The organism is Clostridium sp. MSJ-8 (assembly GCF_018918325.1).
Lineage (GTDB): Bacteria > Bacillota > Clostridia > Clostridiales > Clostridiaceae > Clostridium.
Window position 1 is genome coordinate 1 of record NZ_JAHLQH010000020.1, and the last position, 45,050, is coordinate 45,050.

Below are 45,050 nucleotides of genomic sequence, written 5' to 3' on the forward strand. Positions count from 1 at the left end.
TGCTTGCATAGAATCTTTCCATTCATTAATAAAGAAAGAAGAAATTTATAGAAATAAATACCGAACCTTTGAAGAAGCTAATGTTGCTATTTTTAAGTATATTGAAGGTTGGTATAACAGGAGAAGACTGCACTCTTCTATTAATTACATGACTCCAGAACAATGTGAATTATTAGCTAGAAGTACAGCATAAAAAAGTTTGACTTTTTGTGTCCAAAATATTGACATAAGACCAAATATATAATTTTCGAGTTTATATAAATAGAATATAAAGGTTGACATACAAAAAAGAAAGGATTAATATTGAATTGCAGGTAAAATTTATATATAGTTTTTATTTGCAATTTACTAAAGGGGAGATGAGAGTATGGAAATTAAAGAACATAATGCGAATCTTTACAATATGGAAGATTCAGAAACTTCTATGAATTATGCTAGTAGTGGATGTTCATGTTCATGTTCATGTTCATGTTCATGTTGTTGTACATGTGCAGCTATATCAGAAGAATAGTATTTTGTGTAAAGAGCTTGCCTGAAAGTCAGACAAGCTTTTTATATATGTTTTTTGGGGGGAAAATGAAGATAAATGATGAAATTATAAAGATTGAAAACTTAGAAGTTAAATTTAATGATACAAAGGTATTAGACATAAATGAGAATATTGTAATTAATGAAGGTGATATAGTAGGTATTATTGGAGCTAATGGTGCTGGAAAATCAACATTGATTAATTCAATAATTAATCAAGTTAAGTATAATGGAAAAATTGAGTGTAAGTTTTCTAAAGATGAATTAGGAATTCAATTTCAAGATAACTCATATAATAAAATAATGAAAGTTTACGAACTTATTCAAATTGTTACAAATAAGAAAAAATTTGATTGTGAAATTAAAAAATTATTTGATGAGTTTGATCTTAATAAAATTCTTAAAAAAAGAATTGGTAAATTATCGGGCGGCGAAAAACAAAGACTTACATTGTTTTTAGTTTTATATTTAAAACCTAAAATAATGATTTTTGATGAACTTACTACTGGGTTAGATTTTCAAAAAAGAAATAAATTATTAAAAATAGTGAAAAATTATTCAGAAGGAAGAACTGTATTAACTATTTCGCATTATTTTGAAGAATTAACTGGGTGGGCAAATAAAGTTTTAATATTGGATAAAGGGAAGATTGTGTTTTATGGAACTATTGAAGAACTCAAGAATAGATATAATCATAGAGCTATATATAAAATAAAAAAGGTATACAGAAATGAAATTAAAAATTTATATAAGGATAATAAGCATATTAAAATAATTGAAAATTTTAATGATGAAATTGATGCATTAGTTTTAATTGATTCTGTAGAACAACAAAATTTGGTTCAGGAACTAATGAATAGAAATATAAGTTATGAAATGGAATTGTGTAATCTGTATTCACTTTATACATTAGCAATTAGTCAAATGAAAGGAAGTGAATAGATATGAGAAAATATCTGTGGATTGATTTGAAGATAATGTTTAGAATTCCTTTGTCTGTTTTTTTTACAATTGGATATCCACTTATTATGATGGTTATTATTATGCTATCTTATGGAAATGCATCAATTGGAGGTGGTTATACTTTAATAGATAAATATTTTATGATAGCAATTGGAATAGGAATATTACCATTAACACTAATTTCATTTCCCATGTGGATAGGAAATAATTTGGAAAGTAAAAGTATGCAAAGATTATCTTTTTTTAGGGTTAAGGCATGGAAAATGGTAATTGGAGATATTTTAGCACATTTAATATTGTCTTTAATAAGTATGGCAATTGATATTGTTTTTGCTTATATAGTATTTAATTTACACTTTCCAGACATTAAATATTTCTTGGGATTTTTAATTCAATATATACTTGCAGTAGTTATATGTATGTTAATAGGAGGTACTTTTTCATTTCTATTTAAAAATACACAAATATTAATGCCATTTGGTCTTGTTGTAATGTTTGTATTATATATGTTTTGTGGAGTATTTATAACCTTTGATGAATTACCAATAACATTTAAGAATATAGCAAAATTTATACCAATGAAATATGCAATGAATGATTTTTTCTATATTTGGACAGAGGAATATGTATGGAATGAAACCTTTATTAAGTTATCATTAATATATTTAATAATTTTTTCAACTATTTTATTGTTGTTAATTTGGAAATATAGTAAAAAGAAAAATTTTAATAATGAGGGAGGAATTAAGTGATGAAAAACAATCAGTTTGCAAGAGTATGTGTTGAGATTGTTGTAGGAATAGTAATTTCTGTTTTATTATCAGCTATTTTAATAGCTTTTGGATATTACAAGATTAAAAGTTCAGATTTAAGTAGTTATAATGTTAGTTTTATAGGATTTGATTTATATAAAATTAGTAAAAGTGGTGGAGAATATGTAGGGCAAGCTTTAAATCAAAATATGTCAATAATAGGAATTATATGGTCTATGGTAGTTGTATTAGTAAATGAGACAAGACTTTATATAAAAAGTAAAAAAATAAAATTAAATAAATAAAATACAATAAAAGGTGATGTATATGGGAAATTTTAAGATAAAAGGAATGTTAAATCAACACTTAAAAATAGAAAGAGATAGTAATAATCTTACCAATAATAATAATGCAGCAATTTATAGTCAAATTTTAGCTGGAAATTTTGAGTCATATGCATATAATTACTTATTGAACTTGGGCTTTATGAGATTAAGTGATGTTAAGAGTATTGGTATGTACAATGAAATGAATTTGGCAGCAAATATAAGTGCAAATAAAATATATGAAGAAATTAAAGATGAGTATACCATTAAGTTACCAGAAAAATTGGTTAAAGTAAAAAAAAGTGTTACAAACACACTAGAGGAAAGACATAGTGCAAGGGACTATAGTGGAATCACTATGAAGTTAGATGAATTTTCTACTATAGTAAAATATAGTTTTGGATTGGCAAAAAGAACTATGAATTATAATGGTATAACTGCTACTACTAGATATTACGCTTCTGGTGGCGGCTTATATCCAATATATCCTTATTTTTTAATAAATAAAGTTAAAGGAATTAAAAAAGGACTATATAGATATCAACCTTATACGCATAGTTTATATCCAATTGATGGTGATATGAAGATAGAACAACTTCTTCAATATGGTAATTTTGATTTTGATGATTATTGTTTTTGTGTTTTATATGAATATGATTTTGATAGAAATTATTTAAAGTATGGTGAATTATCATTATTAACTACTTTAGTAGAAATAGGAATAATGTCTCATAATTTTGAAATAATGTGTACAGCTTTAGATTATTCCGCATGTCAAATTGCGGGATTTGATAAGCAATATGCTGAAAAGTGTATAGGATTAGATGGAATAAATAGTCATATACTATTTACAAACATTTGTGGTAAAGAATAAATATAAATAGGGGGATTAGTATGAGTAATATTATTGAATTTATAAAACCAAACGATTTAATAGTAATAGAAGGTGAAAATGAATTTGTTATAAGAAAGGGATTTTTACATATAAATGAAATTATTATTGATAAGAATGGAAGTTCTAATTCATTCATTAAGGCAATGAGAGAATTTATACAAAATAAGAAAATAGATTTAAGTCAAAATGATTCAGCTTATGAAGACTTTATGCAACTAACTAAGTTTGGATTGATTGATATAGCTATGAACAAAAACTTTTTATTAATAATCAATAAAAATTATAAAGATATGGTTAATAATTTATGTCCTGATTCAATACAAGTAAAAACAATTGAAGAAATGTTAAGCAATGAAGATATTAAAACTTTGACAGAAAATAAAAATGTATTAAAGTTAAATGAATTATATGATAAATTCTCAAGTAAACTTAAAAATTATGATCATATTTATTATTTAAATCAATTTTGCAATTTAGTTACCAATAGAGCATTTAACAGGATAATCAATAAACTTGATATAGAGTATACTATAGGCATTTTTGATAATGACAATATTTATTTAACAGGAATAAAACCTAACTATACTGGATGTTACGAATGTTTGGAAAAACACATAATAAGTAAATTCTCAGGAACAATAAAACAATATGAAGATCAATATAATAATTCGTTGGAAGCAATTAGTGATAATGCTGATATAAGTTTGGTAATAGGTATGGTTTTAAAAGATATGAGTAATATTAATAAATATGGAGCTAGTTCATTAACAGGAAATGTAATACATTTTTATACTCCAAATTTTGAATACTCATATAATGTTAATAGAAAAAATTCAAGCTGTTCAGTATGTGCAACAGTAAATAATGTTAAATTTGAAGAACAAAATATTCGTTCTGTAAATGTTATAAAGGAGGTCTTGTCTAAATGATAAATATTGAAAATACAATAGAATATAACGAATTTAGACAAAAAATTTTGGGAGGAAGAGTAACTTCAATATGGAAAAGTGATAGCTTTTTTAAAGGAGCAAAATCATATCCAATTGTTAATTTTAATTATTTAACATCTGAATTTTCAGATTTTGAAAAAAATATTTTTGAAAAAAACCAAAAAATGATTTATCATTTAAGTGGTTATGGGACTACATATAATGAAGCAGTAGCAAGTTTTTTAGGTGAAAGTGTTGAAAGATATTCATTTGCTTCATTTTATAGTATTATTAAAAATTATGTGATTAAAGATTCATATAAATCATTAGTTAATAAATATGGTGAAGATAAAGTATGTAATTTAAAGTATATTAATTCTTATTTTAGTGATAAAGATGAAAAATATTATGTGAATGAAAATGATGAATTACAATGGATTGCTTTAAATTCATTAATTGAACTTGGCGAAAAGGTATATATTCCTTTGCAGTTTATAGTATCTAATAATGGAACAATTTTTGAAAATGAAAAGCCATTTATGACATCAGCTGTATCGACAGGAACTGCATGTCACGAAGATATAATAAAAAGTTTTGAAAATGCAGCTATTGAGTATTTACAAATAGATTCATTTAATTTATGGTGGTATGGTGGTATAAAAGGAAAAGATATAAAAGTGAACTTAGAAGAATTTTTACATGAATACTTTAAAGATAAGAAAGAAGTAAAACAATTTTTGGAAAATTTCAGTGTTAATTTTACAGATATATCATATGATAAGAATATTGATATTATAGTATGTGAAGTATTTGGACAAAAGGAAGGATTGCCTAAATATACAGTTGGTGTTCAAGGTGGGAAAGGTATGAAAAAAGTGTTGTATAGAGGGTTTATGGAATGTATAGCAGTTTTAGAATATAATATGAACCTTCCTTGGATGGACATAAATAAATATGAATCAATAACTAAAAAAAGTACAAAAATTAACAATCTAGACGATAATGTTATAATGTATTCTAAATATGGAAAGCCTTCTATAGTTAAACATGATTATGATTTTTATAAAGGTATAAATGTATCTAAGAACTATAACTTAATTGAATGTATAAAAAAATATAGTAAATATGCAGGCTTTTTAAGAATAACATTGCCTGAATTTGAAGGCTTAAATTTAGAAGTGGTTAGGGTTTCTGTGCCGGAAATATTACCCTTATGCTTACCTTCATATCCTCCATATTTTCATGAAAGATATAAGAAAATAGGAGGTATACGCAATAATGTTCCACATCCTTTGGCTTAATATACAATTGATATTAACTCTTTTTCCAGGAATATTAATGTTTGCTTTCGGAAAAATTCCTTTATTTAAGAAAATAAAAGGAATGGACTTATATGTTATAAGTCTTGTTATGGTGGTATTTTTAAACATATATGATAAATTTAATAAGTTAATAATTATGTTTGTTATAGTCATTTTTTCGTTAATATCTTTCATTTTAGAATATGTATTTAATGAATGGAAAAATTTTAATTATAAAAAATTTACTTATATGCTTTCGCAAATAAAAAAAACAGTATATGTAATGATTTTATTTCCTTGTTGTGAAGAATTAATTTATAGATATTTTTTATATATGCATATGAAAAGATTAGTTGATAATATATATTTATATTTTATCCTTTCTGTTGTAACATTTGTGTTTATACATTTTTTTAATCAAAAAATAAAATGTTTTTATAAAATACCATTTGCAATTTTTGAATGTATAACATTTATTTTATTTAAAAATATCTTTGTTTGTATAATGATTCATATGAATTTTAATATTTTAGTTTATGCGTATAATACTATAAAGTATAGTCGAGGAAGAATAAGTTAATAAAAATAAGTTAGTAAAATAATCTGTGTAAACTTAAACCTGCTAAAAATAATCAAATATAATTTACAAATATTTTTAGCAGGTTTACACTTAAGTACTATATTTAAAACACTTATCTACAACTACAAATAAAATACAATTTTCTAAAAAGTAAAAAAGAGGGGTGATTTTCACCCCTCTTAAAATATATTGCAATATATTTTAGCAGATTCCTTGAGCTAGCATAGCGTTAGCAACTTTTTCAAATCCAGCTATATTAGCACCCATTACATAGTTTCCTTCATGTCCGTAACGTTTAGCAGCATCATCCATGTTGTGGAAGATGTTAACCATTATGTTCTTAAGTTTAGCATCAACTTCTTCAAAAGTCCAGCTTAATCTTTCACTATTTTGAGACATTTCAAGAGCTGAAGTTGCAACACCACCAGCGTTTGCAGCTTTACCAGGAGCAAATAATACACCGTTTTGTTGTAAGTATTCAGTAGCTTCTAGAGTTGTAGGCATGTTAGCACCTTCACATACTGCAATAACACCATTAGCAACTAATGCTTTTGCATCATCTAAGTTTAATTCGTTTTGAGTAGCACATGGAAGAGCTATATCAACTTTAACATTCCATACTCCTCTTCCTTCATGGTATTCAGAATTTGGTCTGTAGTTCTTGTATTCAGTTAATCTAGCACGTTTAACTTCTTTTATTTCTTTTAATGCAGCTACATCAATACCTTCAGCATCGTAAACCCAACCAGTTGAATCACTTACAGTAACAACTTTTGCACCAAGAGCTTGAGCTTTTTCAGTAGCATAGATAGCAACGTTTCCTGAACCAGAAACTGCTACAGTCTTACCAGCGATATCTATGTTGTTGCATTTTAACATTTCGTTTGTTAAATATAATAAACCGTATCCAGTAGCTTCAGTTCTAGCTAAAGATCCACCGTAAGTTAATCCCTTACCAGTTAAAACTCCTTCGTATACGTTCTTTATTCTCTTGTATTGACCAAACATATATCCGATTTCTCTAGCACCAGTACCGATATCTCCAGCTGGAACGTCAGTATCAGCTCCTATATGTTTACATAATTCTGTCATAAAACTTTGGCAGAAAGCCATAACTTCTCTGTCTGATTTTCCTTTTGGATCGAAATCAGAACCACCTTTACCACCGCCGATTGGTAGTCCAGTAAGAGAATTCTTAAAGATTTGTTCGAAACCTAGGAATTTTATAATACCTAAGTTAACAGATGGGTGTAGTCTTAGACCACCTTTGTAAGGTCCTATAGCACTGTTGAATTGTACACGGTAACCAGTGTTAACTTGTACTTGTCCTTTATCATCAACCCAAGGTACTCTGAATTTTACTTGTCTTTCAGGTTCTACTAATCTTTCAAGTAGAGCTTCTTTTCTGTATAACTCTTCGTTAGCTTCAATAACTGGTCTAAGTGAATTTAAAACTTCTTTTGCAGCTTGGTGAAACTCAGGTTCGTTTGGATTTTTTTTAATTACTAATTCAATAATTTCGTCGACATACGCCATTGTAATGCCCTCCTCTATGATATTTAATTATTAAATGGAATAAATATAAATAAGGTAATACTAAGAATGTTGTTATCTATAATGAGTTAAAGTACTTCATTGTGATTAACTGTTCATAGAAATATATGTATAAATATCCCACAACCATTATATTATAACATTTATAAAGAAAATAAAAGAAAAAATATTTAATTGAGGAAAAAATATTTTTTGGTACAATTATATTTGGAGGCGTAAAAGTTATATATTACAGTACATAGAAAGGTGTCTTGAAGAAAATGAAAAATAGAAGAAATTTAATAATGTTGTTAGTTATGGCAATATTAGTTGTTATATTGTGTGTTATTGGAACTAATATTGCGTTTAGTAATAAGAACAAAGAAAAAAATATAAAAAGTAATATTGCTTCAATAAAAACGAATACAATTGGAGAAGAAGTAATATTAGAAAAGGAAGAAGAGAAAGAAGAGCCAGTAGAAGAAAAACAAGAAGAAGTTAAAGAGAGTGATTCAAAAGATATACAAGAAGAGCCTAACACAGAAACAATTAATAACACAGGCAATAAAATAGTTGTAATAGATCCGGGACATGGAGGATCTGGAAATTCAGGAATGGAACTTCAGTCACCAGATTCCGATATATTAAAGATAAAAGATCCTGGTGGTTGCGTAGGTGTTAATACAGGAATCCCAGAGTATAAAGTTGCTTGGGAAGTTTCTATGAAGCTAAAAAGTTTGTTGGAACGCAATGGAATAACTGTAATTTTAACCAAACAAGATATAAATGAATCTCCTGGTAATATAGAGAGAGCAGAAGTTGGTAATAACAATAATGCAAGCTTAGAAATAAGAATACATTGTGATTCTGCAAGTTCAAGTAATGCATATGGAGCAACTACGTTAGTTCCTGGATATATTGGTTACAGCAAGGATGTAGCTGATGTAAGTAAAGGATATGGAGAAATTATACAAACTTCGTTAGTTAGTAAATGTAATATGTATAACAGAGGAGTAGTTACAAGAGATGATTTAACTGGATTTAATTGGTCTAAGGTTCCGGTGATTTTAGTGGAATTAGGCTTTTTATCTAATCCTAATGAAGAACAGCTTCTTATATCTGATGAATATCAGAATAAATTAGCTGAAGGAATGGCTGAAGGAATAATCAAATGTTTAGAGAGTTAGAATATATTTAAAATTATTTGGGCATAATACATATAAATAACTAAAAGAAAAGGTGATTTATATGTACAATAGTGATATGGAAGTTTTATTAAAACTTTCAGAGAAAAAACTTAAAAATGCAGACAATAATCCAGGCAAATATATAGGCAGAGCTATTGTGACTGGATTTTTTGTTATAGTTGCAATCATATTATCTTATACTGCTGGAGCAATTCTATATGATAAGTATCCTGAATTCTCAAAGATAATGGTGTCTGCTACTTTTTCATTTGCATTAGCACTTATAGTTTTTTTGAGTGGAGAGCTTTTTACTGGAAATAATCTTGTTATGTCTGTAGGTTTATACAATAAGAGAATATCTATTAAAGGATTATTAAAGGTATGGATATATAGCTATATAGGCAATTTTATAGGATCTGTAATTTTAGCATTTTTATTTGTGAAAAGTGGAGCTTCTATAGCGATTATAAGTCATTATATAGAGGGAATAGTTGATGCTAAACTTAATTTATCTATTTCAGAACTTATACTTAGAGGTCTACTATGTAACTTTATTGTATGTTTGGGATATCTTACAGGAATTAAGATGAAAACAGAATCAGGTAAGCTTATTATGATGTTTTTCTGTGTGTTTGCATTCATTATAGCGGGATTTGAACATAGCGTTGCTAATATGGGGGTATTTTCTATTGCCTATTTTTCATTAGGTGGCATACCTATTATGCTAGCATTAAGAAATTTATTATGGGTTACAATAGGTAATATAATAGGTGGAGGTGTGCTTTTAGGACTATCTACAGTATATATAAGCATAGAAGAAATTTAATTTATAAAAAATTAATACTAATTTACAGAATAGATATTCTACAAGGTGCTATAATAGAATTGTAATAAATTTATTATAAAAGGGAGTGGGACATATGGATGATAAAGTTCTTATAGCAATTGTAGCTTGTCTATTTGTCTGTTTATATACAGTTATTAGTAGTTTTGAAAAGAAATTGAATAAAATAGAAATGAAAATGGATAAGATTGCTGAAAAGTTAGGGATTAATGAAGAAACATTAAGTGATGAAGTGCAAAAGGAGATAGAAGAACTCGTCAAACAAGGCAATTTAGTTCGTGCAATAAAGATATATAGAATGGAAACCGGTGTGGGATTAAAAGAGGCAAAAGAATATATAGATGATTTATGCAATAATAGATAAAACATCTAAGTGGTAAACTGGAGACTATTACTAGAATTAGGGGATGAAGGATATGGAGAAGACAATGGATTTAAAAATTAAAAATGGAACTATGATGCAATATTTTGAATGGTATCTTCCAAGGCAATCTAAATTATGGAATATGGTTAGTGAAGAAGCTAAGCATTTATCAGAGATAGGAATTACTGCTATATGGTTGCCACCATCATATAAAGGCATGGATGGAAATAATGATGTTGGATATACTGTTTATGATTTATATGATTTAGGTGAGTTTGAGCAAAAAGGCTCTGTAGAGACAAAGTATGGAACTAAGGATGAATATATAAATGCTATAAAAAGTTTAAAAGAAAATAAGATTCAAACATATGCAGATATATCATTGGATCATAAAATTGGTGCAGACGATATGGAAGAAGTAGAAGCAATAGAGCATGATTCTGGCAATAGAAATATTGAAGTTGGTGGTAAAAAAAAGATATTTGCATGGACAAAGTTCGAATTTCCTGGTAGAAAAGATACTTATTCTAGTTTTAAATGGAATTGGACACATTTTGATGGAGTTGATTGGGATGCAAAAGCAAAAAAAAGTGGAGTATATAGATTTGCAGGCAAGAATTGGGATCAAGATGTAGATGATGAAAATGGAAATTATGATTTATTGATGGGAGCAGACTTGGAATTAAGCAATAGTGAAGTTGTTGAGGAACTTAAGAATTGGGGAAGATGGTATCTAGATACAACAGGAGTTGATGGATTTAGATTGGATGCAGTTAAACATACAAGTTATAATTTCTTGGTAGATTGGTTAACTACACTACGAAAAGAAAGTGGTAAAGAGTTATTTTCAGTAGGTGAATATTGGAATGCGGATATTAATAAGTTAACCGCATATTTAGAGAATACTAAAGAAGATATGTCATTATTTGATGTTCCTTTGCATTTTCATTTCTGTGATGCATCTTATAGTAATGGTAATTATGATATGAGAAATTTATTAAAAGGAACATTAGTAGAAAGAAATCCAATTAGAGCCGTAACATTTGTTGATAATCATGATACGCAAGTAGGACAAGCATTAGAATCATGGGTAGCACCATGGTTTAAACCTCTAGCTTATTCTGTTATCTTGTTAAGAGAACAAGGCTATCCATGTGTATTTTATGGGGATTATTATGGAATAAAAAGTCAAAACATAGATTCAATGAAAGAAGTTTTAGACAAACTACTTTACTTAAGAATGCATTATGCATATGGTAAACAAAATGATTATTTTGATCATTGTGATATTGTTGGTTGGACAAGAGAAGGAATCGAAGAAAACGAGAATTCAGGCTTGGCAACAATAATGTCTAATAGATATAGCGGCAGTAAAAGAATGTATGTTGGGACAAGATATGCAGGACAGTATTTTTATGATTATTTAGGAAACAGAAAAGAAAAAATAAAAATCGAAAATGATGGCATAGGTAATTTTACTGTGGAAGGTGGTTCGGTTTCTGTATGGATTGTAGAATAATTCCTATATATAGCAATTAAGTAAAAAATACTATACTAATTGTTGCAATAATTGAGAAAAATTTTAAAAGCTAAAAAAAATATATTTTTTCTAAAAAAAACAGCAAATTATTTCAAAATCCATTTACAGATTAGATAAATTGTAGTATATTAATAAGTACTTAAAGCAAAAAGCTTAAATTTTTAAAACTAAATATGATGTGTAGGAAGGAAAGTATGTGTATGGAAGATGTAAATAATATTACTACAAATACAAGCAATGGGGCTTATAAAGCGTACAATCCTGAAGGGGAAGTAAGTAACAATACTTATGGAATGTATGATCCTAGATTTGAACACGATAACTGTGGTATTGGAGCCGTAGTTAATATCAAGGGAGTTAAATCTCATGATACTGTTGCAAATGCATTAAAGATCGTAGAGAACCTAGAACACAGAGCAGGCAAAGACGCCGAGGGAAAGACTGGAGACGGAGTCGGAATTTTATTACAAATTTCACATAACTTCTTCTCTAAGGCTGTAGTTCCACTCGGCTTTTTTTTAGGCTCTGAAAGAGATTATGGTGTAGGTATGTTCTTCTTTCCACAGGATGAACTTAAGACTAAACAAGCAAAAAAAATGTTTGAAATTATTGCTGAAAAGGAAGGCGTAGAAGTAATTGGTTGGAGGGAAGTACCAACTAATCCAGATGTTTTAGGAAGTAAAGCAATTGACTGTATGCCTAATATAATGCAATGTTTTGTAAAGAGACCGGAATCTATTCCACAAGGAATTGAATTCGATAGAAAATTATATATAATACGTAGAGTATTTGAACAAAGTAATGATAACACTTATGTTGTTTCATTATCTAGTCGTACTATAGTTTATAAGGGAATGTTCTTAGTTGGACAATTACGTCTATTCTTTGAAGATTTACAAAGTCCAGATTATGAATCTGCTATTGCATTAGTACACTCTAGATTCAGTACTAACACTAATCCAAGTTGGGAGAGAGCACATCCTAACAGATTCATAGTTCATAATGGAGAAATAAATACTATTCGTGGTAATGCAGATAAAATGCTAGGTCGTGAAGAAAATATGGCTTCTAAGTACCTAGAAGGAAATATGCATAAAGTTGTTCCTGTTGTTAACCAAGAAGGTTCTGATTCAGCTATGCTTGATAATACGTTAGAATTCTTGGTAATGAGTGGAATGGATTTACCACAAGCAGTTATGATAACTATTCCTGAACCATGGAGTAAAGATGAAAATATAAGTAAATCTAAAAAAGATTTCTATCAATATTATGCAACAATGATGGAACCATGGGATGGCCCTGCATCAATACTATTTAGTGATGGAGATGTTATGGGAGCAATACTTGACCGTAATGGATTAAGACCATCTAGATATTACATAACTACTGATGATAATTTAATTCTTTCATCAGAAGTTGGTGTACTTGAAATAGAACCAGAGAAAATAGTAGTTAAAGATAGATTAAGACCAGGAAAAATGTTATTAGTTGATACTGTAAAAGGTGAATTAGTAGATGATAATGAATTAAAAGAACGTTATGCTAAGAGAAAGCCTTATGGTGAATGGTTAGATCAAAACTTAATAAGTTTAAATGACTTAAAGATACCTAATAAAAAAGTACCTGAATATACAAAGGAAGAAAGAGCTAGACTTCAAAAAGCCTTTGGATATACTTATGAAGATTATAAGTCAGCAATATTGCCAATGGCATTAAATGGTGGCGAAGCTACTGCAGCAATGGGTATTGATATTCCACTTGCAGTATTATCAAAGAAGCATCAACCATTATTTAGCTATTTCAAGCAATTATTTGCACAGGTTACTAATCCACCAATAGATGCTATTCGTGAGAAGATAGTAACTTCAACTGATGTATATATAGGCGAAGATGGTAACTTATTAGAAGAAGCAGCTGAAAACTGTAGAGTACTTAAAGTTAATAATCCTATATTAACAAGTACAGACTTGATGAAGATAAAAAATATGAATGTTCCAGGATTTAAAGTGAAGGAAATCCCTATAACTTTCTATAAGAATACATCATTAGAAAGAGCTATTGATCATTTATTTGTAGAGGTAGATAGAGCTTATCGTGATGGAGCAAATATTCTTATATTAACAGATAGAGGAGTAGATGAAAACCATGTTGCTATTCCTTCATTGTTAGCTGTTTCAGCTCTTCAACAACACTTGGTTAAAACTAAAAAGAGAACTTCAGTAGCTATGATACTTGAGAGTGGAGAACCTAGAGATGTACATCATTTTGCTACATTATTAGGATATGGTGCTTGTGCAATTAATCCATATTTAGCTCAAGAAAGTATTAAAGAATTAATAGAAGATAATTTATTAGATAAAGATTATTACGCTGCTGTACAAGACTATGATAATGCAATTCTTAGTGGAATTGTTAAGATAGCATCAAAGATGGGTATATCAACTATCCAATCATATCAAGGTTCACAGATATTTGAAGCTATAGGAATAAGTCAAGAAGTTATTGAAAAATACTTCACTAATACAGTAAGTAGAGTTGGTGGTATCACATTAAAGGATATTGCAAGAGAAATTAATGAATTACATTCTTCTGCATTTGACCCATTAGAATTATCATTAGACTTAACATTAGATAGTATGGGTAATCATAAGCTAAGAAGTGAGAAAGAAGAACATTTATATAATCCTTTAACAATATATTTACTACAAGATTCTACTCGTAATGGAGATTATGAGAAGTTTAAGAAATATACAGCACATATTAATCAAGAAAATGATTATATGAATTTAAGAGGATTATTAGATTTTAATTATCCAGAAGAAGGAATTCCACTAGAACAAGTAGAAAGTGTTGATTCAATAGTTAAGAGATTTAAGACTGGAGCTATGTCATATGGTTCTATATCAAAAGAAGCACATGAAACTTTAGCAATAGCTATGAATAAGATTCACGGAAAATCAAATAGTGGTGAAGGTGGAGAAGACTTAGATAGATTAACAGTAGGACCAGATGGATTAAATAGATGTTCAGCAATAAAACAAGTTGCTTCAGGTAGATTTGGCGTTACATCTAGATATTTAGTAAGTGCTAAGGAAATTCAAATAAAGATGGCACAAGGAGCAAAACCTGGTGAAGGTGGACATTTACCATCAGGAAAAGTATATCCATGGATAGCTAAAACTAGACATTCAACTCCTGGTGTTGGACTAATATCACCACCACCTCATCATGATATATATTCAATAGAAGACTTAGCTCAATTAATATATGATTGTAAAAATGCTAATACTGATGCAAGAATATCAGTTAAGCTTGTTTCAGAAGCTGGAGTAGGTACAGTTGCAGCAGGTGTTGCTAAAGCTGGAGCACAAGTTATATTAGTTTCAGGATATGATGGAGGTACAGGAGCAGCTCCTAGAAACTCTATTCATAATGCAGGTCTTCCATGGGAATTAGGTTTAGCTGAAACTCATCAAACATTAATAAAGAATGGATTAAGAGAAAAAGTTATTATAGAAACAGATGGTAAGCTTATGTCAGGTAGAGATGTAGCAATAGCAGCTCTATTAGGTGCTGAAGAATTTGGTTTTGCAACTGCACCACTTGTTACTATGGGATGTGTAATGATGAGAGTTTGTAATCTAGATACTTGTCCTGTAGGTATAGCAACTCAAAATCCTGAATTAAGAAAGAGATTTAAAGGTAAGCCGGAATATGTAATTAATTTTATGAAGTTTGTTGCTGAAGAATTAAGAGAAATAATGGCTAAACTTGGAGTTAAGACTGTAGATGAATTAGTAGGAAGAACTGATTTATTAAAACAAATAAATGTTGAAGAAGGTAAGGCTTCTACAGTTGATTTATCTAAAATACTTAATAATCCATATGCTGGAGAAGAATACAAAGTAGAATATAACAACAAAAATATATATGACTTTGAACTTGAAAAGACAATGGATGAAAAAGTATTACTTAAGAAGTTAAAACCAGCTTTAAATAGTAAACAAAAGAAAAAGATAGAAGTAGATGTTACAAATATTGATCGTACATTTGGTACAATATTCGGAGCAGAAATTACTAAGAAATATGGTGATGATAAGCTAGAAGATGATACATTTACAATTAAGTGTCATGGTAGCGGTGGACAAAGCTTTGGAGCATTTATTCCTAAGGGATTAACTCTTGAATTAGTTGGAGATAGTAATGATTACTTAGGTAAGGGACTATCTGGTGGTAAGATAATTGTATATCCACAAAAAGAAGTTAAGTTTAAAGCTGAAGATAATATAATAATTGGTAATGTTGCATTCTATGGTGCTACTAGTGGTAAAGCTTTCATAAACGGTGTAGCTGGTGAAAGATTCTGTGTTCGTAACTCAGGAGCAACAGCTGTTGTTGAAGGAGTAGGAGAACATGGTTGTGAATATATGACTGGTGGACGTGTAGTAATCTTAGGTAAGACAGGTAGAAACTTTGCAGCAGGTATGAGCGGTGGTATAGCTTACGTATTAGATGAAGATAGCGATTTATACATGAAGCTTAATAAAGAACTTGTTTCTTCTGAACCTGTTACATCAAAATATGATGTACTTGAATTGAAAGAATTAATAGAAGAACATGTAGCAAATACAGGCTCTGAAAAAGGTAAAAAGATTTTAGATAACTTTGGAGATTATTTACCAAAATTCAAAAAGATATTACCACATGATTACAAACGTATGCTTAACACTATAGTTCAAATGGAAGAAAAAGGACTAAGTAGTGAACAAGCACAAATAGAAGCATTCTATGCTAATACAAGAGGATAGGAGAGAGTTACCATGGGAAAACCAACAGGTTTTTTAGAATTTGATCGTGAAAATAGTGTTGCCGTTAAACCAGCAATTAGAATTAAAAACTTTAATGAATTCCATACTAGACTATCTAAAGAAAAACAACAAAAACAAGGAGCTCGTTGTATGGAATGTGGTGTACCATTTTGCCAATCTGGTATGCTAATAAATGGAGCAGTTTCAGGATGTCCATTACACAATTTAATTCCTGAATGGAATGATTTAGTATTTAGAGGAAATTGGAAAGAAGCTTATAGGAGATTGTCTAAGACAAACTCCTTCCCTGAATTCACATCAAGAGTATGTCCAGCACCATGTGAAGCAGCATGTACTTGTGGATTAAACGGAGATCCAATTTCAATAAAAGAAAATGAAATGGCTATTATTGAAAACGCATATGAAAGTGGATTAGTTACTCCTCAAATTCCTGCTGTAAGAACAGGAAAGAAGATAGCTGTAGTTGGATCAGGTCCTTCAGGATTATCAGCTGCAGATCAATTAAATAAACGTGGATATGATGTTACTGTATTTGAAAGAGAGGATCGTATCGGTGGTTTATTAATGTATGGTATACCTAACATGAAGTTAGAAAAACATATTATAGATCGTAAGATAGATTTAATGAGAAAAGAAGGAGTTAGATTTGTTACTAATACAGATATAGCTACTACTCATAAGGCTAATAAATTAATAAAAGAATATGATAGTGTTATACTTGCTTGTGGTGCATCAAATCCAAGAGATATAAATGTACCTGGAAGACAAGCAAAAGGAATTCACTTTGCAGTTGATTTCTTAAAATCAACAACTAAGAGTTTGTTAAACTCTAATCTTCAAGATGGAGAATTTATATCTGCAAAAGATAAAAAAGTATTGGTTATAGGTGGTGGAGACACAGGTAATGACTGTGTAGGAACTAGTGTAAGACATGGGGCAGCAAGTATCATTCAACTAGAAATGATGCCTAAGTTACCAGAAAAAAGACTAGCTTCAAATCCATGGCCACAGTGGCCAAGAGTCTTGAAGACAGATTATGGTCAAGAAGAAGCAATTGCAGTATTTGGTCATGACCCAAGAGTATATCAAACAACTGTAAAAGAGTTTATTGCTAATGAAGCAGGAGAAGTATGTAAAGCAATATTAGTTAAACTTGAAAGCAAGAAAGATGAAGAATCAGGAAGAATGATGATGGTAGAGATACCTGGTTCTGAATATGAAATAGAAGTAGACTTAGTACTTATAGCAGCTGGTTTCTTAGGAAGTCAAAACTATGTAACTAAAGCATTTAATGTGGAAGTTAATGGACGTACTAATGTTGCTACTGAAGATGGAAAATATGAAACTTCTGTAGAAAATGTATTTGTTGCAGGAGATATGCACAGAGGCCAATCCTTAGTAGTTTGGGCATTAAAAGAAGGTCGAGAAGTTGCAAAAGCTGTCGATTTGAAGTTAATGGGATACACAAACCTTCAATAACACAAAAAAGGTATCATAAGAATTTCTTATGATACCTTTTAAATTTCTAATTAGTTAACAAGCTACAAACTAAAATTTTTAGACATTGAGCCATATCTGTAGATATAGAATTGATTTCACATAAGTTATCATTTATGCATAAGATAGTTTCAGCATCTTCACATGGAACTATACAATTATTTTTATCTGCAATTAATTTTGCTAGATTAATTAGATTATTTTGAATGTCATTGGCGTTATTAACTATATTTACAATTTCTTGAGCTATAGAAGCAAGTAATTCTTCAGAAGGATTATCGCAAGTACAACAGTTTTTTAACATATCTTCATAATTCATGTTTATCACCTTTTAAAAATAATATTTTTAGTTTATTTTATGAAATAAAAAATAGATAGTGAATAAAAAGATTTTTAGATGGAGAAAATATAGCTAAAAGAATAAAGGATGTGATTATATTGTCTCTAATTAATAAAAAGATATCTGATTTTAAGGTTCAAGCATATCAAGATGGTGATTTTAAGGAAATAACATCAGATTCCTTGAAAGATAAGTGGTCAGTTTTTGTATTTTATCCAGCAGACTTTACCTTTGTATGTCCTACTGAGTTAGGAGATTTAAGTGATATATACGATGAATTTAAGAATATTAATTGTGAAGTATATTCTGTTTCTTGTGATACTCATTATGTACATAAGGCATGGGCAGAAACTTCAGATACTATTTCACAAATTAAATATCCTATGATAGCAGATCCTACAGGAAAACTTGCCAAGGAATTTGAAGTATACATAGAAGATGAAGGGTTAGCACTTAGAGGAACTTTTATAGTAAATCCAGAGGGAGTTATAAAAGCATATGAAGTTAATGAATTATCTATAGGAAGAAATGCTGAAGAATTATTAAGAAAAGTTCAAGCAGCACAATTTGTAGCGCAACATGGAGATAAGGTGTGCCCTGCTAGATGGAAACCTGGTGTAGAAGCGTTAACTCCAAGCAAGGATTTGGTGGGTAAGATATAACATTTTATAGTCTACTGAGTTTTTACGACTTAGTAGATTTTTTTGTTCTTTAGTAAATTATATCAAACTATATTTTGGTTACCATATACAGTTAATTTAAAAAAATTTAAAAAGCACAATGTAGAACTGACAACTATTGGTGGTATAATGTATAATATATACTATAAAATGTAATGGGTATATATCATCAAAGGAGGAAGAATTTATGAAAAATTGGGTAAATGAATCAATATTTTATCAGATATATCCTTTAGGATTTTGTGGGGCACCTCAATTTAATGATATGAGTAAGGAGCCAGAACCAAGGATTAAGAAGATAATAGAATGGATACCACATTTAAAAGATTTAGGAGTTAATGCATTATATTTAGGACCAATATTTGAATCTACAGAACATGGATATGATACAGCAGATTATAGATTAATAGATAGAAGGCTTGGAACTAATGAAGACTTTAAAGAAGTATCTGATAAATTACACCAGAATGGAATAAGAGTAATCTTAGATGGTGTATTTAATCATGTAGGAAGAGATTTTAACCATTTTAAAGATGTACAAGCTAACTTGGGAAATTCTAAATATTGTTCATGGTTTAGTGGATTAAACTTTAATTGTGGCAATCCTATGGGTGATCCTTTTACATATGATGCATGGGAAGGACACTATAATTTAGTTAAATTGAACTTAAAAAATAGGGAGGTAGTTGATTATCTATTAGAATCAGTAGCTATGTGGATGGATGAATTTAAGATAGATGGTTTAAGATTAGATGCAGCTGATTGTGTAGATATGGACTTCTTTAGAGAACTTAGAGGATTCTGTAAGGGAAAGAAAGAAGACTTCTGGTTAATGGGAGAAATAATACATGGAGATTATTCTAGATGGGCAAATGATGAGATGCTTGATTCTGTAACAAACTATGAATGCTATAAAGGAATATATTCATCACATAATGATAAGAATTATTTTGAGATAGCACATTCTCTTATGAGGCAATTTGGAAATGGTGGAATATACAGAAACATATATACTTATAATTTTGTAGATAATCATGATGTTAATAGAGTTGCAAGTACAGTTAGAAATAAAGCTTATTTGAAAAATATATATACTGTATTATATACTATGCCAGGTGTTCCATCTATATATTATGGTAGTGAATACGCTATAGAAGGCGTAAAAGAAAATGGATCTGATGCTAATTTGCGACCTGAATTAAATTTAGATAATCTTACTGAAAATGAACTTACAGAACACATAAAAAAATTAGGTGTAGCAAGAAAAAATAGTGATGCATTAAAGTATGGAGATTTTGAACAAGTAATAATAAGAAATGAACAATTAGTATATAAACGTTGTTCAGAGAATCAAATAGCATATGTTCTATTAAATGTAGGGGAACAAGATTTCTATGCTAACTTCAATATTAATTCTAATAAGAAGTTAAAAGAAGTATTAGGAGAGGAAGAAATAATTGAAGCTAATAATTCAAATGTGGATATAAAGGTTGCACCATATAGTAGTAGAATACTTGTAGAAGTTGATGCATAGTAATATTAAGTATTTCTAAGATAATAAAAATAGGTAAAGGTTCTTAAATGCTAAAAATTAATTAATGTTTAGAAAATATAGCATTTTAACAGAATCTTTACCTTTTTTACTATATATAAAATTATATAAAGTTCGAGATTTTAGAAAAGTATAATAATAAAATAATAAATTTTGTTATAAATACTTAAAGAAATAATTATTTCTATCAATTTAGAAAAACATAATATTTAGGTAGTGAAGTAAAAAATAGTAACAGAATATAAAAAAATAAAAAAATTTATAGTAGAGTTTATTTGTCTTATAGTAATTGTAAAAAAAATATTAAATTATTAAACAAAATATAGACGGTATGTAGAAAAACTAAATTTTGTGATATAATGACAACATAAGAATAAAATGAAAATAATTAGTTATTTTCATAATATAAGCATAATACTGGTATCTTGTATTATGCAAATAAAATAAGGGGGCATAATAATATGAAACTTAAAAAAAGTAAAAACTTGAAATGGCAAGTAAGCCTTTTCATGCTACTTGTTTTTTTGGTTACTATGATACCGTTACCAAAAATAGTTGCTAATGCAGCAACAAGTGGCTCGGCAGTTATTAACTCAGATAAGAGCGTAACTGTTACAGCTGAGTATGATGGCTCAGAATTATATCTAATTGGAACATTAGTTGGAGGATGGACAGATAGTGACCAAGTTAAGATGACTAATAATGGTGATGGTACATTCTCATATACTACAAAAGTGTTAAGTGCAGGAACTTATGAATTTAAGTTTAAACCTAATGCTAGTAATTGGGACAATTCATTTAATACTGAAGGTGGTACTGAAACTAATTCGAAGATTACTATAAATGAACCAGGAGTAACTCTTAATGGAGATGGAACAGCAACATTTAGATATGAGTACAATGGTGCTTCATTATATTTGGTTGGTTCTATGAATAACTGGTCTGAAGCAATACAAATGCAAAAGAACAGTTATGGATTATTTGAAGTAACAATAGATGTTACAGCAGGAACTACTTATCAATACAAATATAAAGTAACAGATGATATGTCAGATTGGTCTACAGGTTCTTTTGGACAAGATGGTACAGATGCAAATTCTACATTGAAAGTTCCAGGAGAAGCTACTGCATATGCACCAATTAATAATGGTGATGGTACAGTTACTTTCATATATAAAAACTTAAGTGCAAGTAAAGTATATCTTGCAGGTGATTTTGGTGGAAAGTATCAATGGCAAGCAGCAGGAATTGCAATGGCTCAAGATCCAGAAGATGGATTATGGAAAGTTACAATAAATCCAAGTGAAATTGATGCAAGTAGAACAGATAAAACAGATATCCAATATAAGTTTGTAGTAGATGGGTCATGGATAACAGATCCAGCAAACGACAAATATGAAAGTGGTAACTCAGTATTTACTTATTATAAATATGAAGATGCAATGGCACCTAATTTAAATGCAGATGGAACAGTAACATTTAGTTATAAAGATGATGCAGCAACTTCAGTAGCATTTGCAGGAGATGTTAATGGATGGAGTGCAACAAAAACACCATTTACTAAGAATGCATATGGTGTATGGACAGCAACAGTAGATCCATTAGGAGCAGAATCTATAACTTATAAATTTGTAGTAGATGGAAACTGGATAATAGATCCTAATGCACAAGATACAGTAAGCGATGGTTTTGGAGGATCAAATGGTGTCTTCAATACTAAAGGCCAAGTTGAAGCAAGTAAAAAAGTAATTGTAAAATATATAAGAGAAGATAAAAATTATTCTGACTGGACATTCTATACTTGGAGTACAGGTAAGAAAGATGGAGATTACAACTTTACAGTAAAAGATGGAGTTGGAATAGCTGAGATACCAGTTGGAAAAACAACTACATCAATTGGATTTAAGATAAGAAAAGATTTATTATGGAATACTGTTGATTATGATTCAGATAGAACAATAGCTGTTGATCAAGATGCTATGGTAACTAAAGTTACAATTAAGAGCGGAGTTGGTGATATATTTGTTGTTCCTTCTGTAAAGAAAACAGCAGAAATAAATAATGGTCAAATCGATTTTAAATATAGAGATATTGATCTATATAATGATGATGCACAAGACAAGATAACAGATATGAAGGTAAAAGTAAAATATAAAAATGAAGATTATAAAACTATAGATATGAGTTATGATGATCTTAATGAATATTTTACAGCTTCATATAAAAATATAAAAGAAGGTACTTACACTTATAAATTTGTTTATAAAGTAGATGGCGCTGATAAGGAATCAGATGAAGAAACAATAAATTATACTAAGAGAACTATGAAAGGTTCTGCTTCAGTAAAGGCTAGTGCTATAAATTCAACAGAAAATGCAGTTTTAACACTTAAATTATCAGGAGATGATGCTAAGGCTGAATATATTAAAGCAATATATTTAGATTTATCTGAATTAGGTGGATCTAGTAAAACAGCAATGGATGTTTCATTATTAAATGATAATAAGGAAATAAGACAAACTATCGGTGTTGAAGATTCTATAACAGCAGGTAAGAAAAATATTCCTATAACAATAGTTGATGTTAATGGAGAAGAACACAAAACTTCTACAAGCATTGAAATAAAGGCAAAAGTATATAATGATAAAGATCCATTAGACTTTTCATTTGATGAATCATCTGTTTATTTTATAGTTACTGATAGATTCTTTAATGGAAATACTTCAAATGATGATCCACATGGAAATAATTATGACAAGACAGCGCCTCACACTTATCATGGAGGAGATTTTGCTGGTATAACAGAAAAAATTCCATACTTAAAGGATTTGGGAATAAATACTATATGGATTACTCCAATAGTAGAACAAACAGACTTTGATCAAATGTATGCAGATCCAACAATGTCTCAATATTCATATCATGGATACTGGGCAAAGGATTTTACTAAGTTAGATGAACATTTAGGTACAATTCAAGAATTCAAAACATTAATTGATAAAGCACATGAAAATGGAATAAAGATAATGGTAGACGTTGTATTAAATCATGCTGGATATGGTATGGATAATGCAGATGCAACAGAAGCTGGCGTTAACAATTATCCTACAGATGAAGATAGAGCTCAATTTGCAGGAATGTTTAGAACTGAAGATGGAAATGATGACTTTACTACTGCTTCATCAGGATTGCCTGATTTCAAGACAGAAGATGCAGATGTAAGAGCTAAGCTTATAGAATGGCAAACAGCATGGTTATCAAAGGTTATGACTGAAAGTGGTAATACAATTGATTACTACAGAGTAGATACTGTAAAACATGTTGAAAATGCAACTTGGAAGGAATTTAAATCAGCATTAACTGAAATAAATCCAGAGTTCAAGATGATAGGTGAATATTATGGTGCAGACTATAATAATGATGGTGGACAATTAGAAGATGGACAAATGGATGCATTATTAGACTTTGGTTATAAGACTTATGCAAAGAATTTTGTAAATGGTTCATTAGAATCTGTATCAAGCATACTAGATGATAGAGCTTCAAAAGTTAGCAACACATATTTATATGGACAATTCTTAAGCAGTCATGATGAAGATGGTTTCTTAGTTGGTATTGATGGCGATGTTAATAATGCAATTACAGATAGAGATAGAGCTTTAGGTTTAGTTGCAGCATCATTACAAATAACAGATAAAGGTATTCCGATAGTTTATTATGGTGAAGAAGTTGGATTATCAGGATCAAATAGCTTTGAAGATGGACAAAAGAATCGTTATGATATGCAATTTGATTTAGCTACAGATGGTTCTACAGGAGAAAAAACTTACAATCATTATAAGAAATTATTAAATATAAGAAATGCAAACAAGAAGGTATTTGCAAAAGGTAATAGAAAAACATTAGTAGCTAATAATGACGAAAAATATACTGTTTATACTAGAACTTATAAGAATGATTCAATATTAACTGCATTAAATATTGCTGATACAGCAAAAGAAATAACAGTTACTATTCCAGAATCAGCAGGAAAACAAGTAACAGATTTATATAGTGGTAAAACTTATACTGCAGCATCAGATAATACTGTTAAGATAACAATTCCAGCAGCACAAGATGGTGGTACTGTAATGTTTGCATACACTACTACTAATACTAATACTTCATCAGATAATAATAATTCTGATAGTAATGGAAATACAACTAATAACAACAATACTTCTAATAGTTCATCAGCAAGCAATAATGGAGCAAGCAAATCAAAAGCTTCTAAGTCAAAGAAAACTGGAGATTATGATAATACAATGATCTATATGATGTTATGCATGGTAGCATTAGGTGCTATGGTTGTAGTATTAAATAGAAGAAAAGAAGTAGAAGAATAAAAAATTATAAGTTTATAATTTAGGCAATGAATAAAAAAACTCGGCAATATGATTAAGCCGAGTTTTTTTCTGTTTCAATCTTGATTTCAATTTTTATTTTACAGTATTGTATGAATGTGTTATAATTATTGAGTCGATGGGGTATCGCCAAGAGGTAAGGCAACAGATTCTGACTCTGTCATCGTGGGTTCGAATCCCGCTACCCTAGCTTTTTGATTATAACTAATTATACATTTTCTGTTTATGAATAATTTTAGATTTATTTAGAGTGAAGAAGATGTATAATTTTATTTTTTAAACCATATGAAAAGGTTTAGATAGGGGGATGTTATGAAAAAGGTTGTTAGTATATTATTATCTGCAATGTTAGCAGTAACTATGTTTGGGTGTGGTAGAGATGATGTTAAAGTAGATGATGGTAAGGCTACAGAGAATTCAAGTAAAGATAGTAATGAAGATAAAATAACAGTTCTATCAGAAGAACAATCAGATGCTGATTATTCAGAATTTGAGAAGGTTTCTATGGGAGTTACTTATAATGAAGCGGTAAAATCACTAGGTGAACCTAATAAAGTTATAAAACAAGATGAGGATTATACATATATATGGGATTGTGGTGATAATAAGACAATATCTGTAGTAATAAGAGATGGAGTTGTAGTATCTAAATCAGAAGGATTATTAGATTCAAAATCACCACAAGTAACTGAAGACCAGTATAATAAACTTAAAGAAGGAATGGCAATAGAAGAAGCATTTGATGTATTAGGTGTTGGCATTCTTACTTCAGAAGAGAAGACAGATGATTATGTAAAGAAGATTTATGCATACAATAATTCAGATGGTTCTTCACTTATTTTAACATTTAGAGATGATAAACTATATTCTATGAGCGAGAATAGAATAACATCTGGCGAGTAATCAGCTTAGAAAATATAGAGCATGAATGCGTATATGTATTCATGCTTTTTTCTTATAATTGTAGCAATATGTAGCCTGCATTGAATAAGATTTCTGAATATGTTAAAATAAAGCTATAGAATTTATTATAAATTTTGTGTGAGAGGAAGAAAAACAAAAGTGGACATAGGTATACAGATTGGAGTTATTCTGTTGCTGTTATTTTTATATTCTTTTTTTTCAGCGGCAGAGACAGCGATATTTTCAACAGATAAAGAAAAAAATGATAATTTATTGGCCTCAGGAGATTCGAAGGCTAAAATAATAAATTCAATAAAGGAAAACCCTAAGAAATTTTTGGCGACAACTCAATTAATATGTACATTTTCATCTGTTTATTTATGCTTAATTATTAATAAATATATATGTAATAATAGCATAAAAATAAATAACTTGATAGTTGCGATAGTTCTTTCGTATGTAATAATCTTGATAGGAAATGTTTTGCCTAGACGAATATCTAATATCAGAGGTGATAAGGTTGTATATAAAATTATTTTTCCAATTAACATAATAGTTAGTTTAATAACACCACTTACGAAGATAATAATGATTTTTATGGGACATACTAAAGAAAATTATGATGGTGATAAAAAAATAATTAATGATGAAAAAGATGACGATACAACTGTAGTATCAAATGGTGAGGAATACCTTATTCTAGATGAAGATAAAGATGAGATTAAAGAGGGAGAAGACTTATTTGAAGATAAAAAGATAGAAAAGGTTATGACACCTAGAACTAACGTATATTGTATAGATATACAGGAAGATCTTAATGAGTATTTAGATGAAATGTTAGAAAAAAGATTTTCGAGAATGCCTGTATATGAGGATAATATAGATAATATAATAGGTGTGTTGTATATAAAAGATTTCTATATTGAAGCTAAGAATAAAGGGATTAATAATGTAAATGTGAGAGAAATATTAAAAGAACCTTATTATATTCCAGAAATAAAAAGGGTAAAAGATGTATTTTTAGATATGCAAAAAGCTAAAATACAAATGGCAGTTGTTATTGATGAATACGGAGGATTTTCAGGCATTGTAACTATGGAAGATTTAGTAGAAGAAATAATGGGTGATATAGATGATGCTTATGAAGATAGGGACGATTATTCAATAAGAGAATTAAAAAATAATAAATTTTTAGCTTATGGAATGACTACTTTAGAAGAGATTAATGAAAAATTGGGAACTGATATACAATCAGAAGATGTTGATACATTAAGTGGATATATAATAAATAAGATAGGTAACATACCTACTAAGAGTGATGAGAGGAAAATAGAAGAAGGAAATTTAATGTTTAACATTGTAGAAGCAAGTGATAAAACAATTGAGAAGGTTATAATAACTAAAAAATAAAGGGTAAAACTAAATAGGGGGTTGAGAATTGGATATAAAAGTGGTTGATAAAAATGTTATATTAGCTATAATAGCTACATTTATTATAGGTGTAATAAATGTAATGAAAAATCTTTTGGGTTATAGATTTTGTCATAATTACAGTATAATTATAGGATTTCTACCATTTATATATTTGTTATATAGAAATCATAGATATTATAGAAATGATTTTAAAAACTATGTTGTATTAACACCAACAGTTGTTATTGTAGTTGTTTTTATTATTATAGGTAATATAGTTTTGACAAATATGTTAGATAAAAGTGGCATTATAACAGATTTGAACAAATATGAAAAAGTATTAAAATTAAACGATTATGAAAATAATAAAATTATAGAACATTTTCCGTGTACGATTCCAGATAATTGTGAGAATTATAAGTTTAAAGAATGGGAGCTTTTAGAGAAAGGTGGTATAGGAATATATTTATCTTTTGACAATAAAGATTATATTAAGTCAAATAAAAAAGAAATATCACAATATAGAAAAAAAGCTGTATGTGCAATAGCAGGAGAAGGGCCTGTATCAACACTTAGAGATTATTATGAGCTTCCAGATGATCTACTTAAGTGGTTAGAGAAGAAAGAAAATTACAAAAATATAGAAGTTATATTATTAGGAGGTAGCGATATAACAGCATTTAGACATGGAGTTTGTTATGGGATAGCTATAGATTACAATACTTATAACATATTATATTTTGGGGAAAAATGGTGATGAAAATTTATAAACTTTAATTATAAATAAAAATCCAATATTATTTTGAGATGATTAATATTATATTTTTATTATTAGTATCAATATTTATACTAATTAAGAAAAGCATAATATTAACCTTTTCAAATAATATTGGATTTTTAATATAAATTAAGAATCGTTACTATTTTAATTTGTTTAAAAAAATTAAATATTTTTATTTTCCCCATTTTTCTTCAGTAGAAGTTGTAAGGGTGATATTTAAGTTGCCATTTTTAACTCTTAATTCATCTATAAATTTTTTTTGGTTAATGCCATCTTTTAAGTTTATTTTGTAACTTAACTCATATAGAGAGCCGAAGTCTCTAGTTCTAACTTTCATTAGTTTCCAATCATGAGTGTTTTCATCTAATATTTCATCGAAGACATTATCAAAGTTTAAATCTTCAGGAATTATTATGTTAAGTTGCATTGAATTACGTTTATTAGCACCAAATCTAGCACATTCTAATACGTACATTACTCCACATAATACAATTGTGAATAGTACAGAATAACCTACATAACCCATTCCAAGAGCTAATCCAACTGCTAATGTAAAGAATATATAAGATATATCTTTAGGATCTCCAGGTTCACTTCTAAATCTAATTATTGAAAATGCACCTGCTAAACTAAAAGCTCTTGCAACATTATTTCCTACTAATAAAATTATAATAGATATAATAACTGGTAGCATTACAATTGTTAATGGAAAACTTTCTGCATAGCCTTGTTTTTTATGAGTTTGAATATATACTAGGCTTATAGCTATTCCTAAAATTATAGCAGCTACTAATATAATAATTACATTAGATAATGTGATAGTATCTCCTGAAGGTGATAAAATTGATTCTAACATATTTTTCTCCCACCTATTCCTTGATTATTTTTTACTTCTTGCTTACAATGTTCTATAAATTCATTTCCGTATTTTGAAAAATGAGTATTGTATATTTTAAGTTCTGATAGAATTTGAGTTAGCCATAATGGAATTGAACCTAGAATTTTTACTTCCATTAAATATTCATTATTTTTTAGTAGTTGTGTTCCATAACATCCCTCTTCTAAGGTTAAATTGTTTCTTCTAGTAGTTATTAATGAATCAAATGTTAATCTAAAATCATGATTATCTTTTGCAAAAAAAGCTTTTCGACTATACCCAACATATACATTAGGGTGAACGTCATTAACTTGTAAATAATATTCTATTTCGTTTAATACTTGATTATCTATAAAGCTATCTTTTTTTGGTCTTATTCCTTTTGAAAGAAATTTATTAGCTTCATCTAGTGTTAGTGTTACTCTTCTTTTACTTACAATACCACCTATTTTTTTCTTTATCTCAAGAAATACTTTATCGCTAGGATTTTTAGGCGTATAATAACTCCTTAATCTAAGTTTTTCTTTATAATATGGCTTTGAAATAGAATGTCGAATAACATCATCATGGTCTGTATCATAATAAATATTATAAATTTGATAATTATTGCCTCCTATACAATGTTCATCAAGGTTCATATATTCTAACAATCTAGGTATTAGTAAGTTGTATTGTTCTTTAGATAAGATATACTTTTTTTCATACCTTTTAAATGTTTTTATTGCCATTAAGGTTGCACCTCCTTATATTTACTTGACATGTGATCAGCTTGTCTATGAGTTAATAATAATTAACAAAACTTAAACATAGCTTAAAGATTTTTAACATTCGAAAAAATATTTAAAATTTAGTAAGATATATAAATTATTTGTATATAACATATTAAATGTAATAACTATTACATAAAAATATGATAATAAATTTATGTAAAATAAACAATATTTTCTTTAAGGAACATTTAAGTTTTAAATGATAATTTGTATACATAATAAAGTATTAGCCAATAATTCTAAATTGTTAGCATACTACCATGTTAGATTAAGAGTATATATATAGGCTAAAAAACTTATGAAAGGAGAGTCTGTTAATTAGAGAGTGGATTAACAGCAATAAAAGGATATGAAAAGAAAATTAATATGTATAATATTATCATTAACTCTTTCTATAGGAATAATAGGGTGTAGTACAAAAAATGATTCTAGTACAAAAGATAGTTCTATTACTGCAACAAGTACATCAGTAAAAAAAATAAATTTATCTAGTACAGTTAAAGAAGAAGATCTAACTATACCTTCAGTAAATGAGGCAAATGCAACAATTTCATTAGGTGAAACTATATCTATAGATGGTGATGGTGCAAAAGTTCAAGGAAATGATGTAGTTATAACTAAGGCAGGAATATATAATGTTACTGGAACTTTAGATAATGGTCAAATAATAATAGATGCTGGTGAAGATGATAAAGTGGAAATATTATTAAATGGAGTAAATATTACTTGTACTGATTCGGCAGCAATATATGAGAAAAATAGTAAGAAAACATTGATTACGTTAGTTGAAGGAACAGAAAATATACTTAATGATGATAATGATACATTTAGTTCAGAAGACACTGAGTCATCGTCAGATGAAGATGATTCAAACGGAACAATATATTGCAAAGATGACCTAACAATAAAAGGAACAGGCTCGTTAACTGTAAATGGAAATTCCAATAATGGTATTGTATCTAAAGATGATATTAGAATAACTGGAGGAACTATTAATGTAAAAGCTGTAAATAACGGAATAAAAGGAAAGGATTCGGTTGAAATATATGATGGAAAACTCAATATAGTATCTGAAGGTGATGGGATAAAGTCCAATAATTCAAGTAAAGATACTAAAGGCTATGTATTAATAGATAATGGAGAGATAGATATAGAATCAAAAAATGACGGTATACAAGCTGACAATAGTGTGCTTGTGTTAGATGGTGAAATAAATATTACATCTGGAGAAGGATCTGAAAATGCAGAGCCGCATGTTGATAATGATTTTAGAGGAGGAATGAATTTTAACACTAATACAACAAATGAAGAAGATACATCAAACGAAGAAGAAAGTGAAAGCACAAAAGGAATAAAAGCTGAAAATAGCCTTATAATAAAAAATGGAAAGATAAATATTAATGCATGTGATGATGCAATTCATTCAAATAGTTTTGTTGAGATCGATAATGGAAATATTGAAATAGCTAGTGGGTCTCATGGTATTCATGCTGATGCACAAGCAGACATAAATGATGGCACAATTAATATTACAGAAAGTTATGAGGGAATTGAAGCAGCAGTAATTAATATGAATGGTGGCAACACATCCATTGTAGCTAGCGATGATGGAATAAATGCATCAGATGGTACAACTCAAACTATGGGAGGACCAGGAGGTGGCGGAGACTTTCAAGGTGGTGGTAGACAAAATCCACCAAGTGATAGTAATGGTGATATGAGCAATCCTCCTGATGGCACAAATAGTGGAGATAACCAAGGCACTCCTCCAAATAACGGTAATGTAAATCAAGGCAATCCACCAAGTAATGGAGAAGGTAGACAAGGTAACCCACCAGATAATAATGTACAAGGTAATATGGAGATGCCTAGTAATAACGAAAATTCAAATGCAGAAAATACTAGTTCAAGCACAATAGAGCTAAATATAAATGGTGGATATTTATATGTGAATGCAAATGGTGATGGACTTGATTCTAATGGAACTATAACAGTTAATGGAGGAACTACAGTGGTATATGGTCCTACAAGTGACGGTGATACTGCGTTAGATTATGAAACAAGTTTAAATATTAATGGTGGTACATTATTAGCAGCTGGAAGTTCTGGAATGCTAGAACTTCCAAGTGATTCGTCTAAACAGAATGTTATGGTAGGATATCTAAACAAAAAAGATGCTGATACTGTAGTAAATATAACAGATTCAGATGGAAATACCATATTTACATTTGCACCAAAAAAAGAATATGCAAGTTTTATATTCTCTTCTTCTGAGCTTAATACTAATAGTAGTTATAATATATCAATTGGAGGAACTGTAGAAGGTGAAGAAAACAATGGAGTATATGAAAATAGTAAATATTCAGGTGGCGATTCTAGTCTAGAAACTAAGATTTCCTCATCTGTAACTAGTGTGGTTGAAGAGGGAGCGTCAACTACAAGATCAGCGGGGCCAGGAGGAAACAATAATATGCAAGAAAACCAAATGGATAAGAATGATAATAAAAATTCTAAGGAAAGTACTGATTTATAAACAATATGTTTATTATTAGTATCAATATTATATGTTTTCATAAATAGCATAATTTCATTAAGTATTTCTAAATATAAAAAAATTAAGGTATTATTGTTAGATAACTTATATTTTATAATAATTAATATCAAAATTATATGTTTAAGTAAATAATATAATATCATTAAGTATTTACTAATATAATAAAAAAGAGTAAAGATCCCTAAATACTATAAACTCGCTAAAGCTCAGACAGTATAGTATTTTTAACGGGATCTTTACTTTTTTATTATAAGAAATACTAAATTCTATTATAGATAATTTACTTAAAGCAATAATTTGACATTAATTAAATGAAAAGATAAGTGATCAAAAATAAATATATTCAATAATTTTTTTGCTCTATTGACAAAAAACTACCTTTGAGATATTCTTTAAATACATATTTTTATTAATAATTCAAGTTTAATTAAGAAAATGAGGAGAAAATATGATAAACATACAGAATTTACAAAAGAATTATGGAGAAGTAAAAATTCTAAAAGATATATCACTTACAATACAAGAGGGGGATATATGTGGAATAATAGGCCATAGTGGTGCAGGAAAATCAACTTTATTAAGATGTATAAATGGATTAGAAGAATATAATGCGGGAAGTATAAAAGTTTATAATAGAGAAATAAAAGATTTAAGTGGTAAGGAACTTAGAGAATTTAGAAAAGATATCGGAATGATATTTCAAAATTTTAATTTGCTTGAACGTAAAACTGTGTTTGATAATATTGCATTACCATTACAAGTATGGAAAGCTGATAAAGAATTAATAAATAAAAGAGTTAATGAATTACTTAAATTAGTTTCATTAGAAGAAAAAGCTCATATGAAACCTAAGGCATTAAGTGGAGGACAGAAGCAGAGAGTTGCAATTGCAAGAGCCTTGGCATTAAATCCTAGTATATTATTATGTGATGAGGCAACTTCTGCCTTAGATCCTAAAACTACTAAGGATATTTTAGCATTATTATCAAGAATTAATAAGGAGCTTGGAATAACTATAGTTATGATTACTCATCAAATGGAAGTAATTAAGGATATATGCAATAATATTGTACTTATAGATGATGGTTGTATTGTTGCTGAAGGAACTTCAGAGGATATATTTTTAAGGCCAGGATTAAGTGTTAAGAAGTTCTTAGGAGAAGATGACGAAATAATAAAAGATCAAGGAATATATATCAAGATATTTTTCCCCGCAGATTGTAGTGAAAATGCCCTTATTACCAAAATGGCAAGAGAACTTAATTTGGATTTTTCAATAGTCTATGGAAAATTAGAGAAGATACAAGATAAGATTTTAGGAAATTTAGTTATTAATATTTGTGAAAGAGACATAGAAGGTATAACTAAATATTTAAATGAAAAAAATATATTATGGGAGAGGTTATAAAGATGGCAGAATTAATAATAGAAGCTATTAAGCAAACATTTGTAATGGTTATACCAGCAACTTTTTTCTCAACTATTATAGGTTTCCTTTTAGCAATTATACTTGTTGTTACAGATCAAGATGGACTAAAACCTAATAAAATAATATATAATGTTTTAGATTTTATAATAAATGTATTAAGAAGTTTTCCGTTTATCATATTAATGGTAGCAATATTTCCTATAACTAAATTCATAGTAGGAACTTCTATAGGAGAAGTGGCAGCAATAGTACCACTTACCATTGCATCATCACCTTTTGTTGCTCGAATTATAGAATCATCGCTTAAGGAAGTGAATAGAGGAGTTATAGAAGCTGCAAAATCCTTTGGAGCAAGTGACTTTGATATTATATTTAGAGTTATGCTTAAGGAAGCTATTCCATCTATTGTATCAGGTATTACTTTAGTTATTATAAGCTTGATAGGATATTCAGCAATGGCTGGAACTATAGGAGCAGGAGGTCTTGGAGATTTAGCTATTAGATATGGTTATCAACGTTTTGAGATGCCCATAATGATAGCAACAGTTATAATACTTGTAATTATTGTTCAGGGATTACAGATGTTAGGTAATTATATATACAAAAAGATGACAGAATAAAAGGAGGCACATTTTTATGAAGAAAATAATATCTGGAATATTAATATTATTTACAATAATATTAATAGGATGTGGAGCACAATCTGATGAAAAAACAATAAAGATAGGGGTATCAGCAGTTCCACATAAGGAGATAGTTGATGTTATAAAAAAGCAAATAGAAGCAAAGGGATATAAACTAGACATTCAGGAATTTAGTGATTATGTTACACCTAATACTGCTCTTTATGAAGAAGAAATAGATGCTAATTTTTTTCAACATATAGGATATTTAAATCAAACAAATGAATCAAAAGGGTATGATTTAACATCAGTTGCAGAAATACATTTTGAACCAATGGGTATATATTCTAATGTTATAAAGAATATGTCAGATATAAAAAAAGGTGATATTGTAGCGATTCCTAGTGATCCATCAAATGAAGCAAGGGCTCTTAGATTATTAGCAAAAGCTAATCTTATAGAGGTTCCTGAATCAGGAGATCTAATTACACCAAAGGATATAATATCGAATCCATACAATCTAAAATTTAAAGAATTAGAAGCGGCGCAGCTTCCAAGAACTTTAGATGATGTAACAATTGCAGTTATTAATGGAAATTATGCTCTTCAAGCAAATTTAAATGTTAATATTGATGCGTTATTTACAGAAGATAAAAATGATGCTGCAATACATGATATGAGAAATATACTAGTTGTTAAGGATAAAAATAAAGATTCAGAAAAGACAAAAGTATTAAAAGAAGCATTATCTTCTGAAGAAGTGAAAAATTTTATAAATAATAAATATAATGGTGCGGTGGTACCAATATTTTAGTATATAAGAAACAGTTGGCAAAAAGTTTATAAATTGCTAACTGTTTTTTTATAAGTGTAGAAAAATTTTTTGATATAATAATAAATAGGGTAAATAGAATTATAAGATGGGGTGAAGAAAATGAGATTAATTCCTATAGAATGTGTAAGAGATCAATCAATTCTAGCAAAAACGCTCTATGATAATAGTGGAAATATCTTGGTGAATAAAGGTGTTACGTTAACACCACAGGTTATAAAAAAATTACGGGAATTAGATATATGGTCAGTTTACATAGAAGATGAATATAGTTCATCAGAAATTAGAGATATAATTAAACCAGAATTTAGACAAAAATCTATAACATTTATAAAAGAAGCTTTTGTAAACATAAAGAAAATAGTCATGTCAGAAAGTACAAAGGATAATGCAGAAAATGATAATTTAGAATATATTAATTCATTAAAAAACATAGCAGAAGAATTAGTTGATAATGTAGATTCTAATGAACAAATAATGCTTAGTTTAGTTGATATAAAAAGTTTTGATAACTATATGTATCAACATTCTATAAATGTTGCAGTTATATCAGTTACAATAGGAATTGCATTTAAGATGAAAAAAGAAGAACTTCTAGACTTAGCAGAAGGAGCTCTATTACATGATATAGGAAAGATATATATCCCAAAGGATATATATCAAAAGAATAATGAATTGACAAAAGAAGAAAGAGAGTTGTATGATTCACATCCTATGAAGGGGTATGAATATGTTAAAAAAGAATTTGAGGTAGATGAGAATGTTTTGAATATTATTTTGCAACACCATGAAAGAGTTGATGGTAATGGATTCCCTAATAGGTTAAAGGAAAATGAAATAAGTAAATTTGCAAAAATTATTTCAGTAGCAGATTGTTATGATTACTTGACTTCAGATACAGTACATACTAGAGCAATACCTGCAGCAGATGCATTAGAATTTATTATGGCGCATATTAATACATTGTTTGATTATGATGTAGTTTTAATGTTTTCAAAAATATTAATTGCATATCCTGCTGGAACCATAGTAAAATTAAGTAATGGAGATATTGCTGTAGTTGAAAGTACACCTGAGAATTATCCTTTAAGACCAGAGGTTAAAATAATTAGAAGTAATTCAAAAGAAAGGATTGGATGTAAAATATCATTATTAGATGAATTGTCTATAGTAATATCTAACGTAGAATATGATGTTTAGATAGGAGATAAAAATATGACAATTATCATTGGAAGAATTCTTACTGCAATATTATTTATTGCAATAATCACACCTATTCTTATACTTGTGATTGTACCTAGTTATAATAGTTATGTAAAGAGCAAACAGAGAAAGTTAGATGCTTGGCCTAGTAATGAAAATTTAATAGCCTTTATGAAGGCACTTAAACATGGACCCTTAACTAAATATGACCAAAAAAGCGAGAGCTTTGGAGAGACATATAAAACAATATACAGAAATGCAAAGATAGATTCGAATTTAAAAAAAGAATTATATGATTTATTACTAAAAAAGGGTTGTAAGGAGAAGGATTTAAAATAATGAAAGTATCAAAGGTACAAATACAGTTAACAGGAGCAGATATATTAAGTATAATAAATGATTTTTTAGATGTAGATAATTTAATTATTGAAAATATAGAGATTTCCGACAAAATATATGTAAATGGAAACTTAAAGGGAATTGATTTTACAGGAATCATACAGGTGTTAGGAATTACAGAAGAGAAAGTAAACTTGAAATTAATGAAACTTAAAGTATCAAAGGTTGGTTTCTTTAGACCTATAAGGAGCTTAGGATTAAAGTATCTGTTTAAAGGAATAAATATTAAAGGTATAGAAAGCAAAAAAGATGAGATATTTATAGATATAAAAGAAATATTATTTGATGTGCCTTATGTAGATTTAAAGGTGACAAGTATATTTATTAATGAAGAATTTTTGTGTATAAGTGGAGAAGATGTTGAAGTATCAATAGACGGCAATATACTTAAAACAAGACCAGTTATTGAAGAGAGTCCAGAAGTAGAAGAAGAGATTAACAAGGTTGAAGATAACTATACTATAGGTAGAGAAAAAGTTAAAGAAAAGATGCCTAAAGCAATTCAAGGAGTATCAGATTATTTATTGGTGATTCCAGATATAATAGCATTAATATGCAGAATATTGAAAGACGACAGAGTATCTGTAAAGGTAAAACTTATAATTGCAGGTGCAATATCATATATAGTTGTTCCAGGAGATATAATACCAGATAAGATTCCTTTCATAGGGAAAATAGATGATATGGCAGTTGCATTTTTCGCTTTAAATAAGATTGTAACAGAAGTGCCTAATAACATTATTTTAGAAAACTGGCAAGGAGATAATGATCTAGTGGATGTATTAAATATAGCTTTAGATTATATCATGAATTGTACAAAAGCAAAGAATGTTGATAAATTATATAGTTTAATATTAAAGCTAAGTGAATTATAACTTAGAAAGGAATTGAGTAAATGAGCAAGAAGGTATATGCAATAAAAGAAGGTTTTGATAGCAAAAAAAACATTAGAATTAAAAATAAAATAGTTAATTCATGGAATGAATGTTTAATGTATGTCAAAGGCGTAAAAGGTGCAAAATATAAAAGCTTTGAGAATATAAATGATGCAAATGAATATCTAAGTCAAGATAATGATATGTTAATAAAAGGAGTAGATGAATATCCTCAAGATGCATTACATGTGTATGTAGATGGGAGTTATAATACATTTACTAAGAAATATTCTTATGCATTAGTTGCACTAAAGAATAATATTGTAGAATATATAGATAGTGGAGCAGAAGATGAAGATCCTAATTGTACTATAAGACAAGTTGCAGGAGAATTAAAAGCAGCAGAATTAGGTGTTAGATATGCAATTAGTAAGAATGAAAAGCAAGTAGTTATTATTCATGATTATGAAGGAATAGCCCATCATGCTAATGGAACATGGGATAGAAAAGATTCATCATCTGTTAGATATTATGAAACTATGAATAATCTAAAGAAGAGTATAAAAGTTATATTTGTTAAGGTAGATAGTCATACAGGTGATATATTTAATGAATTAGCAGATGAAAAGTGTAAAGAAAAGGTAGAAATAAAATCTGATAAAGTAGTTGATAAATACTTATCTAGCAATACAATATATGTTGCAAATGAAGAAGTTCAAAAACAAATATCAAGCTTAGCTATAGATAAAAAAGATAAAATAGTTATAAAAGCAGATAGTGAGAATCTACAAAAAAACGAAAGTAAAAAAACAGATAATATAATAAATGAAATTGTCAAGATACTTAAAGACATGCATTATGATAAACAAGAAAAATGTTTAGAATATGTAAAAAAACTTAAGAGTACAATGTAAATCTTCTGAATAAAATTATTAAAAGGTGGAAAAATAAAAATAGACGTTTAAATAATAAGAAGTAGAGGTGGATGTCTATGAACAAATACTTATGTGGAATGGCAACAGGAATGATTGTTGGAGCTAGTATTGGAATGATGGTTTTTCCTCAGCTTGATAGAAAAACTCAGAGGAAGATGAAAAATGCAGGAAACAAGGTAATTGATATGGCTACAGATTCATGTCATAATGTAATGATGTGTGGAAGAATGAAATAATCAAACATAAGCAAGAGAATGTGCATCTCTTGCTTTTTTTTGTAGAAAAAAATCAATACTAGTTAGACAATTTATTACAAATATAAAATGAATAATAAAAAAATCAAAAATACAAAAAATATTACATTTAATTGCTTTATATTACAAATTTATGGTATAATTTCTGTATTGATTAAATTTATGGGTTTATTGTAAGCAACAATTAGATAAAAAAGGATGTGTGCAAATGGAAATTCTATCGTTAGGGGAGAAGATTAAGAGAAAAAGAAAAGAATTAAACATGACATTAAAAGATTTAGCGAAGGATAGAATAACTCCAGGACAAATTAGTCTTATTGAATCAGGAAGATCTAATCCGTCTATGGACTTATTAGAATACCTTTCAGAAAATTTAAATACTACAATAGAGTATTTAATGGAATCAGAAGAAACTCAAGCTGAAAAGATATGTATGTATTATGAGCAGATTGCTGAGGCATATATATTTAGTGATAACTATTTAGCTAGTGAAAGGTATATAGATGAAGCACTGGTATATGTTGATAAATACAATCTAGAGTATAGAAAAGGTAGAATATTATATTTACAAGGAGAAATAAATAGACTGAAAAATAAATTGGAAGAAGCTCAAACATGCTATTTATCAGCAAATATTATTTTTGTTAAGAAGAAGAAATATACTGAAGTTGTGAAGATATTCTTAAAGTTAGGTAAAATAAGTGTTGAGTTGAAATCATATTATTCTGCAATTAGCTATTTAAAGCAAGCAGAATCAGTGTATTCAGAAAATAGTATTGGTGATGATTACACTCTTGGTGAGATATATTATAATTTATCTAATGTATATTATTTAATTGAGAAGTTTGAAGAATCAAAGAAATATGCATATTTATCAAAAGAAAAATTTGAACAGATAAATAATAAAGAAGCATATGCAAAATCACTTATGAAATTATCAGAAGAGTATATAAAAAATGGTGATGTAACAAATGCAATTAAATATTCTTCAAAAACATTAGAATTATTTTATGCAGCTAATAAACAAAATGATGTATCGACAATAGAAAATAGTTTGGGAGAATTGTTCTACAATTTTGGAGATATTACAGAATCAAGCAAACATTTAGAGCTTGCTAGAAGACTTAGAAGTGACAAAAAGAAGGACAAGCTTATTGATACATTAATAAATATTTGCAAAAACCACATAAAGTTAAAAAATATGAGCGAAAGTTCTGAGATATTAGATTATCTATATCAAATTGTAGATAATAAAGATATAGATAGAATAATTAGTTTAAATGAGTTGAAATATACAATTCATATGATTAATGAAGAAAATGATTCTGCAGAAAGAATACTTATAAAATCATATAATATAGCAAAAGAAAATGATAAATTGAAAAAAGCAGCGGATTTAAGTATAAAAATAAGTAAGTTCTATATGGACAATAAAGATCAAGATTTAGCAACTAAGTTCTTAGATGAAGGTGTAAGAATATTAAAGAATTTAGGAGTAATAGAAAAGAGGTGATAGATGATGGAAATATTATCAACAGGACAAAAAATAAAAAGAGCAAGAATATATAAAGGAATTACACTAAAGGAATTATGTAAAGATAAAATATCTATTTCTAAAATGAGTTGTATAGAAAATGGAAAAGTTAAAGCTGATAGCGAAACTATAAAATATATTTCTGAAATAATAGGAGTAGATTTTGATTACCTAATGCAAGATATATATGAGCAAATAGTAAGTAATTTGGAATCTATAAAAAAAGATAAATATACAGAAAAAGAATTAGAAGATAACATTGGAATAAATTTAAGCTATGCTATTGAATATGATTATAACAATTTAGCATTAGAATTAGTGCATATATTATTTAAATATTATTTAGATAACAAAAAATATGACAAATGTGAAGGGCTAATATCAAAATATTATGCAATATACGAAAATTATAATTCTGACGAGGCAACTTTGGTTTATTATACAGATCTTGCAGAATATTTAGTAGATAAAGAAGAATACTATGAAGCAATAGTATATTATAGTAGGTTAAGAGAAGCTAATATAGTTGATATAGAAAAATCCTTTAAAGAATATTCAAAAGTTGTTTGTAGAGAAGCTATCTGTTACTATATGCTTAAAGATTATAACAATGCTTATGAATTACTCAAAAAGATAATCAAGATAGAAGATCAAGAATGTGAAGTTCCAGAAGCGTATGAATATTATGCAGCAACATGTATAATGCTTGGATTTAAAGAAATTGATAAAAATATAGATATATTCTGTAAATTGGTTGGTGAAGACAAAAACAAGAAGGCCATGGCTCAGCTTGAATTTGCAAATGCGTATTTTAGAACAAAGGATTTTGCAAATGCAGAAAAGACTCTAGAAGAGGCATTAGAGAATTTTTCTAAAGATAACTTAGAAGAACGTGTAAACTTTATTAATGAATGTATAGGTATTTTATTAGATAACGGAGAATCTGAAAAAGCATATTCATTAATAGAAGGTAATTTAAATAATGCTATATCAACTGATGATATAAAACTTATCGAAAGATCATATTATTTAAAAGGTATGGCGTTAAAAGATTTAAATAGATTAAATGAAGCAGAGATGTATTTAAACTTATCATTAGATTCGCTATATAAATTTGGTACTAAAAAAGAAAGACATGATAGATATTTGGATTTGGGATATTTATATTATGAAGTTGGAGAACTTAAAGATGCGATTAAATACTTTAATTTTGCAATGGATATAGAAAAAGAAATGTAGGTAACTTAAATTAAGTGAAATAAAAGTTAAGGGATGGAAAAATTATTTTCTGTCCCTTTTTTAGAAGAAATTATAGTAATGTACTACTGTAATGGCACAATAACTATTGAGAGAAATAGGACAAGTAGCAAGCTGGATAAAAAAATATAAAAAAATTAAAAATAAACTTTGACTTTCTTTGACTTATAGTTTATAATAAAATCATAAGATAAATCTATTGCATATAAATGATATGTAATAGCTAAGGAGGAATGAATAATGAATGTTGAAAAAATGACACTTAGAGTACAGCAAGCTTTAAATGAAGCTAATTTAACTGCTGTTAGAAATAATCATCAACAAATAGACGTAATACATTTATTTTCAGCTTTAGTAGAACAAGAAGATGGTTTGATTCCGAATATATTTAGTAAAATGGGAGTAGATATTAAAGGGTTAAAAAATACCATTAATAATAAATTACAAGCAATGCCTAAAGTATTAGGAGATGCAGCAGGAAGTTCTAGTATGTATATTACTAGAAATGTAGATGAAGTATTAGTAAAAGCAGAAGAAATAGCAGACAAGTTTGAAGATTCATATGTATCAGTAGAACACTTGATGTTAGCAATAATGAAAAAAGCTAATAGTTCAGACGTTAAGGAAATATTAAAACAATATAATATTACTGAAAAGAATTTTATGGAAGTTCTTAAAGCAGTAAGAGGGAGTCAAAAAGTAGAAACTAATGATCCAGAAGGAACTTATGAAGCATTAGCTAAATACGGAACTAACTTAGTTGAACTTGCTAAAAAACATAAGTTAGATCCAGTTATAGGCAGAGATGAAGAGATAAGAAGAACAGTTAGAATTTTATCAAGGAGAACTAAGAATAATCCAGTACTTATAGGTGAACCTGGTGTAGGTAAAACTGCAATTGTTGAAGGATTGGCAGAGAGAATAGTAAGAGGAGATGTTCCTGAAGGTCTAAAAGACAAAATAATATTCTCTTTAGATATGGGATCACTTATAGCAGGTGCTAAATATCGAGGTGAATTTGAAGAAAGATTAAAAGCTGTATTAAAGGAAGTACAAAATAGTGAAGGTAAGATTATATTATTTATAGATGAAATTCACACTATTGTAGGAGCAGGTAAAACTGAAGGTGCAATGGATGCAGGTAACTTAATAAAACCTTTGCTTGCAAGAGGTGAATTACATTGTATAGGTGCAACTACATTTGATGAGTATAGACAATACATTGAGAAGGATAAAGCTCTAGAAAGAAGATTTCAAACTGTAGTAGTTGATGAACCAACAGTTGAAGATACAATTTCTATTTTGAGAGGATTAAAAGAAAAATTTGAAATACATCATGGAATAAGAATTCACGATTCTGCAATTGTGTCTGCAGCTAAGTTATCAGATAGATATATTCAAGATAGATATTTACCAGATAAAGCTATTGATTTAATTGATGAAGCAGGTGCTATGATTAGATCAGAGATAGATTCATTACCTACAGAATTAGATGCTGTTCGTAGAAAAGTATTTATGTTAGAAACAGAAAAAGAAGCACTAGAGAAAGAAAATGATGATGCATCTAAGAAAAGGTTAGAGGATTTATCAAAAGAATTAGCAGAATTAAAAGAAAAAAATGATGAAATGACTGCTAAATATGAAAAAGAAAAAGAGCATATTACTGATATAAGAACATTAAAGAAAAGGTTAGATGAAGCTAGAGGAGAATTAGAAAAATACGAAAGAGCTTATGATTATAACAAAGTTGCAGAAATTCGTTATTCTTTGATTCCTAGCATAGAACAAGAAATAGAAGCAAAGGAAGCTGAAGTAAAAGACAATTATGAAGGTGCATTATTAAAAGAAGAGGTAACTGAAGAAGAAATATCTGAAGTATTATCTAAATGGACTGGAATACCTGTTTCAAGATTAATGGAAGGTGAAAGAGAAAAATTATTAAGACTTGATGAAGAACTTAAGCATAGAGTAATAGGTCAGGAATCAGCGGTAGAAGCTGTAAGTAGTGCTATTCTTAGAGCTAGAGCAGGTCTTAAAGATGAAAACAAACCTATAGGATCATTTATTTTCTTAGGACCTACTGGAGTTGGTAAGACAGAACTTGCAAAGACATTGGCTAGAACTTTATTTGATAGTGAAGATGCTATGATAAGAATTGATATGTCTGAATATATGGAGAAACATGCAGTGTCTAGATTAGTTGGAGCTCCTCCAGGATATGTAGGATATGAACAAGGTGGTCAGTTAACAGAAGCAGTTAGAAGAAAACCATATAGTGTAATTTTATTTGATGAAATTGAAAAAGCTCATGAAGATGTATTTAATATGTTCTTACAGATATTAGATGATGGTAGATTGACAGACAATAAAGGTAAAACAGTTGATTTTAAGAATACTATAATTATTATGACTTCTAATATTGGATCTCAATATATTCTTGAGAACAATGATAATAGTAAGGATATGGTAATGCAAGCTTTAAGAAGTAAATTTAAACCTGAATTCTTGAACAGAGTAGATGATATAATAATGTTCAATTCATTAGGTGAAGATGGTATAAAGAAGATTATAGATATATTCTTACAAGATGTTAAATCTAGATTAACAGATAAGAATATAGACTTAGAAGTATCAGATAAGGCAAAAACTATGATGGCAAGAGAAGGATATGATCCTGTATATGGTGCAAGACCTTTGAAGAGATATATTCAAAATAGCATAGAAAATACTCTTGCAAGAATGATAATAAAAGGTACAGTAGGATATGGTGATACAGCTTATTGTGACGTAGATGATAATGGTGAACTTATAATAACAAAAAAATAATTAGATAAAAGAAAAGGGCTTGTCGCATTAGTAGTTAAAAACTGCTAGCGACAAACCCTTTTTTTATGTCTTAAATTAATTATTTATAAATAAACTTAATCTTTGCCGCTAAATAAAAGCTATATAATTTGACATAAATTACAAAAACATATATTATATGAAAGAATGTACAAAAAGGTTGTATAAAATTTGAATATAAACAAATTTTTATATAATAATAAGTAAATATGGAAGATAAATATATGTTTAATAAACTAAAAAAGGTATTATGTTTAATGATATTAATTTCTAATACTGATATAAAGAAAGTATTAAATCTTTTGAATTATTATAATATATAAAAACAGAAAGAATGATTATATGCAGATATTAAGGAGGGGGATTATGAAAAAAAGCTATTGGATTGTGTATGGATTTCTTAATTGAGCAAATTTCATATTTGCTCATCGGCTAAATATCTAGTTTTTATTTTAAATAAAAAGGAAGATCACCCCAAATGTTGAATAAAATAAATAACAACAATCCACAACAAAAGGAGTGAT

General features: G+C 28.4%; 37 protein-coding genes and 1 tRNA gene. 34 read left to right on the forward strand and 4 right to left on the reverse strand.

The genetic code is table 11. The annotated features are described in order from the left end of the window. From KQI77_RS03945 to KQI77_RS13260, 9 genes are all read left to right on the forward strand, one after another. Positions 1-193, forward strand: a 193-nt coding sequence (locus tag KQI77_RS03945) for an IS3 family transposase (protein ID WP_216388604.1), incomplete at its 5' end; no start/stop codon positions are given. A 174-nt stretch (positions 194-367) separates the two neighbouring features. After that, entirely contained in the window at positions 368-511 is a 144-nt protein-coding gene (locus KQI77_RS03950) for a streptolysin S family bacteriocin (protein WP_216388606.1), read from the forward strand. Positions 512-576: 65 nt separating this feature from the next. Then, entirely contained in the window at positions 577-1,470 is an 894-nt protein-coding gene (locus tag KQI77_RS03955; protein WP_216388608.1) for an ATP-binding cassette domain-containing protein, read from the forward strand. Positions 1,471-1,472: 2 nt separating this feature from the next. After that, positions 1,473-2,243, forward strand: coding sequence for an ABC transporter permease (locus KQI77_RS03960; protein ID WP_216388610.1), 771 nt, complete (start codon positions 1,473-1,475; stop codon positions 2,241-2,243). Beyond that, positions 2,243-2,548 (forward strand): LlsX family protein, encoded by a 306-nt coding sequence (locus KQI77_RS03965; RefSeq protein ID WP_216388612.1) that lies wholly within the window; start codon positions 2,243-2,245, stop codon positions 2,546-2,548. The genes KQI77_RS03960 and KQI77_RS03965 overlap by 1 nt, the downstream gene beginning before the upstream one ends. A 22-nt stretch (positions 2,549-2,570) precedes the next feature. Next, complete coding sequence (locus KQI77_RS03970) at positions 2,571-3,443, forward strand: SagB family peptide dehydrogenase (protein ID WP_216388614.1); 873 nt, start codon at positions 2,571-2,573, stop codon at positions 3,441-3,443. A 20-nt stretch (positions 3,444-3,463) separates the two neighbouring features. After that, the gene (locus KQI77_RS03975) at positions 3,464-4,393 is read left to right on the forward strand and encodes a bacteriocin biosynthesis cyclodehydratase (protein WP_216388616.1); all 930 of its coding nucleotides are present in this window, start codon (positions 3,464-3,466) and stop codon (positions 4,391-4,393) included. Continuing rightward, positions 4,390-5,694: a YcaO-like family protein gene (locus tag KQI77_RS03980; protein WP_216388618.1), complete on the forward strand. Its 1,305-nt coding sequence runs from the start codon at positions 4,390-4,392 to the stop codon at positions 5,692-5,694. Before KQI77_RS03975 ends, KQI77_RS03980 begins: the two co-directional genes overlap by 4 nt. 250 nt (positions 5,695-5,944) lie before the next feature. Beyond that, the gene (locus KQI77_RS13260; protein ID WP_367397274.1) at positions 5,945-6,274 is read left to right on the forward strand and encodes a CPBP family intramembrane glutamic endopeptidase; all 330 of its coding nucleotides are present in this window, start codon (positions 5,945-5,947) and stop codon (positions 6,272-6,274) included. Between the two features lie 201 nt (positions 6,275-6,475). On the opposite strand, the gene gdhA is transcribed toward KQI77_RS13260, so the two are convergent. Further along, complete coding sequence (gene gdhA / locus KQI77_RS03990; protein ID WP_216388622.1) at positions 6,476-7,810, reverse strand: NADP-specific glutamate dehydrogenase; 1,335 nt, start codon at positions 7,808-7,810, stop codon at positions 6,476-6,478. A gap of 278 nt (positions 7,811-8,088) precedes the next feature. Here gdhA and KQI77_RS03995 point away from each other — a divergent pair, with 278 nt between their 5' ends. From KQI77_RS03995 to KQI77_RS04020, 6 genes are all read left to right on the forward strand, one after another. Next, a complete protein-coding gene (locus tag KQI77_RS03995; RefSeq protein ID WP_253289333.1) occupies positions 8,089-8,994 on the forward strand; it encodes an N-acetylmuramoyl-L-alanine amidase in 906 nt (301 codons plus the stop codon). Between the two features lie 61 nt (positions 8,995-9,055). Further along, positions 9,056-9,820, forward strand: coding sequence for a formate/nitrite transporter family protein (locus KQI77_RS04000; protein ID WP_216388624.1), 765 nt, complete (start codon positions 9,056-9,058; stop codon positions 9,818-9,820). Between the two features lie 94 nt (positions 9,821-9,914). After that, positions 9,915-10,202: a hypothetical protein gene (locus KQI77_RS04005; RefSeq protein ID WP_216388626.1), complete on the forward strand. Its 288-nt coding sequence runs from the start codon at positions 9,915-9,917 to the stop codon at positions 10,200-10,202. A 52-nt stretch (positions 10,203-10,254) separates the two neighbouring features. Next, positions 10,255-11,721: an alpha-amylase gene (locus KQI77_RS04010; protein WP_253289334.1), complete on the forward strand. Its 1,467-nt coding sequence runs from the start codon at positions 10,255-10,257 to the stop codon at positions 11,719-11,721. Between the two features lie 314 nt (positions 11,722-12,035). Then, the gene (gene gltB, locus KQI77_RS04015) at positions 12,036-16,550 is read left to right on the forward strand and encodes a glutamate synthase large subunit (protein ID WP_253289336.1); all 4,515 of its coding nucleotides are present in this window, start codon (positions 12,036-12,038) and stop codon (positions 16,548-16,550) included. Positions 16,551-16,562: 12 nt separating this feature from the next. Then, entirely contained in the window at positions 16,563-18,050 is a 1,488-nt protein-coding gene (locus KQI77_RS04020; RefSeq protein ID WP_216388630.1) for a glutamate synthase subunit beta, read from the forward strand. Between the two features lie 46 nt (positions 18,051-18,096). Here KQI77_RS04020 and KQI77_RS04025 read toward each other — a convergent pair whose 3' ends face one another. Next, complete coding sequence (locus KQI77_RS04025; RefSeq protein WP_216388632.1) at positions 18,097-18,387, reverse strand: hypothetical protein; 291 nt, start codon at positions 18,385-18,387, stop codon at positions 18,097-18,099. Between the two features lie 119 nt (positions 18,388-18,506). Here KQI77_RS04025 and ahpC point away from each other — a divergent pair, with 119 nt between their 5' ends. The 7 genes from ahpC to KQI77_RS04060 all read left to right on the forward strand — a co-directional run bounded on the left by ahpC (position 18,507) and on the right by KQI77_RS04060 (position 28,116). Next, positions 18,507-19,070 carry an alkyl hydroperoxide reductase subunit C gene (gene ahpC / locus KQI77_RS04030; RefSeq protein WP_216388634.1) on the forward strand — a complete coding sequence of 188 codons (564 nt, stop codon included), beginning with the start codon at positions 18,507-18,509 and terminating at the stop codon, positions 19,068-19,070. Between the two features lie 205 nt (positions 19,071-19,275). Then, positions 19,276-20,622: an alpha-amylase family glycosyl hydrolase gene (locus KQI77_RS04035; protein ID WP_216388636.1), complete on the forward strand. Its 1,347-nt coding sequence runs from the start codon at positions 19,276-19,278 to the stop codon at positions 20,620-20,622. Positions 20,623-21,101: 479 nt separating this feature from the next. Beyond that, complete coding sequence (locus KQI77_RS04040) at positions 21,102-25,025, forward strand: alpha-amylase family glycosyl hydrolase (protein WP_216388638.1); 3,924 nt, start codon at positions 21,102-21,104, stop codon at positions 25,023-25,025. A 137-nt stretch (positions 25,026-25,162) separates the two neighbouring features. Next, positions 25,163-25,233 (forward strand) — tRNA-Gln (locus KQI77_RS04045). Positions 25,234-25,355: 122 nt separating this feature from the next. Further along, positions 25,356-25,946 (forward strand): hypothetical protein, encoded by a 591-nt coding sequence (locus KQI77_RS04050; protein ID WP_216388640.1) that lies wholly within the window; start codon positions 25,356-25,358, stop codon positions 25,944-25,946. Between the two features lie 159 nt (positions 25,947-26,105). Further along, a complete protein-coding gene (locus KQI77_RS04055) occupies positions 26,106-27,356 on the forward strand; it encodes a hemolysin family protein (protein ID WP_216388642.1) in 1,251 nt (416 codons plus the stop codon). A 28-nt stretch (positions 27,357-27,384) separates the two neighbouring features. After that, complete coding sequence (locus KQI77_RS04060) at positions 27,385-28,116, forward strand: hypothetical protein (protein WP_216388644.1); 732 nt, start codon at positions 27,385-27,387, stop codon at positions 28,114-28,116. A gap of 196 nt (positions 28,117-28,312) precedes the next feature. Here the strand turns inward: KQI77_RS04060 and KQI77_RS04065 are convergent, their stop codons facing one another. Further along, entirely contained in the window at positions 28,313-28,996 is a 684-nt protein-coding gene (locus KQI77_RS04065) for a DUF4956 domain-containing protein (protein WP_216388646.1), read from the reverse strand. Then, on the reverse strand, positions 28,990-29,745 hold the full coding sequence (locus KQI77_RS04070; RefSeq protein WP_216388648.1) for a polyphosphate polymerase domain-containing protein: 756 nt from the start codon (positions 29,743-29,745) through the stop codon (positions 28,990-28,992). The genes KQI77_RS04065 and KQI77_RS04070 overlap by 7 nt, the downstream gene beginning before the upstream one ends. Before the next feature lie 391 nt (positions 29,746-30,136). On the opposite strand from KQI77_RS04070, the gene KQI77_RS04075 reads away from it, so the two are divergent. The 12 genes from KQI77_RS04075 (at position 30,137) to clpB (ending at position 44,508) form a co-directional block, all read left to right on the forward strand. After that, complete coding sequence (locus KQI77_RS04075) at positions 30,137-32,320, forward strand: carbohydrate-binding domain-containing protein (protein ID WP_216388650.1); 2,184 nt, start codon at positions 30,137-30,139, stop codon at positions 32,318-32,320. Between the two features lie 469 nt (positions 32,321-32,789). Further along, the gene (locus tag KQI77_RS04080) at positions 32,790-33,749 is read left to right on the forward strand and encodes a methionine ABC transporter ATP-binding protein (RefSeq protein WP_216388652.1); all 960 of its coding nucleotides are present in this window, start codon (positions 32,790-32,792) and stop codon (positions 33,747-33,749) included. A 2-nt stretch (positions 33,750-33,751) separates the two neighbouring features. Then, positions 33,752-34,390, forward strand: coding sequence for a methionine ABC transporter permease (locus KQI77_RS04085; RefSeq protein ID WP_216388654.1), 639 nt, complete (start codon positions 33,752-33,754; stop codon positions 34,388-34,390). Positions 34,391-34,406: 16 nt separating this feature from the next. Beyond that, positions 34,407-35,207: a MetQ/NlpA family ABC transporter substrate-binding protein gene (locus KQI77_RS04090; RefSeq protein ID WP_216388656.1), complete on the forward strand. Its 801-nt coding sequence runs from the start codon at positions 34,407-34,409 to the stop codon at positions 35,205-35,207. Positions 35,208-35,327: 120 nt separating this feature from the next. Continuing rightward, positions 35,328-36,425 carry an HD-GYP domain-containing protein gene (locus tag KQI77_RS04095; protein ID WP_216388658.1) on the forward strand — a complete coding sequence of 366 codons (1,098 nt, stop codon included), beginning with the start codon at positions 35,328-35,330 and terminating at the stop codon, positions 36,423-36,425. A 15-nt stretch (positions 36,426-36,440) separates the two neighbouring features. Continuing rightward, positions 36,441-36,767, forward strand: a complete 327-nt coding sequence (locus KQI77_RS04100; protein WP_216388660.1) for a hypothetical protein — start codon at positions 36,441-36,443, stop codon at positions 36,765-36,767. Beyond that, a complete protein-coding gene (locus KQI77_RS04105; RefSeq protein ID WP_216388662.1) occupies positions 36,767-37,702 on the forward strand; it encodes a YkvA family protein in 936 nt (311 codons plus the stop codon). Before KQI77_RS04100 ends, KQI77_RS04105 begins: the two co-directional genes overlap by 1 nt. Before the next feature lie 20 nt (positions 37,703-37,722). Continuing rightward, positions 37,723-38,616, forward strand: coding sequence for a ribonuclease H family protein (locus KQI77_RS04110; RefSeq protein WP_216388664.1), 894 nt, complete (start codon positions 37,723-37,725; stop codon positions 38,614-38,616). A gap of 77 nt (positions 38,617-38,693) precedes the next feature. Beyond that, positions 38,694-38,873 carry a YtxH domain-containing protein gene (locus KQI77_RS04115; protein WP_253289335.1) on the forward strand — a complete coding sequence of 60 codons (180 nt, stop codon included), beginning with the start codon at positions 38,694-38,696 and terminating at the stop codon, positions 38,871-38,873. Between the two features lie 226 nt (positions 38,874-39,099). Further along, positions 39,100-40,404 carry a helix-turn-helix domain-containing protein gene (locus tag KQI77_RS04120; protein ID WP_216388672.1) on the forward strand — a complete coding sequence of 435 codons (1,305 nt, stop codon included), beginning with the start codon at positions 39,100-39,102 and terminating at the stop codon, positions 40,402-40,404. 3 nt (positions 40,405-40,407) lie between these two features. Next, positions 40,408-41,664 (forward strand): helix-turn-helix domain-containing protein, encoded by a 1,257-nt coding sequence (locus KQI77_RS04125; protein ID WP_216388674.1) that lies wholly within the window; start codon positions 40,408-40,410, stop codon positions 41,662-41,664. 258 nt (positions 41,665-41,922) lie between these two features. After that, positions 41,923-44,508 carry an ATP-dependent chaperone ClpB gene (clpB, locus tag KQI77_RS04130; RefSeq protein WP_216388676.1) on the forward strand — a complete coding sequence of 862 codons (2,586 nt, stop codon included), beginning with the start codon at positions 41,923-41,925 and terminating at the stop codon, positions 44,506-44,508. Positions 44,509-45,050 lie beyond the last annotated feature (542 nt).

What these genes read in the sequence shown, in the direction of transcription:
- KQI77_RS03950 (WP_216388606.1), top strand. Translation starts at nt 368, where the DNA reads ATGGAAATTAAAGAACATAATGCGAATCTTTACAATATGGAAGATTCA.
- KQI77_RS03955 (WP_216388608.1), top strand. Translation starts at nt 577, where the DNA reads ATGAAGATAAATGATGAAATTATAAAGATTGAAAACTTAGAAGTTAAA.
- KQI77_RS03960 (WP_216388610.1), top strand. Translation starts at nt 1,473, where the DNA reads ATGAGAAAATATCTGTGGATTGATTTGAAGATAATGTTTAGAATTCCT.
- KQI77_RS03965 (WP_216388612.1), top strand. Translation starts at nt 2,243, where the DNA reads ATGAAAAACAATCAGTTTGCAAGAGTATGTGTTGAGATTGTTGTAGGA.
- KQI77_RS03970 (WP_216388614.1), top strand. Translation starts at nt 2,571, where the DNA reads ATGGGAAATTTTAAGATAAAAGGAATGTTAAATCAACACTTAAAAATA.
- KQI77_RS03975 (WP_216388616.1), top strand. Translation starts at nt 3,464, where the DNA reads ATGAGTAATATTATTGAATTTATAAAACCAAACGATTTAATAGTAATA.
- KQI77_RS03980 (WP_216388618.1), top strand. Translation starts at nt 4,390, where the DNA reads ATGATAAATATTGAAAATACAATAGAATATAACGAATTTAGACAAAAA.
- KQI77_RS13260 (WP_367397274.1), top strand. Translation starts at nt 5,945, where the DNA reads ATGCTTTCGCAAATAAAAAAAACAGTATATGTAATGATTTTATTTCCT.
- gdhA (WP_216388622.1), bottom strand. Translation starts at nt 7,810, where the DNA reads ATGGCGTATGTCGACGAAATTATTGAATTAGTAATTAAAAAAAATCCA.
- KQI77_RS03995 (WP_253289333.1), top strand. Translation starts at nt 8,089, where the DNA reads ATGAAAAATAGAAGAAATTTAATAATGTTGTTAGTTATGGCAATATTA.
- KQI77_RS04000 (WP_216388624.1), top strand. Translation starts at nt 9,056, where the DNA reads ATGTACAATAGTGATATGGAAGTTTTATTAAAACTTTCAGAGAAAAAA.
- KQI77_RS04005 (WP_216388626.1), top strand. Translation starts at nt 9,915, where the DNA reads ATGGATGATAAAGTTCTTATAGCAATTGTAGCTTGTCTATTTGTCTGT.
- KQI77_RS04010 (WP_253289334.1), top strand. Translation starts at nt 10,255, where the DNA reads ATGGAGAAGACAATGGATTTAAAAATTAAAAATGGAACTATGATGCAA.
- gltB (WP_253289336.1), top strand. Translation starts at nt 12,036, where the DNA reads ATGTATGATCCTAGATTTGAACACGATAACTGTGGTATTGGAGCCGTA.
- KQI77_RS04020 (WP_216388630.1), top strand. Translation starts at nt 16,563, where the DNA reads ATGGGAAAACCAACAGGTTTTTTAGAATTTGATCGTGAAAATAGTGTT.
- KQI77_RS04025 (WP_216388632.1), bottom strand. Translation starts at nt 18,387, where the DNA reads ATGAATTATGAAGATATGTTAAAAAACTGTTGTACTTGCGATAATCCT.
- KQI77_RS04035 (WP_216388636.1), top strand. Translation starts at nt 19,276, where the DNA reads ATGAAAAATTGGGTAAATGAATCAATATTTTATCAGATATATCCTTTA.
- KQI77_RS04040 (WP_216388638.1), top strand. Translation starts at nt 21,102, where the DNA reads ATGAAACTTAAAAAAAGTAAAAACTTGAAATGGCAAGTAAGCCTTTTC.
- KQI77_RS04050 (WP_216388640.1), top strand. Translation starts at nt 25,356, where the DNA reads ATGAAAAAGGTTGTTAGTATATTATTATCTGCAATGTTAGCAGTAACT.
- KQI77_RS04065 (WP_216388646.1), bottom strand. Translation starts at nt 28,996, where the DNA reads ATGTTAGAATCAATTTTATCACCTTCAGGAGATACTATCACATTATCT.
- KQI77_RS04070 (WP_216388648.1), bottom strand. Translation starts at nt 29,745, where the DNA reads ATGGCAATAAAAACATTTAAAAGGTATGAAAAAAAGTATATCTTATCT.
- KQI77_RS04075 (WP_216388650.1), top strand. Translation starts at nt 30,137, where the DNA reads ATGAAAAGAAAATTAATATGTATAATATTATCATTAACTCTTTCTATA.
- KQI77_RS04080 (WP_216388652.1), top strand. Translation starts at nt 32,790, where the DNA reads ATGATAAACATACAGAATTTACAAAAGAATTATGGAGAAGTAAAAATT.
- KQI77_RS04085 (WP_216388654.1), top strand. Translation starts at nt 33,752, where the DNA reads ATGGCAGAATTAATAATAGAAGCTATTAAGCAAACATTTGTAATGGTT.
- KQI77_RS04090 (WP_216388656.1), top strand. Translation starts at nt 34,407, where the DNA reads ATGAAGAAAATAATATCTGGAATATTAATATTATTTACAATAATATTA.
- KQI77_RS04095 (WP_216388658.1), top strand. Translation starts at nt 35,328, where the DNA reads ATGAGATTAATTCCTATAGAATGTGTAAGAGATCAATCAATTCTAGCA.
- KQI77_RS04100 (WP_216388660.1), top strand. Translation starts at nt 36,441, where the DNA reads ATGACAATTATCATTGGAAGAATTCTTACTGCAATATTATTTATTGCA.
- KQI77_RS04105 (WP_216388662.1), top strand. Translation starts at nt 36,767, where the DNA reads ATGAAAGTATCAAAGGTACAAATACAGTTAACAGGAGCAGATATATTA.
- KQI77_RS04110 (WP_216388664.1), top strand. Translation starts at nt 37,723, where the DNA reads ATGAGCAAGAAGGTATATGCAATAAAAGAAGGTTTTGATAGCAAAAAA.
- KQI77_RS04115 (WP_253289335.1), top strand. Translation starts at nt 38,694, where the DNA reads ATGAACAAATACTTATGTGGAATGGCAACAGGAATGATTGTTGGAGCT.
- KQI77_RS04120 (WP_216388672.1), top strand. Translation starts at nt 39,100, where the DNA reads ATGGAAATTCTATCGTTAGGGGAGAAGATTAAGAGAAAAAGAAAAGAA.
- KQI77_RS04125 (WP_216388674.1), top strand. Translation starts at nt 40,408, where the DNA reads ATGATGGAAATATTATCAACAGGACAAAAAATAAAAAGAGCAAGAATA.
- clpB (WP_216388676.1), top strand. Translation starts at nt 41,923, where the DNA reads ATGAATGTTGAAAAAATGACACTTAGAGTACAGCAAGCTTTAAATGAA.